Genomic DNA, 57671 nt, shown 5'->3' on the forward strand with positions numbered 1-57671 from the left:
ACTTTTGTCCCAGCCTCTTTTTACAGTAAATTATAATTTTGATCTCTAATAAGTGCTTAAGTGATTGTTGTTTTGATTGCTTCTTCCACAACGGCTTCCTCATCAGAAATTCTTTCAATATCTGCACCAAGTTTTTGCATCTTAATATGGAACTGACTATATCCACGATCTAAATGGCTCAGATTAGTCACGCGCGTGTATCCTTTGGCTGTAAGTCCTGCCAGAATCAAAGCTGCTGCTGCACGCAAATCGCTCGCCGCAACTTCCGCACCCTGAAGAACATTGCCTCCATGGATGATCACGCTCTGACTGTCGACCTGGAAAGAGGCGTTCATTTTACGTAGTTCTTCCATATGCATATAACGATTTTCAAAAACGGTCTCCCTCATAATACTGGTGCCTTCAGCTACCAACTGAGCGATAGTCATCGGTGACTGCATGTCAGTCGGGAAGCCTGGATGCGGCATAGTTTTTACATCTGTCGGTTTTAGCTTGTCTGGACCAATCACCCTTAGACCTTCACTCGACTCAATAAAGGTGACACCCATTTCACGCAATTTGGAAATGAGCGGTTTGTTATGTTCAGGAACACATTCCTTGATAAGGATATCTCCTTGGGTAACAGCCGCGGCGATCATAAATGTGCCACTTTCAATCCGGTCAGGCAGAATTGCGTGTTCCGTCCCTTGTAAGGATTCTACTCCTTCGATTTTCAGTGTCTCCGTCCCAGCCCCAACTACTTTGGCTCCCATCTTGTTAAGGAAGTTTGCCAGATCGACAATTTCCGGCTCACGGGCCACGTTTTCCATAATTGTGGTTCCCTCTGCCAGAGTGGCTGCCATCATAATATTTTGTGTTGCCCCTACACTTGGGAAGTCAAGGTAGATGTGTGCGCCTTTCAGTCTGTCTACTGAAGCCTCTATATGCCCGTTGCCAATATGTACATCGACACCCATGGCTTCGAACCCTTTCAAATGCAAGTCAATGGGGCGTGAACCTATAGCACATCCTCCAGGCAGAGCCACTTTTGCATAACCGGTTCGTGCCAGCAGAGGGCCCATTACCACAATCGAAGCACGCATTTTACTCATAAAATCAAATGGTGTATCACTATTGAGTTCTCGAGCAGCATCCATGCGCATCTGCTTTTTCTCTTCATCAAAGGATACATCGAGATTCAAGTGAGTCAGTACTTCTTTCATGATGTAAATATCTGATAATAGCGGTACGCTGTTCAGAGTGTTCTGCCCTGTCTCCGCCAGAACAGTTGCTGCCAGTATCGGTAGTGCTGCGTTTTTAGCTCCATCTATATCAACCGAGCCCGATAACTTTCGTCCTCCGTTTACTAAAATCTTGTCCATTCTATGCCCTCCATTTTTACAACTAAGCCTGTTCAATATTCCCTAATGTCTTCAAACTGTTTTGTCCAACTGTCTATAATTAAATCGCTTTAGTAAGCTCGTTCCCTGGGAACGACTGATATAGTATAACAGATACTATTTCCATAAGGAACCAATTGGAATCCCTTTACAGATGACAAGTTTGTGACAGACTGATGATTTTTGTGCATCCACCGTCATCTTATAACATAAATAATACATTTTGTATGGAAAGGATAAAATCGACAAAAAAATTACTTGCTGTATATCCGATGGCAATCGCCAAGAGAACATACAATGTTCTAGCCTGAGGCACGTGATATTTCTTTAAAAACGTATCGGTCCTGAGCGCCTGTAAAGACCAGAATGCAACAAGCACGAAAAAAATATGCGAAATCAAACGAATGAGTTCCTGTAAAGTGCTTAATGTCATAACTTTCATCCTTTCATGGCCATATTAGCACAGATATTTTTATATTTCATTTATTATGCTTGTAACACAATTGTTACAAACGTGCAAGATAAAAAAGGAGGCAGCCGGTATTGGATACCTACCGCTTCCTCCTTTGTCTATATGACCTTTTTATAAAGTTCCAAACAGGCGATCACCGGCGTCTCCCAGCCCCGGAAGAATGTAGCCGTTCTCGTCCAGACGTTCATCCATTGAGGCAGTGTAGATGTCCACATCCGGGTGTGCTTCCTGAAGCACTTTAACCCCTTCAGGTGCTGCAACCAGACAAACAAACTTGATATTGGTTCCACCACGTTTTTTCAGTGCATCGATGGCGGCAACTGCTGATCCGCCTGTAGCCAGCATTGGATCCACTACAAGCAGCTCTCTTTCAGGTAGATCTGAAGGCATTTTAATGAAATACTCAACCGGCTCCATTGTTTCGTGATCACGGTACATCCCCACGTGTCCCACTTTAGCAGCTGGTATAAGATCAAGCATTCCGTCAACCATACCAAGTCCGGCTCTTAAGATAGGAACAATCACTACTTTTTTCCCGGCTAGTCTTTTTTGAGTGGACGTGACTAGAGGCGTTTGTATTTCAACATCTTCAAGAGGCATCTCTCGTGATACTTCATAAGCAAGCAGGCGGGCAATCTCATTGACGACCTCTCTAAAATACTTGGTCCCCGTGTCTTTGTCTCTAATAATTGTCAGTTTATGCTGAATCAGTGGATGATCGATTACTTGAATTTTACCCATAATAAACTCCTTTATTTTAGCTTTGTAATTATCGCCTTTTATCTTACCCATTGTACCTAAATGCCTAGCTGATTTCCAGAAAAATCCTTAGCCTCAACTCATTCAGTCCATTCTGCTGCTTTGTGCAGACGGTTCATATAGGCCCTGCCAATGCCTGTTTCCGAGTAAGCTTCCGCGAAAATAACAGAAGCCCTTGTCTGATCCAGCATACGCAAGCCATCATAAAACCGGCTGGCCGCTTCTTCGGGCTTCGCTTTTTCCCCCAGTGAATAGACCTCATATTCACCAGGAATCAAGAGGTCTTTTGCTGTCTCTTCACTGACGAGAAGTCCTGGTCGTTCTCCTTTGAGTACGAACGCTTTTACTAATTCAGACTGCTTCTCTGCATTTTCAGGCAAGATGTAGACAGGTTTATCCGGTGAATAATGCCGGTATTTCATCCCTGGGGATTTAGGTGCCTGACTGCCGTCTTTTAAATGAAGATCCAGATAGATGTGTTCAAGAGTATCCTGCAGATCTTCTAGTGATACCCCTCCGGGTCTTAGAACAGTAGGCCGTTTGGGATTAGTTAAATCTATAACCGTAGACTCTAACCCAACACCTGTCGAGCCACCGTCGATGATTCCACTAATTTTCCCCTCCAAATCGCGCCTTACATGATCAGCGGTAGTTGGACTCGGTCTGCCTGATAGATTAGCGCTGGGAGCAGCTAAAGGGACCCCGGCTTGCCGAATGAGTTCCAGCGCCACAGGGTGGTCAGGCATACGAACCGCTACAGTATTCAAATCCCCTGTTACTGCCGGAGCTAGGGGTCCTTTCCGTTCAAACACAATTGTACACGGTCCGGGCCAGAACCGTTCTATGATGGCTTCTGCCTCTTTAGGAATCTGAGTAACATAAGCTTGAAGCTGCTGTTTACTCGATACATGAATAATCAGCGGATTGTCACTGGGCCTCCCCTTTGCTTTAAATATTTTACGGACTGCCTCCTCATTGGTCGCATCTGCTCCTAATCCGTAAACAGTCTCGGTGGGGAAAGCAACAACTTCGCCTTTTTTTAGATATGCAGCTGCTTCAGCAATATCATGTATATCCCAATCATGTGTATTCAAGCTATCCCTCCTTCTTTGGATTAATATCTATATGAACAACCCGGTCATTCCCACTAATATCTCTCCAGATGGCGATTTTGCTAGTAGGGAACACTTCTCTGAAAAGACTGGATACCTTTTCCCCCTGAAGATAGCCGATTTCCAAAAAAATCTGCCCATTTTCACTCATTATTGACGGCAGTTCAGCTGACAGCCGACGGTAAACCTGCAGACCATTTTCTTCAGCAAAAAGTGCCAGACCAGGTTCATATTCAATCACATGCCAATCCATCACTTCCTGTTCTTCTTCACTGATGTAAGGAGGATTGGACAAAACCAAATCGACTTTGCAGTCTATAGACCCAGTAAGATCACTGAGGATAAAATCAATGTCAGCGCCGAGTGCCATGGCATTACTTTGAGCGACCTCAAGCGCACCTTGACTGATATCCACTCCCAGAACTTTGTCCTGTGGACGACTCAATTTGTGACTGACCGCTAACACCCCCGTACCTGTCCCGATATCCAGTACTGTCAAGGAACGACTACTTAATGTTTTCAGACAGCGTGCAAACCACTCTTCGGTTTCGGGTCTGGGAATGAGCGTGTCCGGTGTGACCTTAAATTTATTGCCGTAAAACCATTCATGGCCAACAACATACTGGGCCGGTTTGCCGGCTGACAGCTCCTGAACTGCTTTTTCAAAGGATACTTGTTCTTCTACCGGCATATTTTGTTTTCTAATCCGCATCCAGTCAGTCAGGCTCCAATTGTTGCATTCTTTTAATACCCACTGAGCCAAATGAGAAGATATTCCTCTATCCTCTAAAAAAGAAGAAGCCCGGTTGAGGACTTCTTCATACGTGCTGGCCGGTACGCGTTCATTACTCTGCATGTTTAAGCTGCTCCATTTTTTGAGATTGCTCCCACATCAAAAGTGCATCGATGATTTCACCCAATTTACCTGAAAGAATCTGGTCCAGCTTCTGGATTGTCAGGTTGATTCGGTGATCCGTCACTCGACTTTGCGGGAAATTGTAGGTCCGAATACGCTCGGAACGGTCTCCCGTTCCGACCGCTGACTTTCTTTCAGCATCGACTTCAGCCTGTGCTTCAGATGTGATTTTGTCATAAATACGCGAACGCAGAACTTTCATCGCTTTTTCTCTGTTTTTCAACTGAGAACGCTCATCCTGCATGGCTACAACCAGCCCAGTCGGTTCGTGCGTCAGACGTACAGCCGATGCTGTTTTATTGACATGCTGTCCGCCTGCTCCACTGGCATGGTAAATATCGACACGAATATCGTTCTCGTCGATATCCACTTCCACTTCCTCCGCTTCGGGCATAACGACTACGGTCGCTGTTGACGTGTGAATCCTCCCCTGAGATTCAGTCTGTGGCACACGCTGAACCCTGTGAGCCCCGTTTTCAAACTTGAGCTTGGAATAGACATTGTTTCCGGTAATCATCAGAGTGATTTCTTTATAGCCGCCGATTCCATTCGCATTGGCGTCCAGTACTTCCGTCTTCCAACCTTCATTGTCCGCGTACTTCTGATACATTTCAAACAAGTCACTGGCGAAAAGCTGAGCTTCGTCTCCACCGGCTGCCCCTCTGATTTCCATGATGACATTGCGTTCATCGTTCTCATCTTTAGGCAGCAGCAGGATCTTGAGTTTTTCTTCCAGCTCTTCTTTTTGCTTAGACAAGGCGTTGCGTTCCTGCTTGGCCATTTCTTCCATTTCCTTGTCCAGCTTTTCTCTGAGCATCTCTTCTGTATCTTCAAGTTCTGATACGACCTCTTTGTACGAGCGTAAGGTCTCTACCGTATCTCTCAGATCAGCTTCTTCCTTGCTTAATTTCATAAAGCGGTCAGTATCACTGATCACCTGAGGATCACTCAGTAGTTCATTTAATTCATCGTAGCGTATGGCTACTTCTTCCAGTCTATCAAACATACTCATTGCTTTTGACTCCTTTCTTCACTTTTGACAGGCGGTTCGTGGTAGTGCTTGCGGCAAACCGGATAGTAGGATTCGTTGCCTCCAATCACGATCTGCTCTCCTGTATAAATGGGCCGGCCTTCATGCATGCGCATATTCATAATCGCTTTTTTGTGGCAGAACCAGCAGATTGTTTTCATTTCCTCGATTTTGTCTGCCAGAATCAGCAGGCGCTCGGATCCTTCAAAAAGCCGATTTCTGAAGTCATTTTTCAGTCCAAAGGCCATGACCGGAATATCCAGTTCATCTACAATACGAGCAAGCTGATCAACATGTTTGGTACTCAAAAACTGGGCTTCATCAATCAATACGCAAGCCAAATCTTTCGGCATCTGCTGTACCTGTTTGAAAATATCAGTTTTTTCCGTCACTGGTACCGCCTGTCGTTTGATGCCAATTCTACTTGAGATACTCCCGACTTCGTCTCGGTCGTCCAGAGCACTCGTAAACAAAGCTACCGGCTTGTGCTGCTCTTCATAGTTATGTGCTACTTTCAGTATTTCAATCGACTTTCCACTGTTCATTGCTCCGTAGCGGAAAAATAACTGTGCCATTCTGCTCCCACTTTCCATCTTTCTAATAAATCTAATCACTTATCTATTTAATGTTTCCTCAAAAGATACCTATCCTTGTAAATTATAAGTGAATCAGGCCAAAAGCACAAGGTCAGACTTGATTCATAAAAAGGTCGGACAATATCTCTTTCCCCTCTTCTTCAATTTTTATGGTAGACTCAAGAAAACGTATTGAAAGGGGATCCGATATGGTCGAGCCATTATTTTTAGAAGGGGTATTCAAAGAAAAAATTTGGGGTGGAAGCAAACTGGAGGAAGTTTTTGATTATACTATCCCAAGCAGTAAAACCGGAGAGTTATGGGCCATCAGCGCTCACCCTAACGGACCAAGTCGGATTAAAAACGGAACGTACAAAGGGTGGACACTCGACGAGCTGTTTAAAAAGCACAAAGTCCTTTTTGGTGATCCTAAAGAAGATGTTTTCCCGCTCCTGACCAAAATCATTGATGCTGAAGAGGATTTGTCTGTTCAAGTCCACCCGGATGACCGTTATGGTCTGGAAAAAGAAGGCGAACTGGGCAAGACCGAATGCTGGTATATCCTGTCTGCCGAAGAAGGAAGCGAGATTGTTTACGGTCATCACGCTCAAACAAAAGAAGAACTCAAAGAAATGATTCTTCAGGGGCATTGGGACAGTCTATTGAGACGCATTCCCGTAAAGGCCGGTGACTTTTTTTACGTTCCGAGTGGAACCATCCATGCAATCGGCAGTGGGATTGTCATCTTGGAAACTCAGCAATCCAGTGATACTACTTACCGGGTCTATGATTACGACCGGGTCCAGGATAACGGTCAGAAACGAGAGCTTCATATTAACGATTCACTAGCGGTGACGACTGTCCCTCACATCGATCCAAAGCTTCGGTTCAAAACCACTCAGTCAACTGCATCCAGCAGAGTCCTACTCGTTGAAAATCCTTTTTTTAAAGTCGAGGCCTGGGAAATAAGCGGCCAGCAGAGATACACAGCAGAAGGACCTTACAGTCTTTTCAGTGTTCTTGAAGGTCAGGGTACACTGACTGTTGCTGGTAAATTGTATTCCCTACAGAAGGGTGAGCATTTTATTCTGCCCGAGCCAGTAAAGAACTGGATAATTGAGGGCAAGCTTCAATTGCTTGCTTCACGGCCCGGAAAGAGCCGGTAAGCTGTCATAAATAAAAGAACGACAGACCCATTCAGTGGAAGGGCCTGTCGTTCTCTTTTTTTTAGTGCTTAATCTCTGCTGGTGTCGGCGAGTCTACTGGTGTGATTGTAGGCAACGTGAAGTCGGCATACGTACTGACTAGTCCGTGTTCGCTCACGTCCATACCCGCCTCTTCCTCTTCAGGTGTGACACGCAAACCAATGGTCATGTCAATCATTTTGAATACGGCTGTCATGCTCAAGCCGACCCAAAGGGCAACGGCTACAACCCCCAGTGTCTGGATGCCCAGCATACCGAAGCCTCCACCGTAAAGTAATCCCCCGTCTACAGCAAATAGTCCTACGAGGATTGTGCCGACGCCTCCGGCTATACCATGGACTCCAAAGGCTCCCACAGGATCATCTATTTTTGCTTTATGCTCGACCCATTCAACTGCATACATCATGGCTACTGAAGAAAGAAGACCGATCGCTACCGCTCCAAATGGATTCACTACGGCACAGCCAGCTGTGATGCCTACTAAGCCAGCCAAAGCACCATTCATTGTCAGACCCAGATCCGGCTTCCCTAATCGGAACCACGATAGCAGCATGGCAATCAGTGTACCGGAAGCTGCTGCGAGATTAGTGTTAAGCAGGATTATCCCAATCAGGGTCAGCGAGCCTTCATCAGAAGCTTCAAGCGTTGAGGCACCATTGAAACCAAACCAGGCGAACCAGAGGATAAACATGCCCAGTGCGGCTATTACCAGATTGTGTCCTGGAATTGTCTTGGCCTTTCCGTCTGCATCATATTTGCCTGCCCTTGCACCAACGATTCGGGCACCTGCGAGAGCACTTACTCCTCCCACCATATGGACAGCTACTGAGCCCGCAAAGTCTTCAAAGCCAAGGCTGGCCAGCCAACCTCCTCCCCAAATCCAATGACCAGAGATAGGATAGATCAGGCCTGATATGATGACCGTGTACAGCAGATAAGAACTGAATTTTGTTCGTTCAGCCATGGCTCCGGAAACGATTGTTGCTGCAGTTGCACAGAAGACAGTCTGAAACATTAAAAATACATAACCTGGAATATTGCTGTCATAATTCTGCGTAACAAACAGATCCGGACGGCCGATAAAACCAGCCAGTGTGGGTCCAAACATAATTCCAAAACCGATAAACCAGTAGAGCAGCGAGCCAGTAACAAAATCCATCAGATTCTTCATAATAATATTCCCTGAGTTTTTTGCTCTTGTCAGTCCTGTCTCAAGCAGTGCAAATCCCGCCTGCATAAAAAATACGAGTACTGTTCCCAGCAGGACCCAAAGTGTGTCTGTTGCGGACATAATAATAGCCTCCCTTTGTAAGATGCTATTTATTCTATGCCTATCAATCAGATTAAACAATAGTGGCGTTTAGATTAGAAAATAATTAATGCATTAGGACTGTAAACGATAGATAACAAAAAATGTAAACGCTATTTGCTTTCTTTATTTTGTGATGATTGTTTATAGATACAGACAACTGTAAAAAACTGACCCTCAAGAGGACTAGCCAGAATCGGCATCTTTTGAGGGTCAGTTCTTTATAAATAGTGGCTCTAAAATGATCAGACCGCCTGTAGCTGCTGGTCAGGCGTCTGGAACTGTGAGTTGTAAAGATCGGCGTAAAAGCCGTCCAGTTCAATCAGTTCATCGTGATTACCCGTTTCAATCACATCACCATGATTCATGACAATAATCTTGTCCGCACCCCGGATAGTGGACAGGCGGTGGGCGACAACAAAACTGGTACGGTTTTTCAGCAGATTTTCCATCGCTGCCTGTATCAGTACTTCAGTCCGCGTATCTACCGATGAAGTAGCCTCATCCAGAATCAAAATCTCAGGATCAGCCAAAAAGGCCCGGGCAATGGTAATGAGCTGCCTCTGACCCTGAGAAATATTGCTTCCTTCCTCATTCAGAACAGTATTGTAACCATCCGGCAGACGTCGGACAAATTCATCCACATGAGCAGCTTTGGCAGCACTTAGAATCTTATCATCGGTCTGCTGGTCGGGACTGTGCGCTCCATAGGCAATGTTGTCCCAGATTGTCCCGTTGAACAGCCAGGTATCCTGAAGGACCATTGAAAAGCGACTTCTCAGCTCACTCCGGTCAATATCCCTGACATCTGTCCCCTCATAGCGGATGCTTCCACCTTTGACATCATAGAAACGCTCAAGGAGATTGATCAGTGTAGATTTTCCGGCTCCTGTTGGCCCGACAACAGCAATCATTTCCCCATCTCTGACAGTTAAATTAAAATCGGTCATCAGCAGCTCATCTTCCGGCTTGTTTCCGTAGCCAAACTGGACATGCTCAAATTCGATTTTATAGGGTGACTGTAGATTCGGTCTCATACTCGAAGCTGTATCGACCATTTTTTCTTCATCCAGTATTTCAAATATGCGTTCACAGGATGCAATCGTCACCTGAACAGTATTCGCCAGGTTGGCAATTTCTCTGACCGGCTGGGAAAACTGATTCACGTACTGGATAAAAGCCTGCACATTACCCAATGATACTGTTCCGTTCGCCACACCGATTCCTCCGACAATGGCAACACCAAAGTAGCCAAGGTCCCTGGAAAAACTGACCAGTGGCATCATAATGCCTGATAGAAACTGAGCCTTCCAGGAAGCCCTGTTGAGCGTGGCACTCTGTTCCTCAAATTTTCGGATTTCATCTTCCTCCCGATTATACGTCTTGACGATAGTATGGCCGGAGAAGGTCTCTTCCACTTGATCGTTCAATACGCCCAGTTCTTTCTGCTGACGCGAGAACTGTTTCTGTGACTTGGGCGCAACCCAGGCAATCAGAAGAAAACTGATGGGAACCGTGACAATCGTGACTAAAGTTAATCGGACATCGATGATGAACATTACAGTCAGCACTGTTACAAACTGAACGATACTCATGATGAACTGAGACAAGGACTGCTGAAGTGTATTGGCAATTTGATCCATATCATTGATTGCTCGCGACATGATATCTCCGTTGGAATGAGTATCGTAATATTCGATTGGCAACTGCGACATCTTGTCTTTCAAATCTTTCCGCATGTCATAAACAGTTTTTTGCGCAATCCGGGCAGTAATAAACTGCTGGAAGTACTGGAAGACAGCCTGAGTGACATAGACCACACCAACAATAATCAAAATATTACGGATATAGTCAAAATCGATTGGAAAGACGTCTACCGACTCCCCCGCTTCTCGCAACGCATTCCCTTCCTGAATCCCCCGGTAAATTTCAGTTGTTGCTCTCCCTAGAATATGCGGCGCCTGGGTTGCCATGATCGTAGCTGCAATTACCAGCAGCAAAGTCAGGGCCAGTCCCCAGAAACGAGTGGACATGTAACGGACCAGCCGGAAGGTGGTTCCCCAAAAGTCTTTAGCTTTTTTAGCTTTCATATGGGCAGCACTTTTAGTCTGATTTTTCATTAAATATCCTCTCCTTTCATCTGAGAATCGATAATTTCTTTATAGATACGATTTGAACGTTTCAGCTCATCATGCGTTCCTTTACCGACCATTTTGCCGTTGTCCAGTACAATAATCTGATCTGCATCAACGACTGTACTGATCCGCTGGGCAATAATTACAACGGCAGAATCCTGAGTTTTTGGCTTAAGTGCCTCGCGGAGTCTGGCATCCGTCTTGAAGTCCAGAGCCGAAAAGGAATCGTCAAAAATGAGAATATCTGCTTTTGTGACTAATGCACGGGCAATGCTGAGCCGCTGTCTTTGACCACCTGAAAAATTCCCTCCACCTTGCTCTACTCTGGCATCAAGTCCATCAGTTAAACTGGAAACAAAGTCTTCTCCCTGAGCGATTTCCAGGGCTTCCCATATCTCCTCGTCAGTCGCTTCCGGACGCCCGTATTTTAGGTTTTCACGTATAGTTCCTGAAAAGAGCAAGGCTTTTTGAGGAGCAAAACCAATCAGCTGGCGCAGGGCACCTTGCTTGACATCCCGAATGTCGATGCCATTCACCTTAATCGATCCGCTTTCGATGTCGTACAGCCTGGGAATCAGGTTGGCCAGCGTTGTCTTCCCGGAGCCTGTCCCCCCGATTATCGCCAGACGCTCTCCTTTGTTAAGCGTAAAGTCAATTGATTCCAGTGCCAGCTTTTCGGCATTGGGATAACGGTAGTTGACCTGATCAAAAGTCAATGAGACCCGGTCTGTTCCTTTAAGATCTTGAGGTGCTCTAGGATCCTTAATAATATTTGGTGTATTTAAGACTTCCAGCACTCTTTCCGCTGCAATCTGGCCTCTTGGCAGGAAGAACAGCACGAAGGACACCATCATGATTCCAAGCATGATCTGCATGGCGTAGGTCATGAAGGCAACCAGGTTCCCCACCTGCATATTGCCTGTACTAATGAACTGAGCTCCAAACCAGGTGATCAAAATGTTGGTGACACTCACAGCCAGGACCATTGAAGGCATGACAAACGCCAGAATCGTATGGGCTCTGATTGATGTCTCCGCAAAATCCCAGTTAGCACCGTCAAACCGTTCTTTCTCGTATTCATCTTTGTTGAAGGCCCGGATTACACGAATACCCGTCAGACCCTCTCTGAAAACCCGATTAAGCTTGTCGGTCTTTTTCTGAAGTGACTTGAAAACCGGGCTGGTCTTGCGCATGATCAGCACGAGCAGCCCGACCAGAACAGGCATGGAGATGAGAAATACAAAGGCCAGATCAGGCTCTCTAGTAAAAGCCATAATACCTGCACCAATCATCAGAAAAGGAGCCAGCGTCATAATACGGATCACCATCATCATCACAAACTGAATCTGCATGATATCATTGGTCGTACGGGTGATTAATGTGGAAGTCCCAAATTTATCCAGCTCTTCATTGGTAAAATAGGACACCATTCTGAACATTTTACGCCTAATGGTATCACCCAGACCTTGAGACTCCATAGCACCGTAGTAAACATTAAGTATGGCTGAAATAATCGTCAAGAAGGTAAACCCGAGCATAATCACTCCCGTTCGAATAATATAATCAATGTCTCCTTCGGCTACTCCAAAGTCTATGATATTGGCCGTGATGGTTGGGAGGGCAAGCATCCCGACCACTTGCAGAGCCATAAAGACAAGGCTTAAAGCCACCCTCCACGGATTCATCCATTTTGCTAATTTAAACATATCTACGCCTCTTTTTCTTCTGTATTTTTGATGCCGTATGTGAACCAGCTCAGGCGCTTCACAAACAGCTGCTGTGTTTCTTTGACTGTCAACTCTTTCCAGAATCCTTCCATAATCGTATCATTGAGCATACTTAAGATATACCGGAGGATATCAATAAGTTCTTCTTCCGTTTGTACTTTAAGCTGAGAACGGTCCACTACATCAATAATACGCTTGCCATCAGGGAGACTGGAACCTTGCTGGCGGGAATGATCAAAGTCCACCCGCGCCTCCTGGTTTATCTGATAGTTCATATGAAGGTACATATTTTCGAAAAAGCCAAATTTTTCCGATTCCATGATGTATTTGATGTACTTTTCACCAAAAACCTTGTATCCCTCGAAGAAGTCTCCCTCCTTCTCCTTGAAACTCTTGAACATCAGTTGACGATAATTGTAGCGGAATTTCCCAATGAGGTAAAAATAGAGGTCTTTCTTGTCTTCAAAATACTGGTAAAAGCTTCCACGTGAAATTTTCGAATTTTTTACTATATTTGAAATAGAGGCATCATTCAGCGACTTGGCTGAAAATTCTTTCATCGCCCCGGCAATTAGGCGTTCTTTCTTTTCTTCAGACAGATTGAAAAATGTCTGTGAAGGCATTGAATCCATTCCTTTCTCTGGTGCCACTGATTATGACAAGTTGTCATAACTATTATATGTGACAATGTGTCATAACGCAACACTAAAATAAGTCTGCCGATCTCAATCAGCTGACTTATTTTTAGCGTTACTCCCTGTCCTTGACTTTGACAAGAGCTTCTTTAGTATTGATTGGGCTTTCGTCAGGATTATACCAGCCTGAATATTCCCGGTACCAGTCAAACAGCATCGACACGACAATCTTGACAATAGCATAGCCAGGGATACCGAAAACAACACCTAACAGTCCGAAAAGCCGACCTCCAATTAAAATAATAAAAATAATATTAACAGGATGTATTTTCAAAGTGTTCCCAATAATCTGAGGTGAGATGATTCTATTTTCTAAAATCTGCTCAACACCAAAAACAATCAGCACTTTGACTAGCATCAACGGAGAGTGGACAACTGCGATGATCAGTGCCGGAATGCTGGCTACAAAAGATCCAAGATAAGGAATCAGGTTCAGTACACCCGCAAATATACCAAGAGTAAGGGCAAAATCCAGGCCAACTATTGAAAAGCCAATCCAGAAAATCAATCCGACTGATGCCGCTACAATCAGCTGTCCTCTCACATAAAAACTGACTTGCTTGTTTATTTCTGAAAACATTTCACTTGCTCGAGGGCGCGCCTGAATGGGTACATATTTGATAAGTAAAGGCGGCACTTTTTTTCCATCTTTTAAAAGATAATACAGTACAAACGGCATAGTGAAGAGTGTGATAAAGACCTGCGTCACAGTGCCGATGAAACTGCCAATCCCTCCTACAGTCATATTGAATAATGATGACGACTGATTGGTCAGCGTATCAAGAACTGTCGTATCTCCCAACTGATCCATAAAATCCGTAAACGCACCCGTATTCAGCAGACTGTCGAGCTGCAGCATCAAATTATTCCAGTAAGTCGGCCAGGCTTCGACCAAAGTTTCCAACTGGTCCTGTATGATTGGAACGATAAAATTCATCCCAGCTATCACCGTAAGAATCAGTAGACTGAACATAAAAGCTATAGCCGTCACTCTGGAAAACCGTTTGCGCTCAAGCCAGTCGATAACGGGATTGAAAAGATAGTAAAAAATAACGGCGAAAATAAGTGGTGGTCCGACGATGCCAAGAATAATACCCATCGGCCTAAAAATAAAGCTGACCCGTGTGAGCACGTATATATTGAGAAACAGCAGCAGTGTAATGACTAGAATTGAGACGACCCGGTTATTAATGACTCGCTTCCAAAGCCAGGTCCGGCTCCACTGGCTGGTTCTTTTATCATAAGATTCAGGATCCATTTTCTTTCCCCTTTCTAAAGCTTTCAGCTATATTTTAGCATAATATGCCGGGGTTACATGGGGAAAAAGCTCCTGATCAGCGATTTGCTTTCAAAGCTCTCTTCTGTTTTGTTATACTTGTTGAGCAAGAACAAAAATAGAAGGAGGCTCCTAGATGAATCAGACATTACTTCTGGGAACATACACTAAAAGAGAAAGCCAAGGAATCTACAGTATCGATCTGAATGAGCAGGCAGGAAAACTGACCGGACTGCAGCATGCGGTAACAGTCAGCGGCCCTACTTATATTGACGGCAATGCCGACTACTCTCTACTTTTTTCAATCATAAAAGGTGAAGACTGTAACGGAGGGATTGCATCCTACACAAAAAATGATAAGGGAGCGTTCGTTAAGGTGGACGAATGGCTTCAGGAAGGTGCACCGCCCTGCTATGTCGCTTATGATGCGGACCGGCAACTGGTTTACTTGGCGAACTACCACAAAGGAGAAGTAGCGGTACTTAAAACCTCTGCCAAAGGAGAATTGAGTCTGGTCGACCGTTCGGTTCACTCCGGTCAATCTGTCCATCCAAACCAGACTTCACCCCATGCACATTACTTTGATTTGACTCCCGACAAACAGTATCTTATTGCCTGTGATCTGGGAACAGATGAAGTCTACACTTACCGCTTGAATGCTGAACAGAAACTGGAACAGGTATCAGTAGAAAAAATTAAACCAGGAACAGGTCCACGTCATATTACCTTTCACCCAGACGGAAAGCGGGCTTATGTCTTTGGAGAATTGAGCAGTGAAGTACTGGTATTTGAATACAATAGCGAAAGCGGCGCACTCAACTTGCGTCAGACACTGCCTAGCATTCCCAAGGAGCATACGGGCTTCAATGGGGGCGCTGCCATTCGCGTGACATCCGACGGGAATCACCTCTACGCTTCCAACCGCGGTCATGACTCTATTGCTTCTTATAGTATTGATGCAAACGGCGAACTGTCGCTGATTGCCTATGTGCCGACAGAAGGCGAAACGCCTCGTGATTTTAACCTTGATCCGAGCGAAAGGTTTGTTGTTGTCGGTCACCAAGATTCAGACAACCTGACTCTGTTTGAGCGTAACCCTCAGGATGGTTCACTTACACTACTTCAAAAGGACGTCTACGCCCCGGAAGTCATTTGTGTCAAGTTCACATAGTTGTCAGACAGTGAAAAAGAGAGGGAGTCCTCTCTTTTTCACTGTTTGCTCTTTGTAAAATAACTCTTAAAAAGGAGCTACTCACAATGCATCATTTCAAAACATCTGAATTATCCAACAAACAACAGTATAAACTGCTCACAGGTAGTGTGATTCCAAGACCTATTGCCTGGATAACGACCCTCAATGAAGAAGCCGGTATCGTCAACGCTGCTCCTTTCAGTTTTTTCAGCGTCGCTTCTAACCAGATTCCTCTGCTGACTGTTTCCATTTTAAGAAGTGAAGGAAATCCCAAAGATACAGCAGTCAATCTGCTAAAGCAAAAACAAGCCGTGGTTCATATTGTCAACCGCGCTCTGGCGGAAGACATGAATGAAACATCTGCCCCATTGAAACCGGAAGAAAGTGAAATCAACCGAACAAAACTCTCGCTCGTGGATAGTTCAAGCGTTTCTGTTCCTGCGATCAAGGAGTCTCTGATTCGTTTTGAAACGACATTATATCAGCATATTCCCATCAAAAATGCTGAAGGAGAAATCGTTACAGACCACTTCTTGCTGAATGTCACCGATGTTCACTTAGATGACAGTGTATTTGATCCAGAAAAGGAATATATCCTGCCTGAAATATTGAATCCTGTATCCCGTTTATCTGGTTCCGCTTATTCTGAACTGGGTCCCCTCTTCTCAATTAAGCGCCCGACAAACTAAACAGACAAAAAATCCCGGCAGTTAATATCCTGCCGGGATTTTTTGTTCAGTGTATTATTTGGCAGTAACCGATCCGATTTCTGCCCCTTTTTCTGTTTCACCCGTCACAGACAGGTCATAGTTTTCTACCTGGTCCATATTTGTAAAGACGATAATAACGGTATTTTCCTTACCCGCGGCTTTTAGGCCTTCCAGATCGACCGTTGAAATTTTAGTCTCGGGGGTGATTGTGTCACCTTCCTTAACCAGTGTATCAAAGGGTCCACCTTCAAGTTCCACTGTATCGATGCCGATGTGGACTAGCACTTCTACGCCGTTGTCGAGCTCTAGACCGACTGCGTGCTGTGTCGGAAAGACACTCACTACTTTACCGTGTCCTGGTGAATAAATATTTCCGTCACTTGGAACGACACCAAAGCCGTCTCCCATCATTTTCTGTGAAAATACGGGATCATCTACTTCATCAATTGGTACAATTTTTCCGTTTACCGGATTGCTGAGCACCGCCTTACTGTCTTTTGGTTCTTTTCCTTTACCTTTAAGAAAATCAAATACGCCCATTTTACTCCCTACTTTCCTGTAATATATAGTTTAATTGTGCAGATATTCTTAAACTACTTTCATAGTTAATAATAACACAGAGGCGTACAAACCAAAACCCAAAAGAATTGTAGAAAACAATTCAATTAATTCTGGAACTCTTTACACTGCTTTTGGTATGATGATTAAGGTGCTTTGTGCACCAGGAGATAAATTTACTGAAAAGGAGTTAACACATTGTTTATAGAAATTATCAAGTCGATCATCCTCGGTGTCGTTCAGGGCATTACCGAATGGCTGCCTGTCAGCAGTACCGGTCATATGATCCTGGTAGACGAGTTTCTAATGCTTAATGCCTCTGAGGCCTTCATGGAAATGTTTTTAGTTGTTATCCAGCTGGCTTCCATTATGGCAGTGGTCCTGCTCTACTTTAAACGACTGAATCCTTTTGACTCTGATAAAGATGAACACCAGAAAAAGGAAACCTGGCATATATGGAGCAAGGTTGTAGTTGGTATTTTGCCTGCCGGTGTTTTCGGTCTTTTGTTTGAAGATGTCATCAATGACCTGTTTTTCAACTGGATTACTGTAGCGGTTGCCTTGATTGTATATGGAGTCGCTTTTATACTTATCGAAAAACGAAACGAAGGAAAAATCCCTCAGATCGCGACCTGGGAGCAACTGACTTATAAAGTGGCCCTGCTCATTGGGTTTTTCCAGGTCCTGGCACTGATTCCCGGCACCTCCCGCTCAGGCGCAACCATTGTAGGAGCTATCCTGATTGGAACAGCCCGGCCGATTGCCGCGGAGTATTCCTTTTTCCTTTCGATCCCTGTTATGATGGGGGCAAGCCTGCTGAAAATCATTGGTTTTGGCTTAACATTTACGTTCGAGGAAATGATGATCCTACTAGTTGGCTGTATCGTATCGTTTGTAGTATCCATCTTTGCCATCAAGTTTTTAATGAACTATATCCGCAAGAACGATTTCAGTTCCTTCGGCTGGTACCGCATAGCAGTCGGCTTGCTGGTCATAGGCTACTTTGGCCTAATTGGCTGACACTAGTCATTTCAAAGGTAACGCGTCCCAACAAGCAAAGAAAGCCTGATCCTTTTCTGGATCAGGCTTTCTTTGCTTCATTTTTCAAAAACGTTCTTTAATACATCGGTTCGTTACGCGGTTGGACCTTTAGTTTTCCTGGACAGCACGGTTTAACCTTCCATATATCTTCTGCATAGCGACTGATAGTATAATCTGCAGAAAAAGGAGCAGACGAGGCAATATTCAGAAGAGACTTGCGTGTCCATTCTTTCTGATCCTTATACAAGGCATCAATAGCTTCGTGTGCCTGAATATAAGATTCAAAATCTTTCAGTACAAGATACTCGTCATTATAATTAACTAAAGAATCAAATAAAGCGTCACCCTCACCTTCAAGGTTCAAAATAGTTCCGTTAATTAGAGCATCCAGTACCCTTTTCACCGTAGAATTTGACTGATAAAGTTCTCGGGCATTGTAGGACCCGTTTCCTCTGACTTCATAGACTTCATCGCTAGTCAGTCCAAAAATAAACATATTTTCTTCTCCGACATAATCTCTAATTTCAATATTCGCTCCATCAAGAGTCGCGAGTGTGAGCGCGCCATTGGCCATGAACTTCATATTACTGGTCCCGGAGGCTTCCATACTTGCCAAAGAAATCTGCTCACTGACATCAGTGGCCGGAATAATCTTTTCAGCCAGAGAGACTCCATAATTTTCGAAGAATACAACTTTTAGTTTATTTCCGATATCCGGGTCATTGTTCACTAAATCTCCAACGGCATTGATCACCTTAATTATTTGCTTGGCATATACATAGCTTGGTGCTGCCTTCGCTCCAAAAATAAATACTCTCGGGACATAGTCAACAGACGGATTCTGCTTAATCTCCAGATAACGGTGTAGAATATGCAAAAGGTTCATATGCTGACGTTTGTAGGCATGCAGACGTTTAATCTGAACATCAAAAATCGCATTCGGATCAACTGTGATTCCCTTGACTTTCTCGATATGAGCGGCTAGTTTTTTCTTGTTATTAAGCTTAACCTCAGCCAGTTCTTTGATTGTCTGCTTATCTTTTTCGTATCCTTTAAAGACTTTCAGTTCAGCAGGATTGCTTTTCCAGGCTTTTCCGATTTTATCGTCGAGTAGTTGCGTCAGATCCGGATTAGCCAAATGCATCCAGCGTCTTTGGGTAATGCCGTTTGTTTTGTTGTTAAAGCGCTCCGGATAGATTTCAAAAAAGTCTTTCAGGACATCGTTCATTAGAATATCTGTATGCAGCTGGGCCACACCATTTACGCTGTGACTACCAATTACTGCCAAGTGAGCCATATTAACGACGCCATTTTGTAGGATAGCCGTCTGCCAAGTAATCCGCTCACCATAGAGCGGAAGCATGTGCTCAACATAGCGGTTGTTTATTTCTTCAATGATCATATAAATTCTTGGAAGCAGCTCTTTCATCATATCAATCGGCCATTTTTCCAGCGCTTCTCGCAAGATAGTATGGTTGGTGTAGCTGCAGGTTTTGAAGGTGATTTCCCATGCCTGATCCCATGACAGGTGCTCTTCGTCAATCAGGATACGCATCATCTCAGGGATAACCAGTGCCGGATGTGTATCATTGATATGGATGGCTACTTTGTCTGGTATATTTTTTCTGGGCATATTGTACTTTCTGTAATGCCTCAAAATAGACTGTACGCCGGCTGACACCATGAAGTATTCCTGCTTCAAACGCAGTAGTCGCCCTTCATAATTAGAGTCATCCGGATAAAGAGCTTCCGTAATTTCCTTGATTGGATCAGTTGCATCGATGGTCAGATAGTTGGACTCTTCTTCAACAGGTATCTCAGCCGACCATAACCGCAGATTATTTACCCGTTCATTTTTATAGCCAACCATTGGGGTGTCGTAAGGTACAGCTAAAACATTCAATGTATTTTCATATTTTGGCTCCAGATGCCCCTGCTCATTTTCCTCCAGCCAGACGTTTCCTCCGAAACGGACCATGCAAGTCGACTTGTCATTACGGGTCTCCCATACATTTCGATACCTCAGCCAGTTTTCAGGCAGTTCGACTTGATAACCATCGACAAACTTTTGACGGAACAGGCCATACTGATAGCGAATACCATTTCCATTACCCGGTATCGCCATGGAAGCTAGAGAATCCATAAAGCAGGAGGCTAGCCGTCCTAGTCCGCCATTTCCCAGAGCAGGATCAGCCTCAGCTTCTGCCAGCTCATCAAGTGACAGGCCTAATTGGTCCAGCCCTTTAGAGACCGTTTCCAGCAATCCTAAATTATAGGTGTTACTTTTCAGCTGACGTCCAGGTAGAAATTCCATTGAAAAATAATAGACTTGCTTGGCACTTTGTTTAATGTAGCTTTCACGTGTATCTTTCCAATTGCTCGAGACATAGTTCTTAATCAGCAAACCGAGAGCATTGTACAGTTGCTCGGTTGACCCCTCTTCATAAGGATACGCATACATACTCTGGAATTGATTTTTGAAATCTTTTACAAACTCTTTCACTGACAGTTTCATAGACATTCCTCCATATTCGGTTATAGAAAGTATACATTAAAATCTTTTAATAAAAAAGACAATTCGACTGGCTGACGTTTGTCTACGGATGCAACCCTCTCGCAGCATTTTCCTGTATGGTCCTCTATATAAACAGAAAGTCTCGAGAATCCGATCAGGATCACTCGAGACTTTTGTTTACAGAGCCAAATAACGGTATTGATCGATATAGGTCTGAGCTGATTTCTCCCAGCTGTTATTTACTTCCATAGCTCTTACTTGCATGCGTCTGAAGCTTTCCGGCTTATCATAATAAACAGTCAGAGCTTTATCGATGGTATCGAGCAAAGTCCACATGTCAAAGTCATAAAAACTGAAGCCCGTCCCTTCTTCAGTCCATTTGTTGTAAGGTTCGACGGTATCCGCTAGACCGCCCACTTCATGAACGATTGGCAGCGTTCCGTACCTCAATGAATTGAGCTGCGACAGTCCGCAGGGTTCAAACAGTGACGGCATCAGAAACAGATCAACCCCGGCATAAATCCACTGAGCCAGTTCACTATCAAAAGCCAGAACTGCCTGACATTTGTCCGGATACTTAGCCGTGAAATGCCTGAACGCATCTTCAAAATAAGGTTTGCCTGTACCGAGCAGAACCAGCTGGACATTTCGGTGTTGCATGAGTTCTTCCATTGCATCACAGATCAGCCCTACACCTTTTTGCTCATCCAGTCGGGTCACTACTCCAATCAATGCAATACTGTCATCAACAGGCAAACCGACCCGCTTCTGCAAGGCCTTCTTATTGGCCGTTTTGCCACTCAAATCATCTTTGGAAAAGGTCTTTAAAATCATCTGGTCCGTCTCCGGATCATATGTGTCGTAGTCAATACCATTCAGTATGCCCACCAGTTTGTGCTGGTTTACCCGCAGATCATGGTCTAGCCCGTAACCGAACTCGCCTGTCTGGATTTCATTGGCATAAGTTGGACTCACCGTGGTAACCAGATCCGCAAAGTAAATCCCCCCTTTGAGCCAGCAGACATTATCTCCATACTTCAAACCCTGATCATGGAAGGCTGCATAGCCGATGTTAAACAGATCTGAGAGGACATACTGGTCATAAACTCCCTGAAAGAGTATATTGTGGATGGTCAGAACAGTTTTGATGTCTTTCAGAGCATTGATCCAGGAATATTTATCTTTCAACAGAACAGGAATCATAGCTGTCTGCCAGTCATTAACATGCAGCACATCCGGAATGAAACCGATTTGCTCGAGCATCTCAATCACTGCCTGCTGGAAAAAGGCAAACCTTTCGGCATCATCTCCATAGTCATACAGACGTTCGCGTCCAAAGTAAAAGAGATTGTCAATAAAGTAATAGACGACCCCGTCCCGCTTCAGCTGTTTGATGCCACAGAACTGCTGTCTCCAGCCAACTTCTACGATGGTCGTCAGCACGTCTTCCATTTCTTCCTGGACGCTGTCAGACAGCTTTTCCGTGAAAAGAGGAAGAACGACACGGACATCGTGACCACTCTTGGCGAGTTCTTTAGGCAAGGCCCCCAAAACGTCGCCCAAACCTCCAGTTTTAAAGAATGGGGCACATTCCGAGGCAGCAAATAGTAGCTTCATCTCTTTACTCATCCTTCCTTAGTGATCCCTTCAGGATAAACCACGCTGTTTTTGGCAATAACAATAGGATTATCCGGCGTACCCTCCAGCTTGGCTCCTTTCATCACATAAACATGCTTGTCCAAAATGACATGTTTGAGCGTCACGTCTTCTTCAATGCAGCTGTCCTGCATGATGATTGAGTCCTCAATAACTGAGCCTTTCTCAATCGATACTTTTCTGAAGATAACAGAGTTCCGGACAGTCCCGTATACTTCACAGTCATTAGCAAACTGGGCGTTCTCGATGACTGCCTCTTCTCCGTAATAAGTAGGAGCGGAGTTCTTTGCGCGCGTTCTTACCGGATCTGCACGGTAGAACAAGGCATTGAAATTATCCTGATCCAGCATATCCATGTTGGCGTCAAAGTAGCTCTTGACGTCTTCGATTACTCTAAGATAGCCGGTATATTCATAGGCATTGACAGATTCATTGGAATCCAGAGTGAACTGAATGAAGGTATTGACGCTGATGTCCATGTCATGCTGCTTGGCTCGGAAAAGATAGTCAAGAAAAACCTTCTTACTGAGTAGCATCATTTCCATATTCACATTGAGCTTGGTACCGGAGGCCATACCTGAGACCGGCTCAATCCCTTTAACGGTATCTGTTTCTCCATTATTCAAATTCAAGGCTGTATAAACAGTATCTTCAACCAGCTCTTCACGGTTCACCTGCTTGTAAACAACTGTGACCTGGCTATTTTTATCTTCATGGAAGTGCAAAACAGATTCCAGCTGAATATTGGACAGGAAACTTGAGCCCATCATAACTACATACTCGGCTTTGGAACGGGTCACATAATTGTAGTGGTCTTCGTAATAGAACTTGTCATATTTTGATTCGACATTCTGATCAGATTTCAGCTTTACCTGGGAATGGGTGAACACCCCCCCACCAGCAAAAGAATCCAGGCCCCAAGTCGATCCTGAACGGATGTGATCATAAAGCGAATGTCCGGATCCCGCAATAAACAAAGCAGCTGAAACTGCTTCAGCATTATACAGGCTGGAAAACGGGAAATCGATCAATCGGTAACGGCAAGCGAAAGGCAGTGACGCCACCGGTCTTCTATCGGTCAGAGGTTTGAGTTTGCCTGTGTGTTCAACTAAATTTAAAATCGGTGCCAGTCTATTTCTCATCTGAATACCCTCCTACTTCTTCTTTATATCCGGCGACAGCTATGTCAGACTCCGTCCCGATTAGCTCGGCATCATCATAAATATGAGCCCCTTCACCTATAATCGCTTTTTCAATCCGGACATTTTCCCCAATTACCACATTAGGCATAATCACAGAATCAGTGACCACTGAACCTTTGCCTACTTTTACATTGTGCGAAAGCACAGAATGGTTAATTTCACCTGCAATATAACAGCCGTCTGTAATCATGGAGTCACTTACTTTGGCCGTTTCCGTCAGGAACTGAGGCGTTGTATTCGGATTTTTTGAATAGACACGCCACTTGCGGTCACGGATGTTCAGTTCATGTTCGGGATCAAGAAACTCCATGTTGGCGCTCCATAAGCTTTCAATCGTCCCGACATCTTTCCAGTAGCCTTCAAATGAATAGGCATAAATAGACTCGCTGTTTCTCAGATAAGCTGGAATCACATGGTGTCCAAAGTCTTCCATCTGCCTGTTCTTGGACTGATTATCAACGAGATACTGCTTCAGTCTTGGCCAGTCAAAGATATAAATACCCATTGAAGCCAGATTTGACTTGGCGTTTTCAGGTTTTTCCTGGAACTCGATGATCCGGTCTGTACGGTCCGTATTCATAACGCCGAAACGTGACGTTTCCTCCCAAGGAACTGGCATGACTCCAACGGTCAATGAAGCGGCCTTGCGCTTGTGATAGTCCAGCATTTTCTCATAATCCATTTTGTAAATATGATCTCCGGAAAGAATTACAACATAATCCGGATTTTTCTGATCGATATAGTCTATGTTCTGATAGATTGCATGTGCAGTTCCTTTAAAGAATTTCTCTCCGTCCACACTGGAATAAGGCTGCAATATTGTTGCTCCGCCATTGTGACGATTTAACCCCCAGCTTGAGCCGTTACCCACGTGTGTATTCAATACTAGCGGCTGGTACTGTGTAACAACGCCCACATGATTGAATCCTGAATTGGCACAGTTCGACAGTGCAAAGTCGATGATACGGTAATTGCCTCCAAATGGTACAGCTGGTTTGGCAATCGTCTTTGTTAACTTCCCGAGCCTGGAACCTTGTCCACCAGCTAAAATCATAGCAACTGTTTCTGTTTTCATTCTTTTCGGAAGTGTCCGAAGACCTTCCTTCCCTCCTTGAAAAACAAATTTTTAATGCAAATACTCACTTAGTTGTCTTTATTTGCTTTTTGGTACACCGTAAACTCTTTTTGGTTTGAACACGGTCACACTCAATGCCGGCAGGATCACGTCGATACTGTACGGCTGGTTGTGACAAGGGGTCTCAATGGTCTTGACCGTTCCCTGCGATTCTGTCCAGGTCCCACCCAGTGCGTCCCATTCCGTATTCCAGACTTCTTCGTACTGCCCTTTGAAAGGAACCCCGATTGTCACTTGCTGCCTTTCAACAGGAACGAAGTTACAAAGAATAATCAGAAAGTCTCTTGGATTTTTTCCTTTACGAATAAAATACAGCACAGTCTCATCCGCATTCTCGGCACTCAAAAGCTCAAGTCCCTCAGGTGAATGGTCGTGTTCCCAAAGGGCACGATGTTCCTTATAAAAGGCATTCAGCTGCTTTGTAAAGTCAAGGTGACGAGCATTCATATCGTCACTCAGACTTCCCCACTCCAAACCATGATCAAATTTCCACTCTAGATATTGTCCAAATTCCGCTCCCATGAACTGCAGCTTTTTGCCCGGATGGACCATGCGGTAAGTTTCAACTGTTCGCAGACCAGCAAACTGATTATAGCGGTCACCGTGCATTTTATTCATCATCGACTTTTTACCGTGTACGACTTCGTCATGTGAAAAAGGCAGAACAAAATTCTCGTTGAATGTATACATGAAAGAGAAAGTAATTAAATTGAAATGATCTTTTCTAAACAGCGGATCCATCTCAAAGAATTTCAATGTATCGTTCATCCAGCCCATGTTCCACTTGTAATTAAATCCCAGACCGCCTTCGTGTACCGGTTGGGTTACCTTTTCCCAGGCCGTACTTTCCTCGGCCATCATTAAGACATCCGGATGTCTTTCAAATACTTTAGTATTGAGAAGCTGAAGAAATTCAACGCCTTCCTTATTGACATTTGTTCCTTCATCGTTTGGTGTCCATTCCCCGATATCATAATCCAGATAAAGCATATTACTGACAGCGTCCACTCTTAGACCATCGATATGGAACTGCTCAATCCAGAAAAGAGCATTGGAAATAAGGAAACTTCTCACCTGACTTTTTCCGAGATCAAAATTTAAAGTCCCCCAGCGATTATTGTCCGCACGCTGCTGATCGGCATATTCAAACTGTGGTGTCCCGTCATAGTAAGCCATTCCATATATGTTGCGGTTAAAATGTCCTGGAACCCAGTCCATCAGCACACCAATATTGGCCTGGTGAGCTGCTTCCACAAAGTCCTGAAACTCTTCCATCGTACCGAATTTAGAAGATAAACCAAAGAAGCCGGTCGCCTGATAGCCCCAGCTAGCATCCAGCGGGTGCTCAACTAGAGGCATAAATTCAATATGCGTATAGCCCATTTTCTTTACAAAAGGAATCAGCTCTTCCTGAAGTTCTCTGATTGTATACCACGAACCGTCTTCATGATGTTTCCAGGAACTCATGTGCACCTCATAAATGTTCAACGGACGGCTGTATATTTCCAGTCGTCTTCTGTTGGCCATCCATAAACCGTCTTTCCACTGCTTATTCGGAAGATCTCTAACAACCGAGGCATCGCCTGGCCGTACTTCAAAAGCATAGGCATAAGGATCGATTTTGTAGGCTTCTGTTCCGTCTGCCTGTACAATTTTGTATTTGTAGTGCTGCCCTTCTTCAGGTCGCTTATCTTCAATCGTAAATATCCCCGTATCTCCGAGTGGATGCATTAGATCCAATTCCGACCAGTGATTAAAATCACCCACTAAGTACACTGCTTGCGCATTGGGAGCCCATACCGTAAAGCGGTATCCCTCCATCGACTTGCTGCATCCCATTGTTAAGTAACTGTCATACTGCGTGCCTTCATTGAACAGATATGAGGCTTCCATCAAAGCTGCTTCAGCTTCAGACACATGCTGCCTATCTCCCATAATTTATCCCCCTTTATGTAAATCACCCTTCACTTGCATTGTTATATAATAGCGGCATCCCGCTAATCTTATTGTAACTCAGTCCTCATTGATTACCAAGTTATTTCTCTTATAATCTCTGAGTAGTCTGGTAAAAATAAAGCGCTCTACATCCTGCGACCGATGACTTTATTTTTTTAAAATGGTATGATAAGAATGTCAAGAGGTAACCATGAACTGTTTTGGGGAGGAGGAATTTTACAATGGAAGGAATCCTATTAGGACTAGGTTTTATTGGTATCGCACTGGCTGTCCTGACGCCTTTGGCAAAAAGCGGGACAGGCCTAACACTTGTCAGCTTAGCTGTGTACTTCTGGTTTATCGGCATTGAAACGTGGTTACCGGTTATATTGTTCACTGCTGGTCTACTATTGATAGTATTCGAAATATTTGTACCTGAGTTTGGTTTGTCTGGTATTGTCGGAATGGTTTTACTTGTATCAGGACTGTATCTGACAATTGGAGATATTACTCAGACTGTCAGAGATTTAAGTTTGTCTGTTGTCATTACTTCAGGTGTTGTCTTTTACCTTGTCAAAAACGGTTATTCACTCACAAATGTGAACAAACTGATTCTGCAGACAAATTTACAGGGACTGACTAGCAAGAGTGAGTCAAAAGAGAGCCGAACAGCCGTTTCGGCGGGACTTGAAGGCCTGGCACTCACTCCACTGCGTCCGTCCGGAAAGGCCAGTTTCGACAATGAAGGACATGTCTATGACGTTCTGAGCATCGACGGTCATATTGCTCAAGATACACCGGTGATCATTGATAAAGTAACAGGAACTAAAATCACTGTCAGAAAAAAATAGAATAGATAGGAGTAATAGATATGGATATAATAGATAATGGTTTTATAGGAATTATCGTAACAGCCGTGCTTATCCTTGTTTTTATCAGCATTTTCCTGAGGTTTGTGCCCGTCGGTCTTTGGGTAACGGCATTTTTCTCCGGTGTTAAAGTCAGCATCGGAACTTTAGTTGGAATGAGATTGCGCCAAGTGAGTCCTCATGCTATCATCCGCCCGCTGATTAAAGCCACTAAAGCCGGCTTAAACTTGAGCACCAACGAACTGGAAGCACATTTTCTGGCTGGAGGGAACGTCAATGCTGTTATCGACGCTCTGATTGCTTCTCACCGAGCTGATATTGAACTTGAATTTGAAAAGGCAGCTGCCATTGATCTTGCTGGACGGAACGTATTTGAAGCTGTTCAGGTATCGGTTAATCCAAAAGTGATTGTTACACCAGATATCGCGGCAGTCGCAAAAGACGGGATCGAAATCATCGCTAAAGCTAAAGTCACTGTCCGTGCCAATATAGAACGTTTAGTCGGAGGGGCCGGTGAAGACACCATCATTGCCCGTGTCGGTGAAGGAGTCGTGACAACTGTCGGTTCTGCTGACAAACACTCCGATGTGCTGGAAAATCCGGATATGATCTCTAAAACAGTTTTAGGAAAAGGTCTGGACTCGGGTACTGCGTTTGAGATTCTGTCGATTGATATAGCTGACGTTGATGTCGGACGTAATATCGGAGCAAAATTACAAACTGAACAGGCAGAAGCAGATAAAAATATTGCCCAGGCCAAGGCAGAGGAACGCCGTTCGATGGCGATTGCCCAAGAGCAAGAAATGCGTGCTGAAACCCAAAAAATGCGTGCTAAAGTGGTTGAAGCGGAAGCTAAGGTTCCTCTTGCCATGTCTGAAGCCCTTAGAAATGGTAACATTGGCGTGATGGATTATTATAAAATGAAAAACATCAATGCGGACACAGATATGAGGACAGCGATCTCTGATCAGTCAACTGAAGAAGAAGAGTGATTTAAATGGGGTATATGATTAGTTTCATCATACAGCTGTTTGTATTTTTCCTGATTGTCTCAAGCATTGGTACCCTCTTCGTTAAAGCAACCAAATCCACTGCAGTTGAACAAAATTTAGACTCGGATCCTGCCGCTAACGATAATGAACGGGTATCGAACAACCGTGATCACCTGTCTGATCAAAGAAGAAACAAACGTCCAGACAGGCAGAAGCAACCCGATAGACGAACGGCTAGAGAACGGTATAGCAGAGGTCACACTCAAAAGGCCATGAAAGAAGTTGTGACCCTCTCGCCTACCAAAAAGAAAAGAAAAGTGAGAGGTCAAAAAGGGCTGAATCGAAAAAACCTGAAACAGGCGGTTATCTACAAGGAAATTTTAGATAAGCCCCTGTCCATGCGTGACGAATAAAAAAAGTGACGAGCCCCTCCTAAACGGAGGACAGCTCGTCACTTTTTTTATCTTTTTCTTCTTCAGTAAAGAAAGCCCGTTTCAACTCTATCAGATCTTCTATATCATGAAGCAGCTGAAACAGGAAAGCCCTACTTTCAAATTCCTCTCTAGTTTCAGGTAATTTAGAGGTCCGGAACTGATTGTATAAATTTCTGATTGATTCGAGCAAGACCAGGCCCGTGTTTTTTTCACTCAGCTGATCGGCCGTTTCCTGAAACATCTCAGCCAATATGCTCGCCTGAGATGTTTTAAGTTCTATATTATTGAGGGAACGAATCATTTTTTTTACAAGTATGAACTGCTGTTCACGCATATGCAGATACCGTATATGATAGTCGTTCTTGCTGAAAAGCTGGTTATCATATTCATTGAGGGCTTTCTGCTTGGTCAGGCGAAGCTGATCTTCAGCCTCTCTGATTTCTTCCATTACACCCTTTTCCAGTTCTTCGCCCGACAGACGTCTGGAAATGCTTCTGAGTGTAGACCTCAAATAATAATCAATAAGAGCTTTTTCACGCACAAGTTCGCTCTTGTATGATGGCATCCACAAATTCAGCAGTAAAGCTGCCAAAGCTCCAAGAAACATCAGCATAAAGCCATTGTACTGCCAGGCTAAACCAATACTCTGAGCACCAATAAAATGGGTGACTAAAACCGAACAGGGGGCAATCCCTGACTGCAGACCAAAGCGGTAAGCGATGGGCACGTAAAAAAATAAGTATACTCCAAAAGCAGTAACCGTAAACCCCATATAGTAAAACACGATTGAAGCAATGGCAAAGGCCGTTACTGTCGAGGCTAGCCGCTTAAAGGCTGTAATAAACGAGGCCCTTTTTGTGTCCAGCAGACTCAGGATGGCTATAATCCCAGCCGCCAGAGCATGTTCAAGCTGCAGCATATTGGCTGCATAAATAGACAGCAAGGTCGCCATGACCATTTTAAACGTCCGTTCTTTTAGTGTCATCAGCTGACTGTCCTTTCATTCTATTATTTTACATTATGACCGGTATAGCTACAGGGTACCGGAGCGAATAATCGACACAAGCAGCCACAACCCCATGATACCGGCTCCTATAAATATAATAATGGCAAAAATGGAGACTCCTGCGCCTTCAGAGAGGACAAAGATGACCGAAGAAGCCAGGATCAGCGCTGCAATAATGAGTGCGAAGACTAGCCGGTTCACCATTTTATTAACTTCCCGCCACTTTTCCTCAAAATGCACCAGATCAATGTGAACCATCATACGTCCATTATTCAGTGTATCCAGTGCTCTTTTCAATGTTGAAGGAAGCCTGAAGGAATCCATAGCTAACTGATACATGCCGACTTTCAACTTTTCTTTGGAAAAAGAATCAATCAGACTAATATCGTTGCTGGATTTGATATAAGTCGAAGCAATTTCCATGATATTAATGTCCGGATGCAGATCACTTACCACACCTTCGATGATTGTCAGTGACTTGGCCAGCAAGATAAAATCATTAGGCATGACCATTTTGTATTTATGCGTAATGTGCAGTACATCCGAGAAAAAAGTACTGAGGTCAATCTGGCCGAAACTTTTTGAAATATAGGACTGATAAAAGTCATGTAAGTCTTCACTAAAAGCAAAGCGGTCCACTTTTTCTTTAGTGATAGCCATCTGTAGCAGTAAATTGATCAGCTGGTCGATATCCTCAAAAACAATAGCCCGCATCAGCTTAATCAGGCTGTCTTTAACTGAGTCGGACAGTTCCCCTACGATACCAAAATCGATAAACACGATTTGTCTGTCTTTGATGACTATGTTCCCTGGATGAGGATCGCCGTGAAAAAAGCCGTCCTTGAAAATTTGAGATAAAAAGGAGTAGACTATTTTCTCTCCAATATCTTTTTTGTCATAACCTTCTTCACTGATAGCTTGAGCGTCGAGCCCTCTTATGCCTTCAACATATTCTTCCACCAGTACTCGTTTTGACGTATACTGCAGCATCGGTCTAGGTGCAGCAACTGCTCCCACTTCTTTGTTGTAACGTCTGAATTGAACCAAGGCCTGTCCTTCGTTTCTGAAATCCAATTCTCTTTTGGTTGTTTCTTCAATTTCCTTGAATGCCGATTTGACATCTACGAGCATCTCTTTGACGCTCTCAGGTGCAACGGAGACAACTCTGGAAAAAAGCTGAATATCTCTTAAAAGATTTTCCTCAATTTCAGGCCTTTGGACTTTGATCACAACTTCTTCACCTGAATAAAACCTTGCTCTATGTACTTGAGCCACAGACGCACTAGCAAGTGGAGAAGGATCGACCCATTCAAATACCTCCTCCAGCTTTTCTCTAAAGTCTTCTTCAAATATTCTCCTCATATCGTCAAAGGGAAAAGGAGGCGCATCATCCCTCAGCTTAGACATTTCTCTAATATAAGACGGCGGAAGCAAATCCTGACGTGTAGATATAATCTGGCCGATCTTAATAAAACTGGGACCCAGTTCTTCAAAAGCCAGCCTCAGATTTTCTGCATCAAATTCCTTGTGTTTTGTTCTAACCCGCGTACGGTATATATGTCCGAATCCGTAAGACGTCAGCACACTTCCAATTTCCGTCAATCGTTCTCTGTTACTTTTCATGTATGTGCCTCCTTTCTTAAACATGGTGAAAGAGGTGCTGACCAGAATTTCGATCAACACCTCTCCTTTTTATGATTCTGTTGATTTATCTGTGAGTTTGCGCTCTAGCTCTTCGACTTTTGATTCGAGGTCTTCAATATCTTTTCTCTGAGCAACATTCATTTCCAGCAGAATGGCTTCAAGTGTTTCCTTTTCTTCTAGAGAAACCTCTCTGTTTTTTCTCTGGATCAATTCTTCCGTCAGTTTCTTACCTTCAGCGACAGTTAATTTTCCACGACTGACCAGCTTGTCGACCTGTTCAACAGCTTTGTCCAAGGCAATGGCAGTAGACCCTACCCCTACCAGCAGTGCTTTTTTGATTTCATCTATCATGTGAAGAACCCCTTCCGTATTGATCTTACAAAAACAGTATACCATCCATCAAAAGAATTGTCAGATAAAAACAATAGACTGTCGATAGACCTTAGAATTATGGCAAGGGGTTACCGGCCTGGCGGTAGATGCTATACCAGTCTTCACGGCTGATTGTGATGTCCGATGCAGAGGCATAGTTTTCGAGGCGTTCGGGATTCATCGTGCCTAGGACAACCTGCATCTGGGCTGGATGCCTCAATAACCAGGCAATCGCCAGTGCCTCTGGATTTGTGTCATATTTTGCAGCTAAACGCTTCAGTTCTGTGTTTAATTCAGGATAGGCGGGATTATCTAGAAAAATACCCTTAGGCCCCTGAACCGGTGACCAAGGCTGGATTGTGATGTCATGGAGTCGGCAGTAATCCAGAATCCCGCGGTCATGGTCAACCGACTGCGCTTCTTTTGTGTTGACTTGAACCCCGGCATCAATCATACCTGTATGAGTCACACTCAGTTGCAGCTGGTTAACCGATATAGACTGCCTGACATGCTTCTTTAGCAGCTCAATCTGATAGGGACTATGATTGCTCACACCAAAGTGCTTGACCTTTCCCGCTTTGTGTAAGTCATCAAAGGCCTGTGCAACTTCTTCCGGCTCAACAAGAGCATCGGGCCTGTGAAGAAGAAAGGTATCCAGATAATCCGTATCGAGGCGTTTAAGTATGCCGTCTACCGAATCAGTCAGGTGCTGTCTGCTGAAGTCGTAATAGCCTGACCGGATTCCCGCTTTAGACTGCAGAACAATATCTTCTCTACTGAACGAAGCTGTCTTGAGCGCACGGGCAAAGATTTCCTCTGAAGCTCCTTTACCATATATATCTGCATGATCATAGAAATTGATGCCGGCCTGATAAGCTGTTTCGAGCACACCTACAGCCTGCTGCGTGTTTAGATCGTTCATTCTCATGCATCCAAGGGCCACTTCTGACACATTGACACCTGTTTTCCCAAGTTGGATCGTCTTCACTTCTTTTCCTCCTATAGTATGAATAGGTCTATTTTACTATCTAAAGATAGCGTTTACCAGACCTGCGAGGGAGTTAATTCATCGTTTAAAATATCTTTGTGTCAGAATTGTGTCAGATTGATGTCGTTCATTAATTTTTAATAGTTGTGTCAAAAAAGTGTCAAAAAGTGTTGCATTTTTTTAATCTTAGTCTTAAAATAGGTATTGTAACAAATCGTTCACATTTTATCCTTGAATTTGTACATAAAATGCGCGAGCGAAATTTTTCTAAAGGAGTCGTGACGAAATGATTACATTGTATGTGTCACCCAGTTGTACCTCTTGTCGAAAAGCTAAAGCATGGTTGGAGGAGCAAAATCTGGAGTTTAATGAAAAAAACATTTTCCATGAACCTTTGACTAAACAGGAAATCAAGCAGATTTTGAGCTTGACTGAAGAGGGGACCAGTGAACTCATCTCCTACCGCTCGCAAGCTTACCAGGCCTTGACTAAAGACATCGATGACCTTTCCCTCAACGAACTGCTGGAACTGTTTGAGCATCAGCCGAGTCTTATTCGCCGACCTATCATCATGGATGACCGTCGTCTTCAGATTGGTTATAATGAAGAGGAAATTCGCTGCTTCCTTCCGCGTAAAGTTCGGGCACTTGAGCTAGCGGAAATTCACCGTAAGTTATCTGTAGAAGAATCAGCATAATAAAAAGAGTAGAGACTTTTGAGCTGGCCCACAGACGTTAGATTTTTCAGATCTAACATCTATGGGCCCCTATAGTTCTCTACTCTTTTCTAGTTTCCATAGTAGCCTTCGTTATACTCTTTTTCTGATTCATTTTCCTGCTCTGCTGCCCGCTCATTTTCGTATTTTCTGATTTCCTCACAGCTCTCTTTATCTTCCGATTTTATGTCTATATTTTCGTTGCCTTTGGCTGCTTTCTGATCCGATTCTTGGTTATTTGCTATTTTCCCCAATATCTCTTCCTGATACTGATCTTCCGTATAGAGAAATACGCTGTGAATGATTTTTAAAATCGGTCTCATCAGAAGAAAAAGACTGGCAAAAATATAAAGATACATGGGCGCAGTTTCCATTTCTGTGAACGTCGCCAGCAGACTGCCAACAAGATAAAGCATTCCTGTCAGTAAATCGTTCCCTAAAGAAATGATAGTATAATAATTTTGGAAATAAACACGGAAGCCTCCAGCTTTTATAATGATATCTTCATCTTTACCGGGAGTCAGGTCGTGTTGTTTTTTTTCTATTTCTGGCATGTATGGATCCTTTCCGGTTAAACCTGTCTTTACTTTGTCAACCACTTACATATTATCATTATATTAGTTAAAGATGAAACTTTTTAACTAATTTCAGTTTAACTTTTTAATTACATTCATTACTGCTCTACGTCAATATCATCAAAAAAAAGTGTACCCCCAAAGGGAGTACACTTTTTTAGCTGGCTTAGCCAGCCAAGTGCAACTTGTCCAAAGAACAAGTGAGAAAAATTGGTTCACAGCCATTTTTCTCCGATACCAACTTCCTGTTGTGATGCAGCGCATCTGTATCCTGCAGAAGTCTCCACATCATGTGGAGTACCTCGACTCATCGCATAACCAATATTCTACTGCATAGATAACCAGATGTCAAGCTTTTCCTTTGATAACAGTATCCAGCCAAGCCTGAGCTATCACTGCATGACCAGCGAGGGTAGGGTGGATACCGTCCTCTCCAGTGTAATAACTGAAGCCATTTCTGATCCCGCAAGCATTAAGCAAGCCGTCCAAGGGAACCAGTTCTGTCTGATACTCCCTGGCCATCTTACGGATTACTTGAATTCGGGGATCAAGATCCTGCCGCCAATGGACCCGATCCTTAGGGTAAGGAAGTACAAAGGGTTCCATTAGTATGACTCGAGCATCCGTTTGCTGGTGCAGTGACTTGAGCAAAAAACGATAATTGGATTCAAATGCATCCAGTTCTTTTTGGAGCATCGGCTTCTGTTTGTTCTGATTCTGAAGCGTGTCATTGATACCAATCAATACAGTAACAATATCTGGATTGATCGCTAGGCAGTCTTCTTCCCAGCGGTCTTTCAAATCGATTAAACGGTCTCCACTCACCCCTCTATTCAGACAAGTCAGGCGTTTCTCGGGATACAGGCGTTTAAGATGAGCAGTAATCAGGAGCGGATAGGCTTTACCCATGTCTTTTCCATCCTCTTTATTTCGATCACCATCTGTTACGCTGTCTCCGATAAATAAAAGCCTATCATTTTTATTTATGTTCACTGCGCTTCCTCCCTATAAAGTTAAGCATCCTTTTGCTCGATTCTTTGCAGATAGTTATAGACCGCACCAATCAGGTTGGCATCATTTTTAAAATCACAGGTGTCAATGACAGGTGTGAAAATGGAAAATTCATGCCCGCCAAATTGTTTTTCATATTCAACTTCCAGTCGTTCAACGAGACCTTCCATACTGGACACCCCACCTCCAAGGATGATCTTCTCAGGATCAAAGGCATAAGCTAAATTGTGTAGTCCAATCGTCAAATATTTGAAAAAGGTATTCACTTCTTCTAAAGCGACTGTGTCCCCCGCTGTTGCCCGTTCAAACACTTCTTTTCCGTCTACTTCTTCCGGATCAAGTCCATTTCTTTCAGCATAACGACGAGCCACACCGACAGCCGTACCCACACTACTGAAAATTTTATCTTCACCCAGCAACATGTAACCAAATTCTCCCGCAGACAAATGCTGTCCCTGCTGTACTTTTTTATCGATAATCACTGCTCCACCTATGCCGGTACCTATGACCACAAAGAGTACATTACTGTTGTACCGCGCTGCCCCTTTCCAAACTTCTGCCAATGCAGCACAATTTGCATCATTCTCAAAACTAACCGGCAGACCGAAAGCTGCTTCCAGTTCATCGTATATAGGGAAAAAATGCAGATACCTGACTGCACTCATGCCCTCAATCTGTCTCCCCTGCTGATTAACCGCACCTGGAGCTGAAAACGCAACTCCCTCAAGCTCATACACTCTCTCCACAAACTGCTTGATCCCAACGAGCTTGTCTTTCATTTCTATCCAGGTTTTAGGGGTCCGGAATTTATCCTGGCCTACCAGAGATTCGTTGACCCAGACTCCATACTTGACTGCTGTACCCCCTATATCAAATGCCAGAATTGCCATGTTTTTCCCTCCACTGTTTTATAGGGCTGCAAACGACCTTACCAGACAGCTATACTTCCGTCTGTTCTCGGCTCAGTTCCCCCTACATACACACCATTTTCGCGCTTCACTATTACCTGTCCTCTTCCAAACTGGCCTTTATCCAGTTCGACACTGACTTCATGTCCACGTCTTCTCAATTCTTCTATAATAGACACCGGCATGGAGGGTTCGACCAGCACTTTACGGCCACTTACCCACTGCCACCTTGGTGCATCCAGTGCATCTTGAGGATTTTGCTGATAATCGATCATCCCCTGTATCACTTGCAGGTGACCCTGAGGCTGCATATGCCCGCCCATCACTCCAAATGGCCCAACCGGCTGGTCATTTTGGGTCAGAAAACCTGGAATGATTGTATTGAACGGGCGCTTGCCAGGTGCCAGAACATTCGCATGTCCCTCCTCTAAAGAAAAACCCACAGCTCTGTTATTCAAGCTGACACCGTACTCTGGAATAACTATCCCAGATCCAAAGCCCATGTAATTGCTTTGGATATAGGAGATCATATTCCCATCTGAATCTGCTGCTGCCAGGTAGACTGTTCCTGAAGCATCCCTGATTCCTGGTTCAGCCAAGGCAGCTTCTTGGCCCATCTCGTCAGCCCTTGCTTTCGCATATTCTTCTGAAAGAAGGTCTTTTTTAGACACACGCATATCTCGGGAATCAGCAATCACCAGGTTCCCGTCTGCAAAGGCCTGTTTGATTGCCTCAATTTGCTTATGAACCGTTTCCGGCATCCCTCTGGGAGTATTGGGCAGCTGTTTAAGTGTATTTAAAGCCATAAGTGCGACAATCCCCTGACCGTTAGGCGGCATTTCCCATACCTTAAAGCCTTTATAGTCTATAGAAATTGGCTCTACCCATTCAGGCTTGTACTGCTTTAAGTCCTTTAATCTTAGTGTGCCTCCGTAGGTCCGTGAAAAGGCATCGATTGCCTCGCCAATCGGTCCGTTATAGAAGGCTTGTCCAGCCGTCCTTCCGATGGCTCTCAAGCCCTTAGCATGTCCTGGCAGTTTGATGATATCCAGCGCCTTGGGCAGCTGTTCGCCTGGAGAAAACACGTCAAACCAGGTCGCTAGTTCTGGATACTTTTCTTTTTCCTTACCAAGCCGGTCGTAGGTCCGTTTAAAAGAACGAGCCACCGTAGCGGTTAGCGCAAAACCCTCCTCGGCCAGTCGGGCGGCAGGTTCCAGCACCTCGTTCAATGGAAGTTTTCCATGTTTTTTACTCAGTTCTACCCAGCCTGCAGGCACCCCCGGAACTGTAACAGCATTAATGCCAAACTGCGGGAACATAGTCTCATCTTTTACATATTTCTCGGCATCCAGTGCAGCAGGTGAAGGGCCACTGGCATTAAGCCCATGTAATTGTTTGTCTTTCCACAACAAACTAAAACTATCTCCCCCAATTCCATTTGATCCTGGCTCAACAACGGTCAAGGCAGCCGCTGTACCGATAGCTGCATCCACTACATTCCCCCCTTGTTTCAGCAAGTCCAGTCCGACTTGAGCTGCTAGTGGATGAGAGGTTGCGACCATCCCCTTTTTGCCTACGACCACCTCTCTTCTGGACGCATAGTGAAATGCATCTGCCTGGTAAGTCAATTTCCCCATAATCATTCCCCCCTGCCTATGTAATGCCGCTCACAAAGATCGGCATCTGTTCTCTAATAACCTTACAATTGGATGATTTCGATTTTGTATCCGTCCGGATCCTTGATGAAAAAATACGACGCTGCTCCGTCAGACAGGCCTTTCAGTTCCGTGACATCTTGACCGGACTGGCTAAATTCTTCGTGTGTATCTTCAAGATTGTCAACACCGATTGCAATATGTCCATAGCCATTACCCAGTTCGTAGGGTTCTGACTGATCATAGTTGTAAGTGAGCTCCAGCTCTACCTCGTCGCCGGGCAATGCCAGGTAGACCAGTGTAAATTTGAAATCAGGATAGTCCAGCCTTCTAACTTCTTTCATCCCCAATACATCCGAGTAGAATTCAAGTGACTGATCCAGATCTTTTACACGTACACATGTGTGCAGCATTCGTTTGCTCATCATTCATTCCTCCTTAAAGTATGTTTTTATTTTGCCTTACTTTACAAGTCAGGTCAAGCAAACCTGTCTTGAGCAAATATTTACATAGAGGGATTGTAAGCGTTAAAATATTTTTAACTCATTTTAAAAAAGATGTTGACTAATCAAGATGTATGCGTTATCATTCAATTAGAAACATGTTAGTCGCAGTACTAATAGTTTTCTTTTTCATAAATCATCTCCTTTCTATGCGAAAGACCCCCTGCGGAAACAGGGGGTCTTTTTTATCGTTTATACTTAGCGGTTGCAGGAGAACTGCAGCACACGCTCAATCATTTGGCATAAATTTCCAGCGGTAGGCCGTCCGGATCCTTAAAAAAAGTAAAACGCTTTTCAGTGTATGGGTCGACACGCACCTCTTCAACTTCGATTCCTCTGCTTTTCAGGTACTTGACTACTCCCTCTACACTATCGACCGCAAAGCAGAGATGCCTCAAACCAGTTGCTTCCGGCCCACTGGGTCTATCTGGAGGACTAGGAAAAGAAAACAGTTCAATGCCGACCTGACCGCTTCTTAGATCCAACTTGAAAGATTGACGCTCTTCTCTGTAAACTTCTCTGATTATTTCCATCCCGAGTATTTCACTGTAGAAGTGCCTGGACTTTTCATAGTTGCTGGCGATAATAGCTACGTGGTGAATATCAGTAAATAGCATGTTCTCAAATCCTTTTTCGCTTGTTAATTTCAGGTTATACATTCGACTTTGCTTTTGTACTCCATTGAGCGTATAGTATTAGGATAAGAAAAGCAATATTCTTCCAACAATACAATAGAATGAAGGCGACTCAATGGACATATCACTCGTTATTTTCGAACAGCTTCTTCAAATGTTTCTCATCATGATGTTCGGCTTTGCACTTGTAAAAATTAAATTTCTCAACATGGACGGCAGCCAGCAACTGGCTAATATCGTGACCAAAATACTGATTCCTATCGTTTTGGTGCTGTCCTTCCAGCAGGATTTCGAGGCTGATCATCTTCAGCTTCTATTCACTGCTCTGATTGGTTCATTGGCCATCACTTTGTCCCGAATTCTGATTGCTCATACACTTTTAAAAAACCGATCCAAAATCGATCGCTACGCCATCGTATTCTCCAATACGGCTTTTATGGGTATCCCGATTGTTCTACCTATACTCGGTTATGAAGGGATTTTCTTTCTGTCCATGTACATTGTGACCTCAGCTGTTTTTCAGTTCACCTATGGCATCTGGATTCTGTCTGAAGGACGACAGCCGATTACACTCAAGTCGATTTTCACCAATCCGGCAAGTATCGGTGCTTTTATTGGATTTGGCCTTTACCTGACTCGCCTTCCGCTTCCGCCGGTTCTTTATGACAGCCTGGATTCCATAGGTGGTCTTAGCTCTCCACTCGGCATGATTCTGCTAGGTGGATATTTGGCCCGGACACAGCTGAAAGAAATTTTTCTGGTGCGCTCCAACTACTGGACAGTCGCTGTTCGCCTGATTATTGCACCGGCCGTCGCTTTGCTCCTAATCTGGCTGCTGCCTATCAGTCACCCCTCCGTTCTACTCGTGCTGGCCATTGCCAACTGCACACCGACAGCCGTCAACACCGCCCTGTTTTCCCAAATTTATGGCGGGGATTATGAGTACGGAGCGCGCATTATTATTCTTGCCAGTTTCTTTTCAATCGTCACTATGCCTTTGATGATCAGCTTTGCCACACTTTTTTTATTTTGAACCTTACCCTTGTTTTCTAAGCAGAAAGCCGCCGGGATCCTTTGCACATCTGTGTACGGATCCCCGGCGGCTTTTATTGTCTGCTCACTGGATACGAAATTTTGTGCTGACACATAAGCCACTTCGCTCAACCAGATCCAAGCCCCCCATTCAGTCAGGCATAGTTTTCAAACTGTGCGTAATAAAGGTCAGCGTACATACCTTTTTCAAGAATCAGCTCGTCATGACTCCCTTGCTCGACAATCTGCCCGTCATTTACGACCAGGATAGAGTCAGCATTTCGGATGGTGGACAGCCGGTGAGCAATGACAAAAGCGGTCTTGTCTGCCATCAGTTTTTTCATGGCCTGCTGAGTCTTCATTTCGGTCTGCGTATCCACATTGGACGTTGCCTCATCCAGAATCAGTAAATTGGCATCTAAAATCATAGCTCGGGCAATTGTCAGCAGCTGCTTCTGCCCCTGAGAAATATTTAGCCCTTCCTCGTCAATAAACGTATCATAGCCCTCCGGTAAAGTCATGATGAAGCGGTGAACCTGAGCAGCCCGGGCAGCTGCTTCCACTTCCTTTTGAGTGACGCCTGCTTTTCCATAAGCCAGATTTTCAAAGACCGTCCCTGAAAACAGCCAGGCATCTTGCAGGACCATGGCGTAGGAAGAGCGCAAGCTGGCACGCGTAGCTTCAGCAGTATTCAGTCCATCCAGTTCTATTTCTCCTTCGTTTGGATCATAAAAACGCATTAAGAGATTCACCAGAGTCGTTTTCCCGGCACCTGTTGGACCAACGATAGCAATCACGTTCCCTTCAGGCGCTTCAAAATCCAGATCTCGGATTGTCATTTTATCCGGACTGTAGCCGAATGACACATTAGTCATCGACACCTCTCCTCTAACGTCAGCGTAGACATGGGCACTGGACACGTCCGCTGCTTCTTTGGGCTCGTCCATCAGTAGGAAAACCCGTTCAGCTGCCGCAAAAGCAGACTGCAGCTCACTGATAATATTAGCCAGCTCATTGATCGGACCAGAAAATCGTCTGGAATACAGGACGAATGAAGAGATAGCCCCCAGAGTCAGCATATTCGTTAAAAAGAGAAGCGCTCCAACTACACTCACAAGTGACAGAGAGAGATTATTGATAAAGTTAATTGACGGCCCCACCATACTTCCGTAGTAGTCTGCATTGTAGTAAGCAGAGACTGCTTCACTGTTCTTCTTGTCAAAGCGATTGATCATATTTACTTCCTGATTGTACGCTTTAATGGTCTGCTGACCTGAAATCATCTCTTCGACAAAGCCGTTCATTTCACCTAGCTTCTCAGAACGCAGGCTGAACAGCGGACGGAAGCGTGACACCATGTACTTGGTTAGCATGATTGATGCCGGAATAGTAATACAGAATACCAGTGTCAAAAGAGGTGAAATCAGCAGCATCATTGTCAAAGATACACTAATCGTAATAGCGCTCGTCAGCACCTGGATGAAATCATTGGAAAGTGACTGATTGATTGTGTCGATATCATAGGTGACCCGACTAATGATGTCTCCTATCTGATGCTGATCAAAATAGCCAACCGGCAATTCTGACATACGGTTAAACACATCCTTGCGCATGCGGTGAACCGTCTTTTGCGTAAGCCGGGTCATCAGCGACTGCATAGTGTATTCAAGTAAGGCAGAGAGAATAAAAAAAACAATCATCAGACTCACATAAAAGGTCACTTGCTCAAATACCACGCTGCCGGCTCCCGGCTGGATGGCATCGATGGCCAGACCAGACAGTAAAGGCCCGACTAGAGAAAAAAGATTGCTTGCAACCATCAATATAGTAGCCAGAAGTAGGGGCCACTTATACCGATACAAATAAATAACCCCATAGTCTTTTCAGAACCTGCCAGCAACTTGTCTTCAGTTTTTTTGACTGTGATGACCTAGGTTGACTTGCAGGACTTCTATGCAATTTGATCTCCTCCTGACTGATTCTTATACATATCATGATACTTTGGACAACTCTTCATCAGCTCCTCATGTGTACCATAGCCGATGATTTTACCTTCTTCCAGCATCATAATGGCATCTGCATGCTGAATCGAACTGACCCGCTGAGCAATCATGACAGTAGTTGTTTCTGCATAGGATTCAAACAGGGCCTTCCTCAACTCCGCATCCGTTTTGTAATCCAGAGCACTAGAGGAATCGTCTAAAATAAGAATTTCAGGCTTCCCTGCCAGAGCCCTGGAGAGCAGGACCCTCTGCTTCTGTCCGCCACTCAGATTGGTTCCTTTAGGAGTCAGACGATGATTCATCCCGTCCGTCAGTGAAGCAATGAAGGACTCAGCCTGAGCATGTTCGCTAGCTTCGTAAACGGATGCCCGGCTGAGCTTCCGGCCAAAAGCAATATTTTCCTCCAGTGTGTCTGCGTATAGAAAATCTTTTTGGAAGACGACACCGAAGCGTCTATGTAGATCTTCCATCGCCATGCTATCGACATTCACACCGTCAAGACGGACACTTCCCCGGTCAGTATCGTAAAGTCTGAGGAGCAGTCTAATCAAAGTGGTCTTACCGGCACCCGTGGCACCAATAATACCTAGTGTCTCCCCTTTTTTCAGACTGAAGTCAATATTTTCCACAACAGGCTTGTCTGGTAGGTAGCCAAAAGAAACCTGTTCAAAAGAAATGTGAGCTTCAGTATCCGTCTAATCCAAAGCTTTCACTGCCAGTTCCGGTTCAGTAGCCAGAATATCATGTATTCGGTCAGCTGAGGCGATTCCTCTGGAAAACATTACAAATATGCGTGTGATGGAAAGCATAGAATTCAGGATGATTGTAAAGTAAGTCATGAAAGCAATCACCACACCGGGCTGAGTTAAGCCGGCGTTGACCCGGTAGGCACTCGCCAAGATAACCAGGGCCAGGCCGCTGTTTAGAAAAAGATTCATTAAAGGTGTTGTTGCCGCTATCGTCTTATTGGCTTTGGTTTCTGCCTGGACGACACGCCGGTTGACGCCATCAAACCGCTCTTTTTCATATGCTGTCTTGGACAGCGCTTTGATGACCCGTGCACCACTGATATTTTCTCTAACCGTCCTTACCAGCCGGTCGACCTCCTGCTGCAAGCTATCAAACAGTGGAATTCCTTTTTTGGAAATAAAGTAAACTGTAGCAGTCGCAAATGGTAAAACCCCTAACATCACTAGGGTCAGTACCGGATCCAGTGTCAAAGTCATCAAAATTCCACCTAGAAGCAAGATGGGTGCCCGTACCCCGATTCGTTGCATCAGGCCGATTGTTCGATGAATATTATAAGTATCCGACGTCAGGCGCGAAATTAGAGACGGCGCTGTAAAGCGGTCGGCCTGACTCGCTGAAAGATAAGTCGTTTTTTCATACACATCGTGCCTGATGGCTTTGACTGCATCCCTAGCTACACTAGATGCCATACGGTTAGCCTTAATACTGGCTAGAACAGCAATTACTGAACAAACGACCATAGCTCCGCCCCAAAGCAGAATCCCATTGATACTTCCAGTTGGAACAACGACATCAATCATATAAGCCAGTATCCAAGGCAAGAACAAGTCCATAACCGTCCCTGTAAATTTTATCGAGAAGCCCGCGAGCATACGATATTTTAAAGGTGTTAAGTAGGTAAGCAGTAAGTTCATAATTGAACGCCTTTCTTTTAAATTGTAAGGTATCTATCTGGTCTCTTTAGCTCCCCAGCGCTGCTTTTCGCGCCTTTTCCATAGCATGTCTCAGCATCCTACCCATTTCCTTCTGTTCAGCTTCAGACAGTCCGTCCAGTATAATACTGTTCCAGTCCTTGAGAATATCAACAATTGCAGGATAAACACTTTTCGCTTTTTCAGTAGGATAAACAAGCAGCTTTCTCGCATCTCCTTGACACTGCCTGCGGTCAACATAACCTTTTTTCTCAAGAACGGCCAGCTGACGGGCTACCGTACTTTTGTTAACAAAAATCAGCCGGGCCAGATTCTCCTGCGAGATTCCCGGATTGCTGCAAATGTTGATAATATAAGTATGGTGGATCCCACTCAAATCAAAAGCCTGCATCCGCTCTCCACGGTACAGCTCCGACAATCGCGATGTGCGGTTGATATAACGCATTAAATATTCCATCAAATCTCCTCCCAGTTTAATTCGTTGCGTTCGCAACGATATGGGCTAATATAGCAGTAATAGCTGGGTCTGTCCAGTTTATAGTCTTGCTATCCCTCAAGTATGGTGTTACCCCGGCTCTAATGGTCTTATGTAAAAAACCCGCCAGATCAATTGGACCCGGCAGGTATACATGCGTATGATTTGTTCATTTTCCATCTTTCAGTTAAGCCACGATCAGATTGTACCAGATTTGAACAGAAGTCCCTAAAATCAGTAGAGCCAAAACCCACTGTAGCACTTTCGTATTGGTTTTCTGCCCGACTTTTGCTCCTATGGGTGAAGCAATTAGGCTCGCAATGATCATCACAGCAGCTGGAGCATAAAGAACCTGATCTGTAGCCACCTTGCCTACTGTTGAGCCGATGGATGACAGAAAAGTTACCGCCAAAGATGTTGCGATAGTCACTCGGGTAGGGAGCTTCAGCACTGTCAGCATGATCGGAATCAGCAGAAAGGATCCCGCTGCTCCAACAATTCCAGAAGCAACGCCTACGGCAAAGGACAAACCGGACGCCAAGGGCTTTTTAAACTCAATCAAGTGAGCTGGCCTGTCCGGAGTCTCTTTCCTGGGCATGAGAATCATTACAACCGCAATGGTTGCCAAAATAGCATACACCAGGTTAATGGATTCTTCCGGGAAAAATCCTGATGCAAAGGCTCCGATAAAACTCCCCAATAGAATGCTTCCACCCATATACAAAATCAGCTTTCGGTGCAGATAACCTGTTCCTTTGTATGCCCAGACTCCGGCAATCGTTGCGAAAAATACTTGTACAGCACTAATACCTGAGACCTCATGGGGAGTCAAAGCTGTAAATCCCAATACCGGTGGAATAAATAACAACATGGGATACTTGATGATGGAACCGCCCACGCCCACTAGTCCTGAAACAAAAGAACCGACAAAGCCAATCATGAAAATTGTAAAAATATAAGCAATATCCATAAAATCCTCCTAAAATTAACTAAGGAAAAGAGGAGCCTGTTTCGCTCCCCTTTACCCAGTCTTATTCGCCTTTTTTGATGAAAAATGTCAGGACATCGTCCGTTTCATCTGTTTGAAGCAGTTCGTGACCGGTAGAATTCGCCCAGGCTTTAAAATCATTGAGTGCACCCTTGTCAGTTGCCTGCACTTTTAAAATTTCACCAGCATTCATAGTCTTCATTTCTTTTCTTGTCTTGACAATCGGCATAGGACATGCCAGGCCTTTAGCGTCCAGTACTTTGTCTGCATTCATATTTTTTTCTCCTCTAATTTATATTTTTAGTGTTCTTGCTGACCCTTTTATCTGACTGCACAGCGGTTCGGTCCGATTTCCATTTCACGCTGCTCTTCTTCATTTGGCTTGCTTTTTCCCATATTAGTCTGACGGATTTCCTGATAGGCATTGGGCTGCGGCGGCAAGTTATCAGTCACGGTAGAACGAAATTCTTTTTCGTCTTCAATATTCAGTCCGTGATTTTTGTCAAATAGCACACCAAGCTTTTCTGCCACACTTCCGTCTGTGTTCAACTCATCTATAATCATGAAGTGTGCCGGTAGAACAATCAGGTCTTCAGCTAAATTTTTGTAAGTGTTATACAGCGAGTGTCTTAAGTCACTGACCCAGTCATCAGCCTTACCTGCCAGATCGGGCCGTCCAATCGAATCGATAAACAGGATATCTCCTGACAGCAAGTAAGCATCGTCGATGACAAAAGAAGTTGACCCAATCGTGTGCCCAGGTGTGTACAATGCTGCGACATCAATCTCGCTTTCACCGACTGCAATTCGGACGCCTTCTTCTAGCGGCTGAAAGTCAAAAGTGGCCTCTTCAGCATCTTTAGGTGGCAGCCAGTAGCTTGCCCCTGTCTTCTCGGCGATTGTCCGTCCACCTGAGATATGATCAGCATGCAGATGTGTATCCAAAACATGTGTAATAGAGACCTTTTTATCTTCCGCAAGTGTCAGATATGGTTCAACGGTACGAGCTGAATCAATGATAACCGCTTCTTTACCAGAAATAGCCATGTAAGACAGGCAGCCCTTGCCTAAACGGACAAACTGGTACAGCTCTCCTCCATCTTTTAGATCCGCTACTTTCACTGGCTCAAGGTATTCACTCCAGGCTTTCATTCCCCCTTCGAGATAAGAAGCGCTCACCCCTTCCTCAACCAGCATTTCCCCGACCATGACGGATGATCCTTCCTTAGCACAGACGACCAGTAATGGTTTATCCGAAGGAATTTGAGGCAGGATATCTTCCAGTCCATCCAGAAGATCGAAGTAAGGAACGTTCAGGTAATCAAGCCCTTTTCCTTCTACTTTCCAATCCTCAAAAGCTGACTCATTACGAACATCCAGAATAAACAGTTCTTCCTGTCGAATCACTTTTTCTGCGAGTTCAGCAGGAGTCATCGCTGATAGATTCACTTCCTTATCCTCTTCTTTCCATTCGCTCATCCCCGGCTTGACATTAACAACATCTGAGAAGCCTTTTTCGACCAGCATATGTGCAGCCATATCGCTGCGGTTGCCTGTTCGGCACACAACGTAGACCGGTTTATCTGTGCTGATTTCTCCAGTCCTCTTTTCCAGTTCACCTAGTGGAATGGATACTGCTCCATCAATGTGAAAAGCATCATACTCTTCTGGTTCACGTACATCCAGCACCGTCAGCTCTTGCTTATCCTTCAGCAGTTTCTGAAGCTCCCCGTTCTGAACGATGGTCTCATAGGGTGCCGTTTCCTGGTCTTTTCCTGCTGCCCTAAGATAATGCTTCAATATACCTTCAGCTTCAACCGTTCCCAGATAATCGTGCCCTGATTTAGAGGCCCACGCTTTTAAATCCACTGTAGATCCCTTGTCTGTAGCCTGTACCTCAACAATTGCCCCCGGCTGAACATCTTTCATTGCCTTTTTTGTTCGAACAATCGGCATCGGACAAGCCAGTCCTTTTGCATCAACTAAAATATCATGTGTCATTTCCTGCATCATTACAGCTCCTTTATAGTCCTGATCAGATTATTTGTTCTTTATCCTTAAATAAACAGATTAACTCCGCCATCTTCCGCATCCGCCAGATAAGCGGCTACCCCGGCGTATTGGCTGCTGTCTCTTAGCTCAGTTTTATTTAGACCTAGAAGATCCATGGTCATCGTACAGGCTACCAGGTTGATATCCTGCTCTTCGGCCATATCGATTAGATCGCCTAAAGGCATGGCATTGTGCTTTTTCATGACTTTCTTGATGAGCTTGGGTCCAATGCCCGCAAAGTTCATGTTCGACAGACCCATTTTTTCCGGTCCGCGTGGCATCATTTTTCCAAACATCTTTTCTAGCCAGTTTTTCTTGACATGGATAGGCTCATCTTTTCGCAAGGCATTTAGCCCCCAGAAAGTATGAAAAATCGTTACTTTATGGTCATATGCAGCTGCCCCGTTGGCTATGATATAGGCTGCCATCGCTTTGTCGTAGTCTCCACTGAATAAAATGATATTAGTCTTTTTCTGTTCGCTCATATACAATCCCTTTCCTATTTATACTATTACCCGTATGGGTATTATGCTTTTTAAATTTTTTTGTCATATGGGATTTCTCCCTCATGACGTATGCTTATCAGCAACTTGATTACATCATATACCCCGTTAGGTATATTTGTCAAGGAGTTATTTTTATTTTTTCCAGCAACAATCATTTTTTTCAGAATAAAGCTTGCTATTAAAGCATTATTTCAAAGTTAATCAAGAAAACCGTCTGTATATTTGTGAAAACAAAAAGGATGATTAGTTACTGGTAAAAATAATTTTGTCTTATTTGCTATAAATCACCCTTATAATACGCATATATTGCCTTATATGATCTAACTTTCTTTCCCTATACCCCTACACCCATATCAAAATTAAGTTATAGACTGCGTGTTGTCTGTAACACAGAAGAAAGATTTCTGATATACTATAAAATAAATGACTGATCGACAGTAGGAGGGCTCAAGGTGCACCCTTTTGAAGAATGGCTGAACACAGTTGAGGACTTGAATCACCGACAAAAGATACAGGAAATTTTAACGTGGATCGAAACCGAGTTCCCCATACTCGAAAAGAAAATTGCCTGGAAACAACCGATGTTTACTGCTCATGGAACCTTTATCATCGCTTTCAGTGTCTCTAAAAAACATATTGCTGGAGCACCGGAACATGCAGCCATCGACTATTTTCAGGAATCCTTCAAGCAGGCCGGCTATGAAACGACCAAGGAACTGTTCCGGATAAAGTGGGCGCAGCCGGTCGACTACGATCTGCTGAAAAAAATTATTCAGTTCAATATTGAGGATAAAGCTGAGATCACAACATTCTGGAGACCTCAATCATAGAGCGGAGCATCTTCAAAGAAACTGATGAGTACCACAGCGCCTTTCAATAATTATTTGTTTTAAACGCAAAAAAAAAACTGTCCCTTAAACTGGACAGTCTTTTTTATATTCATTATAGTGCGCACGAGAAGACTCGAACTTCCACGGGGCTAAGCCCCACCAGCCCCTCAAGCTGGCGCGTCTACCATTCCGCCACGTGCGCATGACACTCACAAAAGCTATCATATCAGTCTTTACTTTAAATGTCAATATGGAGCAGCTATTACATTAAATTACTCTGCAACTTCCCCGTACTGCGATATGGCTAGGATAACACCTAGGGTCTGTCTAAAAGGAGACTAGTGAACTGATCCGTACTATTGTATTGGACACGGGCAATGTACTGATTCCTTATGTACTCTCCCAATTTATTCAAACCTTGACTCCTGATCCGCACCAACAGCCACTACTCTTAAAGATTATTTTTCAAGCTGACGAATGGCTGGTCAATGACCATGGGACATTCACCAGAGAGGAACTGTCCCCTCATGCCTACCTCAAACTGCCCAAAAAAAAGGCACCCCCTCAGTCCACGATATCTTAAGCAGCTAGCACAAGAAAATGACGCCTATTCAGGAAATGTCTCCGCTTCTTGCTGCACTCAAAGCCTGCCGCTAAAGCCTGCAACAAAAGAACGGCCGGATTTTTATCCGACCGCTCTTTTAGTTCATCTCGTTTCTTTCCCCACCAGTTGCAATTGTCCTCTGCACCGGGCACAGACATACTTGTCAGTATTGAAGCGTCTTTTCCGCTTTAATACTGACTGGCAGTCTGAACAGTGGTAAACCCAGTGGGAGTTGGGTTGGTTACTTCCCATGGTAGGCACAAAGCGCAATCCACCGACTTCCCGCAACAGGCTTTTGAATTCTGGATCTTTATGCCTATAGCCTCTTCCTTCCAGATGAAGATGGTAATGACAGAGTTCGTGGCGAATGACTGCTTTAAGTGTGTTTAGTCCTAATTCATCAAGGACTTTCGGATTAAAATCCAGATCATGGCTATTCAGATGATAGCGGCCTCCGGTCGTTTTTAGGCGGCTGTTAAATACTGCCTGGTGGCGAAAAGGACGCTTGAAGTCTGTCAGCGATATGCCTTCGACCAGTTCTTGTAATGCTTCCTGATCCATCCCCGACTCCTTTCCTTCTTCAAGTCAAGCGTGTAGTTTAGTGTTTAGCCTGTTCTTACTGGTTAGCTGTTTTTGTGCACCATGCTTAAGGCAATCCGGCCTTTTTTCAAATCTACAGCATCGATCCATATTTTGACGATATCCCCTACAGACACGACATCTTTTGGATGCTTCACATACTTACTGCTCAGCTTGGAAATGTGTACCAGTCCATCCTGCTTGACACCGATATCGACAAAAGCGCCAAAATCAACCACATTACGCACAGTCCCTTCTAATTCCATTCCCTCTTTCAGATCCTCCATAGTCAGAACGTCCGTACGCAGCAGTGGCGCCGGCATATCGTCACGCATATCCCTTCCAGGAGCAGCCAGTGCTTTCAAAATATCTTGGTATGTTTCCTGACCCAGCTGGGTCTCGTTGAGAACCTTGTTTTCGTCCAGTAGCCTAATACGCGAACTCAACTCCGATGACCCTAAATCCTTTTTGGAGAGGCCGGCCATTTTAAGGATGGCATCGGCCTGTTTATAGGTTTCCGGATGGATACCTGTGTGATCAAAGGGTTCCTTTCCGTCTGGTATACGCAGGAAGCCGACCGCCTGCTCATAAGCTTTGGGTCCCAGACGCTTTACTTTTTTAAGCTGGCTTCGACTGGTGAACTTGCCGTTGTCTTCCCGGTAAGTCACAATGTTTTCAGCTGTTGTTTTCGTTAGTCCCGAAATATGCTTCAAAAGAGCGGCACTCGCTGTATTGACATTGACCCCGACTTTGTTCACGACCGTTTCGATCACAAAGTCCAGGCGCTCTGTCAGCTTTTTCTGGGAGACATCATGCTGATACTGACCGACACCAATAGATTTCGGATCGATCTTGACCAGTTCGGCCAAGGGATCCTGCAGACGTCTGGCAATACTGACTGCACTGCGTTCCTCGACTTGAAGGTCTGGAAATTCACGCCTGGCTTCTTCGCTGGCCGAATAGACCGAGGCTCCCGCCTCATTGACAATCACATAAGCGACGCGGTGACCAATAGCCTTAAGGTGCTCAGCTACAAAAGTCTCTGATTCACGACTCGCTGTTCCATTACCGATGGCTACCGTATCCACCTCGTATTCACTCACCAGCTGAACAAAACGTTCAGCCGCTTCCTGACGCTTTTTTGCGGAAGCCGGCTTGTGCGGATAAATGACGTCGATCGCCAAAACTTTCCCAGTCGCATCGATCACAACCAGCTTGCAGCCGGTCCGGTATGCGGGGTCCAGACCCAGTATAGTCTGATCCTTCAGCGGAGCCTGCAGCAGGAGGTTGCTGAGATTCTCTCCGAATACTTCGATAGCCTGATCCTCAGCCTTTTCCGTGAGTTCATTGCGGATATCTCTTTCAATAGCCGGTTTGATAAAACGCTTATAGGCGTCCGCGACTGCTTCAGTAACAGCCTCCGTAGCAGCCGTTTTCCGGGCGTTTTCGGGCAGCTCATTTTTGAGGATATAGCTGAGGATCCTCTCTTCATCGGCGTTTACTGCCACTGATAAAATCTCTTCCTTTTCTCCCCGGTTCAGTGCCAGAATCCGGTGAGAAACCAGTGTTTTGACATTTTCAGAATATTCATAGTACATTTCGTAGACACTTTTCTGGTCCAGGGACGAATCTTTTACTTTTGCTTCCACCGTCCCGCAGTTGTAAGTATAGTCTCTGATCCATGTCCGGTAAGTTGGATTATCTGCAATATATTCTGCCAGAATTTCATGCATCCCTTGGAGAGCCTCTTCAGTAGAGCGAACTTCCTTTTTTTCACTGATATACTCTGCTGCTTTCGCTTCTAGGTTGCCTACAGGGAAAGTCAACACCCACTGTGCTAGCGGCTCCAGACCTTTTTCTTTTGCAATAGTCGCTTTGGTCCGGCGCTTTTGCTTATAAGGGCGGTACAGATCTTCTACCCGCTGCATCTGCCGGGCAGCACGTATTTCCTTTTCGAGTTCAGGTGTCAGCTTATTTTGTTCTTCTATCGCGGCTAGAACGTCATCCTTGCGCTTTTTTAGATTGGTCAGATAGGCATGGCGCTCTTCAATTTCTCTGATTTGTACTTCATCTAGTGAACCGGTCACTTCTTTACGGTAACGGGCGATAAAGGGTACCGTATTTCCGTCCTGAAGCAAGTCCAGAACCGCGGTCAATTGTTTTGTTGAATAGGCACTTAACTCCTTATTTAACAGCTGAGTGATTTGCATTTCTTTAATCTCGCTCATTCTTGTCATCTCCTCTAAAATCGTCACCCGTCCATTTTAACATATGGACACTCTAATGCACGGGTCATTCCAAAAATAAGATAACTATATCCATACTTTAAATTCATGTCCTCACACAAAAAGCCTGGCTGACTGTAAAGCCAGACACCAGACTATCTTTCAACCAATATCAAAAGTCAGCAGGCTGTTTTCAATCTGTGTACCAATATCCTTTATACGCCAGTGTTTATGGTTGCCCACGCAGGCACTGATGTACGTACGCTGCTCATCCCTCAACACTTTTCTGAAATGCACATGACCCATGATGCTGTAATCGATAGCAGAATATTGCTCGTAAAGGGCTTCATAAGCTTTGGCTCCCAGGAAAGCATTGGCATAGTTGTATACTCTATGGGGAAGTGGCATGACAAAGGCTTTATGGGTAGCTACATGGGTCATTAAAATGATTCGCCTATGCTGAACAGACTGTAGATCTTTATGCAACTGCTCAAGCATTTCCTGGCTGACGGTCTGGTCTGACCGCCCCCAGTTGACGTAGTGACGGTCATTCCAGGAAGCAAAGCCATACTGCTTTTTCTCAAAATCCTGCTGGCTGTAGATACTGTGATCAGCGTACCCATAGTCATACCAACCGGGAGTTCCAACCACGGCAAAACAATCAGTCAATACCCTAGGCTGTCCGGCTAGTGAGTAGGACTGTCTGTTAAAAAAATCAGCAATCCGATTGGTATCTTTTACTGAATGGTCTCTGGACCAGTAATCATGGTTCCCCGGGACAAACAGTACAGGGATCTGACTGACCTGTTCCAGCTTTCGAATAAAATCATGCGTCTTTAAATAGTGATTGGATATGTCTCCAGCTATCAGGAGCAGATCGACCGCTTTTCTCTTTAGAATGTCCCCAAGCATACGTTCCAGTTCCGGACCAACAAAGACTTCGTTCCGGTCGATATGCAAGTCAGACAGAACTCCTACCTTCATTTTACTTCTTATTCCTCCCAAACAGCCGGCTGATCAGATTGCCGCCACTGTCTACTTTATACTGTCTCTCAATACCTTTATGGCCAAAAACCACTCCATGCAGGGTTCCACCGTATACAGCCCCTCCATCCAGTCCAATCAGACCGTCTTCAGACTCCCAGATATCCGTGTTTACCTGCTTACCATGCAGCATAGGCGTGATGGTATGGCCAAACACAATGATTTTCCCTGTGTGGTTGGGCTGATCATAAAAACCTTCTCGGATCCACACAAAGTTGTGGTCTGTCGTATCTTTCCAGTTCTCTAAAGTCAGGTCCACTCCCGCATGGACAAAAAGATAATCTTCCCATTCAAAGGTCAGCGGTCTAGAGGTCAAAAAAGGCATCAGCCAGGGAAATTGACTTTTGATTTGCTCCGCTAATTCTGCTGCATCATCACTTCCCTCAGGTCTACTCAGAAATGACTGCACCGTCACCATTCCTCCATTCATCTCATAAGAGGCGGCCGCCTGATTAGGCTGCTCCAAAAAATTGGCTAGCATGACTTCATGATTGCCCATCAGGCAGACCGCTCCCTTCTCTTCGACAAGATGGCGAGCGAGTTCAAAACAGGCTTTGGGATTTTCACCTCGGTCTCCAAGATCTCCGAGTAAAACCAGCTGCTCTTCCTCCTCGTTCCAGTATTCAAGCAGCTCTTTAAACATGGTGTACTGGCCGTGTACATCTCCCACTGCAAAAACTTTATTTTTCATGATCCCTGCCTCCTCAAAGCTTATACTTGTCTGATTCTTAGATTCATCTTACCACAAGCCCCTCCGGGAATTCCGGGCAGGTGTTTTTCCAGTACTTTTTGCATCTGACAGAGAGTCAAAAAGTGAAGATTCTATGATAATGATTCACTTTCGTAGTATCATAGCCTGCTGCTCTGTATAATTGTGAACAGAGACAGATTTTTACCAATAGAAGGGATGATAGATATATGAGTATGAAAAAATGGATTGGAGTGGCGGTGTTTCTGCTATTTGTCGGCTTTGTCGGCTTCAGCATCTACCAAACCACACAAGAAGACCAGACTGTGACCGTTCGCAGCGCAAGTGTCGAAGAGGACTCGGTTACAGAAATCGTAGCAACGACTGGTGTCATTCAGCCTGCACAGATGCAGGAAGTCATGGGTCAGGGCCTAGTGCTGGAACTCGGTGTAGCTGTTGGAGATTCGGTTGAGGAAGGCGACACCTTAGTGACCTATCAAGATGGAACCAGCTTTACAGCTAACTTTGACGGAACAATCACTGAAATCAACGTAGCTGAAGGAGAAGCAGACAATAATGCTCAACAAGGACAAGCCTCCCTTGTACTAGCAGACCTCAACGAACTGGAAGTCGCTCTCGAGCTTTCCCGTTCGGATGCCAGTCAGATAGAAGTCGATCAGGCTGTTCAGATGGATTATGCTGGACAGAATTTTGAAGGGACAGTTTCCTTTATTGAACCGATTGCTCGAACAGAACAGACTCAGATGGGTTCTTCTAGCAGGCTGGGGGCTACTGTTGCTTTTGACTCTGATATAGATGGACTGATTGCAGGCTTTGATATTGATGTCGATATTATCGTTGCTTCAGTGGACAACGCTCTCGTCATTCCAATCGAAGCACTTAACTTTGATCAGAATAATAATCCTTATGTCTTCACAGTAGAAGAGGGTGTAGCAACTGAAGTCCCCATCGAAACCGGCATCCAGTCTGATGCACGGATTGAGGTGACCGAAGGTTTATCCGAAGGGGACCAGGTCGTGCTGTCTCCAGATGAAGATCTGGAAGACGGTATGGAAGTAGAAATAGAAGAAGAATAAGGAGGTTTCTTTGTGATAGAAATCAAAGACATTGAAAAAATATATCATCTAGGCGGAGAAACCGTCAAAGCACTGGATCAGGTTTCTCTCACAATCGGTAAAGGGGAATTCACGTCAATCATGGGACCCAGTGGATCTGGGAAATCGACACTGATGAATATCCTCGGCCTGCTGGACCGCTTTGATTCCGGACAGTATTTACTGAATGAAACCGACGTATCAGGTCTGTCTGATGCCCAGACGGCGCGCATCAGAAATAAAGAAATAGGCTTTGTCTTCCAGTCATTCAACCTTATGGCCCGGATGAATGTCCTGGAAAACGTCATGCTTCCATTGGTGTACGCTAAAGTTCCCCATAAGGAAAGAGTCCAGCGGGCTACAGAAGCACTGGAAAAAGTCGGCCTTGGTAATCGCCTTAAACATATGACTAATGAAATATCAGGAGGACAGAAGCAACGGGTAGCCATTGCCCGTGCAATCGTCAATGATCCGTCCGTGCTGATGGCTGATGAGCCGACAGGAAACCTGGATTCAAAAACTACAGAAGATATCATGCGCATCTTTCAGGAATTGAATGAAGAAGGCACAACCATTGTGATGGTCACGCACGAGCCTGAAATGGCTGAGTATACCAAGCGGATTGTTTACTTCAGAGATGGCATCATTCAGAAGGATGTCGAACAGACTCCCAAAAAGATTGCCAAGCGGGAGGGAGAATAAATGTTTATAAAAGAAAATTTCAAGATGGCTTTAGACAGTATTTTTGCCAATAAAATGCGCTCGTTTCTTACCATGCTGGGAATCATCATCGGTATTGCATCCGTTATCGCCATTTTAGCTGTCGGTAACGGTGCAGTGGATGAGATCACGCGGACCTTCAGCGATCTGGGAGCCACAACAATCAGCCTGGATGCCAATGATCCAGACCGGTCAGGTGATTTGATCACCCTAGATGACCTCAACGTTCTGAGAGATTCCATTGATGAGATACGCTATATTTCTCCCAATGAGAATATGACGGGGAATTTGTCTTCACAAGACGTTTCCCGCCAGGCTGTCATATCCTATGGGACTCCCGACCTGCAGTTCCTAAACCAGAGCATGAGTTCTAATCTGGTGGCTGGACGTTACTTTAATCAGGTCGATTTTGAGGAAGGCCAGGATGTGATTGTTATCGATGAAGATGGTGCCCGGGCATTATTTGACCGGGTCGATGTTGTCGGAGAAACGGTTCGCCTATCTGTCGCTCAGAATCAGCTGAACCTAAGGGTTGTCGGTGTCGTCGAAGGATCATTTGCTGGCATGCAAGGAGCATTTGATCCCAGTCAGATTCCTCTTTTCGTCTCCCTTCCTCAGTCGACACTGAGCAATCAGGTCCCTGAACTTTCAGGAATGGATTCGGTGGTCATCGAAGTCGAGTCTACAGATCAGATTGATTCTGTATCCAGCCAAGTTGTACGGCTGCTTGAGCTTAGGCATGATGCTGTAGGAGAAAATACCTACAATGCTACAAACTTTCTTCAAGCTCTTGACCAAGTGAACAATGTGCTCAGCCTCTTCATCAACTTTATTGCCGCTGTAGCAGGTATTGCCTTACTGGTTGGCGGTATCGGTGTCATGAATATCATGCTGGTCTCAGTCACTGAGCGGACGAGGGAAATTGGTACACGGAAAGCCCTAGGTGCAACTACTCGAACTATTCTAATCCAATTCCTGATGGAGTCTGTCATTCTTAGCCTGATTGGCGGGATGATTGGGTTGACCTTCGGTATAATCATATCCAACCTGATTGGAGGCGCACTAGATATCACTCCAATTGTTACACTTGGAAGCGTCGCGCTGGTTGTTCTATTTTCTACCGCTGTTGGGGTATTCTTCGGTATATATCCAGCCAGAAAAGCAGCCAAGTTGAATCCGATTGATGCTTTGCGTTATGAATAAAATCACATAACCCCTTGCAATGTATATGAAAATACGGCGGACGCATAAGGACAGTATCCTTACAGCGTCCGCCGTTTTCTTGTTGAGCTTAAATGCGTTTTGCTGACGATTCAGTTACTCTCTCTAAGCCACCGCCTCCTCTGCCACGAGCACTAAGCAGCAAGGCGCCCAGACCCATGACCACTACAAGCAGTCTGATCAGCCAGCCTACTACCGGTAGGATCATCAGTATTTCGAGGAGCAGCAAACCTAGCAGAAGAGCTAGGAACTCTCGAACACCTTCAGTCTGCCCAGTCAGCCTGAAAAAAAGGGTTCCGGCTGCAAGAGCCAGCACAATTTTGGCCGCATACAGACACACGCCAAAAAGCAGGAATAAAATAAAACTCATCGGCAAGCCGATAATCGTCAGCATGAGTAGTAACGAAATGAACGGTATGGCAACTAGACCCAGCAATCCGGCACCAAAAGTCGAAAGTGGCCGGCTATTGACCGGGACGACACTCTTGATCCAGAAATCGGGCCGGATCAGTTTTACTAGTAGCCATACGACCAGTGCCGCAAGTATGCTCCAAATGAGCCTCAAGCTGATAAAGATCCAGTTTCTCTCCTGTCTCACCGAGGTCCGCATCGCCCACGCATCGGATGCTGTATGCCTTACCGTCCCCCTTACCTCAGCTCCTAAAGCTATGTCAGGCTGTCGAGGGCCTTCATGAATTACGTCTCCTTCAATGACCGACTGCTCGTCGACTGTCAGTTGCTCACTGTTGATATGTGCATCGCCGCCGACCAATCCATCGAGAACCACCCTTTCTCCCGCGCCATATACATCCCTGGCGACCTCACCATGCAAACTTAGGCTTGAGGCAGCTGCAAATATATCCCGGTCGACTTGCCCTCCCGGCTCGAGTGTCACAGTCTGCCCCACCAGAAAAACATCACCTTCCTGTTCTCCGCTGAGCTGTATCACTTCACCTACACTGAAAATCGTTCCGGTCACTCTTCCTTCGATCACAATCCTCTGTCCAGCTGAAAATAGCGAGCCATCAATATTGCCTCTTATGATAATTTCATCACCTACAGCGAA

At 44.7% G+C, this 57671-nt stretch carries 53 protein-coding genes, 1 tRNA gene and 1 pseudogene (1 of these 55 running past the window's edge); 13 read left to right on the top strand and 42 right to left on the bottom strand.

Going from position 1 to position 57671, the window contains the following annotated elements; all coding sequences use genetic code 11:
* Positions 1–56: 56 nt before the first annotated feature.
* From murA to ADIAL_RS04580, 7 genes are all read right to left on the bottom strand, one after another.
* Positions 57–1361: a UDP-N-acetylglucosamine 1-carboxyvinyltransferase gene (gene murA / locus ADIAL_RS04550; RefSeq protein ID WP_034300656.1), complete on the bottom strand. Its 1305-nt coding sequence runs from the start codon at positions 1359–1361 to the stop codon at positions 57–59.
* A gap of 220 nt (positions 1362–1581) precedes the next feature.
* Positions 1582–1821, bottom strand: coding sequence for a DUF1146 family protein (locus tag ADIAL_RS11680; protein ID WP_081757664.1), 240 nt, complete (start codon positions 1819–1821; stop codon positions 1582–1584).
* Positions 1822–1962: 141 nt separating this feature from the next.
* On the bottom strand, positions 1963–2592 hold the full coding sequence (gene upp, locus ADIAL_RS04560) for a uracil phosphoribosyltransferase (protein ID WP_034300661.1): 630 nt from the start codon (positions 2590–2592) through the stop codon (positions 1963–1965).
* A 98-nt stretch (positions 2593–2690) separates the two neighbouring features.
* The gene (locus tag ADIAL_RS04565) at positions 2691–3704 is read right to left on the bottom strand and encodes an L-threonylcarbamoyladenylate synthase (protein ID WP_034300663.1); all 1014 of its coding nucleotides are present in this window, start codon (positions 3702–3704) and stop codon (positions 2691–2693) included.
* Position 3705: 1 nt separating this feature from the next.
* Complete coding sequence (gene prmC / locus ADIAL_RS04570) at positions 3706–4578, bottom strand: peptide chain release factor N(5)-glutamine methyltransferase (protein WP_034300665.1); 873 nt, start codon at positions 4576–4578, stop codon at positions 3706–3708.
* Entirely contained in the window at positions 4568–5644 is a 1077-nt protein-coding gene (gene prfA, locus ADIAL_RS04575) for a peptide chain release factor 1 (RefSeq protein ID WP_034300811.1), read from the bottom strand. The genes prmC and prfA overlap by 11 nt, the downstream gene beginning before the upstream one ends.
* Positions 5645–5646: 2 nt before the next feature.
* Complete coding sequence (locus tag ADIAL_RS04580; RefSeq protein ID WP_034300667.1) at positions 5647–6243, bottom strand: thymidine kinase; 597 nt, start codon at positions 6241–6243, stop codon at positions 5647–5649.
* 209 nt (positions 6244–6452) lie between these two features.
* Between ADIAL_RS04580 and manA the strand changes: the two genes are divergently transcribed.
* Positions 6453–7409: a mannose-6-phosphate isomerase, class I gene (manA, locus tag ADIAL_RS04585; RefSeq protein ID WP_034300669.1), complete on the top strand. Its 957-nt coding sequence runs from the start codon at positions 6453–6455 to the stop codon at positions 7407–7409.
* A gap of 61 nt (positions 7410–7470) precedes the next feature.
* Here the strand turns inward: manA and ADIAL_RS04590 are convergent, their stop codons facing one another.
* From ADIAL_RS04590 to ADIAL_RS04610, 5 genes are all read right to left on the bottom strand, one after another.
* Entirely contained in the window at positions 7471–8739 is a 1269-nt protein-coding gene (locus ADIAL_RS04590; protein ID WP_051503721.1) for an ammonium transporter, read from the bottom strand.
* A gap of 263 nt (positions 8740–9002) precedes the next feature.
* Positions 9003–10877 (bottom strand): ABC transporter ATP-binding protein, encoded by a 1875-nt coding sequence (locus tag ADIAL_RS04595; RefSeq protein WP_034300671.1) that lies wholly within the window; start codon positions 10875–10877, stop codon positions 9003–9005.
* Positions 10877–12598: an ABC transporter ATP-binding protein gene (locus ADIAL_RS04600; protein WP_034300673.1), complete on the bottom strand. Its 1722-nt coding sequence runs from the start codon at positions 12596–12598 to the stop codon at positions 10877–10879. Before ADIAL_RS04600 ends, ADIAL_RS04595 begins: the two co-directional genes overlap by 1 nt.
* A gap of 2 nt (positions 12599–12600) precedes the next feature.
* Entirely contained in the window at positions 12601–13242 is a 642-nt protein-coding gene (locus ADIAL_RS04605) for a TetR/AcrR family transcriptional regulator (RefSeq protein ID WP_034300675.1), read from the bottom strand.
* A 127-nt stretch (positions 13243–13369) separates the two neighbouring features.
* Positions 13370–14572, bottom strand: a complete 1203-nt coding sequence (locus tag ADIAL_RS04610) for an AI-2E family transporter (RefSeq protein ID WP_034300677.1) — start codon at positions 14570–14572, stop codon at positions 13370–13372.
* Positions 14573–14726: 154 nt separating this feature from the next.
* Here ADIAL_RS04610 and ADIAL_RS04615 point away from each other — a divergent pair, with 154 nt between their 5' ends.
* Both ADIAL_RS04615 and ADIAL_RS04620 read left to right on the top strand, forming a co-directional pair.
* The gene (locus ADIAL_RS04615; RefSeq protein ID WP_034300678.1) at positions 14727–15761 is read left to right on the top strand and encodes a lactonase family protein; all 1035 of its coding nucleotides are present in this window, start codon (positions 14727–14729) and stop codon (positions 15759–15761) included.
* Positions 15762–15847: 86 nt separating this feature from the next.
* Positions 15848–16471 (top strand): flavin reductase family protein, encoded by a 624-nt coding sequence (locus ADIAL_RS04620; RefSeq protein ID WP_034300679.1) that lies wholly within the window; start codon positions 15848–15850, stop codon positions 16469–16471.
* Between the two features lie 54 nt (positions 16472–16525).
* Here the strand turns inward: ADIAL_RS04620 and ADIAL_RS04625 are convergent, their stop codons facing one another.
* Entirely contained in the window at positions 16526–17032 is a 507-nt protein-coding gene (locus tag ADIAL_RS04625; RefSeq protein ID WP_051503722.1) for a PTS sugar transporter subunit IIA, read from the bottom strand.
* Between the two features lie 216 nt (positions 17033–17248).
* Here ADIAL_RS04625 and ADIAL_RS04630 point away from each other — a divergent pair, with 216 nt between their 5' ends.
* Positions 17249–18070, top strand: coding sequence for an undecaprenyl-diphosphate phosphatase (locus ADIAL_RS04630; RefSeq protein WP_034300681.1), 822 nt, complete (start codon positions 17249–17251; stop codon positions 18068–18070).
* Between the two features lie 97 nt (positions 18071–18167).
* Here ADIAL_RS04630 and ADIAL_RS04635 read toward each other — a convergent pair whose 3' ends face one another.
* The 5 genes from ADIAL_RS04635 to glgB all read right to left on the bottom strand — a co-directional run bounded on the left by ADIAL_RS04635 (position 18168) and on the right by glgB (position 26534).
* A complete protein-coding gene (locus tag ADIAL_RS04635) occupies positions 18168–20606 on the bottom strand; it encodes a glycogen/starch/alpha-glucan phosphorylase (RefSeq protein ID WP_034300684.1) in 2439 nt (812 codons plus the stop codon).
* Positions 20607–20783: 177 nt separating this feature from the next.
* Complete coding sequence (gene glgA, locus ADIAL_RS04640; RefSeq protein ID WP_034300688.1) at positions 20784–22223, bottom strand: glycogen synthase GlgA; 1440 nt, start codon at positions 22221–22223, stop codon at positions 20784–20786.
* An 8-nt stretch (positions 22224–22231) separates the two neighbouring features.
* The gene (glgD, locus tag ADIAL_RS04645; RefSeq protein ID WP_051503723.1) at positions 22232–23404 is read right to left on the bottom strand and encodes a glucose-1-phosphate adenylyltransferase subunit GlgD; all 1173 of its coding nucleotides are present in this window, start codon (positions 23402–23404) and stop codon (positions 22232–22234) included.
* Positions 23394–24539, bottom strand: coding sequence for a glucose-1-phosphate adenylyltransferase (locus ADIAL_RS04650; RefSeq protein WP_034300694.1), 1146 nt, complete (start codon positions 24537–24539; stop codon positions 23394–23396). Before ADIAL_RS04650 ends, glgD begins: the two co-directional genes overlap by 11 nt.
* Before the next feature lie 78 nt (positions 24540–24617).
* Positions 24618–26534, bottom strand: a complete 1917-nt coding sequence (glgB, locus tag ADIAL_RS04655) for a 1,4-alpha-glucan branching protein GlgB (RefSeq protein ID WP_034300697.1) — start codon at positions 26532–26534, stop codon at positions 24618–24620.
* A gap of 242 nt (positions 26535–26776) precedes the next feature.
* On the opposite strand from glgB, the gene ADIAL_RS04660 reads away from it, so the two are divergent.
* Genes ADIAL_RS04660 through ADIAL_RS04670 form a run of 3 tightly spaced genes read left to right on the top strand, consistent with a single transcriptional unit; the run spans position 26777 to position 28808 of the window.
* Positions 26777–27385, top strand: coding sequence for an NfeD family protein (locus tag ADIAL_RS04660; protein ID WP_034300700.1), 609 nt, complete (start codon positions 26777–26779; stop codon positions 27383–27385).
* Between the two features lie 20 nt (positions 27386–27405).
* The gene (floA, locus tag ADIAL_RS04665; protein ID WP_034300702.1) at positions 27406–28395 is read left to right on the top strand and encodes a flotillin-like protein FloA; all 990 of its coding nucleotides are present in this window, start codon (positions 27406–27408) and stop codon (positions 28393–28395) included.
* A 5-nt stretch (positions 28396–28400) separates the two neighbouring features.
* Positions 28401–28808 carry a hypothetical protein gene (locus ADIAL_RS04670; protein WP_034300704.1) on the top strand — a complete coding sequence of 136 codons (408 nt, stop codon included), beginning with the start codon at positions 28401–28403 and terminating at the stop codon, positions 28806–28808.
* Between the two features lie 19 nt (positions 28809–28827).
* On the opposite strand, the gene ADIAL_RS04675 is transcribed toward ADIAL_RS04670, so the two are convergent.
* The 4 genes from ADIAL_RS04675 to ADIAL_RS04690 form a co-directional block, all read right to left on the bottom strand.
* Positions 28828–29814: an aromatic acid exporter family protein gene (locus tag ADIAL_RS04675; protein WP_034300706.1), complete on the bottom strand. Its 987-nt coding sequence runs from the start codon at positions 29812–29814 to the stop codon at positions 28828–28830.
* A gap of 48 nt (positions 29815–29862) precedes the next feature.
* On the bottom strand, positions 29863–31458 hold the full coding sequence (locus tag ADIAL_RS04680; RefSeq protein ID WP_034300708.1) for an ABC1 kinase family protein: 1596 nt from the start codon (positions 31456–31458) through the stop codon (positions 29863–29865).
* A 69-nt stretch (positions 31459–31527) separates the two neighbouring features.
* The gene (locus ADIAL_RS04685) at positions 31528–31830 is read right to left on the bottom strand and encodes a phasin family protein (RefSeq protein WP_034300711.1); all 303 of its coding nucleotides are present in this window, start codon (positions 31828–31830) and stop codon (positions 31528–31530) included.
* A 97-nt stretch (positions 31831–31927) separates the two neighbouring features.
* A complete protein-coding gene (locus tag ADIAL_RS04690) occupies positions 31928–32839 on the bottom strand; it encodes an aldo/keto reductase (RefSeq protein ID WP_034300713.1) in 912 nt (303 codons plus the stop codon).
* 286 nt (positions 32840–33125) lie between these two features.
* On the opposite strand from ADIAL_RS04690, the gene spx reads away from it, so the two are divergent.
* A complete protein-coding gene (spx, locus tag ADIAL_RS04695) occupies positions 33126–33536 on the top strand; it encodes a transcriptional regulator Spx (RefSeq protein ID WP_034300715.1) in 411 nt (136 codons plus the stop codon).
* Positions 33537–33625: 89 nt separating this feature from the next.
* On the opposite strand, the gene ADIAL_RS11030 is transcribed toward spx, so the two are convergent.
* From ADIAL_RS11030 to gloA2, 6 genes are all read right to left on the bottom strand, one after another.
* On the bottom strand, positions 33626–34108 hold the full coding sequence (locus ADIAL_RS11030; protein ID WP_051503724.1) for a YrhK family protein: 483 nt from the start codon (positions 34106–34108) through the stop codon (positions 33626–33628).
* Positions 34109–34477: 369 nt separating this feature from the next.
* The gene (locus ADIAL_RS04705; protein ID WP_034300718.1) at positions 34478–35122 is read right to left on the bottom strand and encodes an SGNH/GDSL hydrolase family protein; all 645 of its coding nucleotides are present in this window, start codon (positions 35120–35122) and stop codon (positions 34478–34480) included.
* A 20-nt stretch (positions 35123–35142) separates the two neighbouring features.
* Positions 35143–36030, bottom strand: coding sequence for an ROK family protein (locus ADIAL_RS04710; protein ID WP_034300721.1), 888 nt, complete (start codon positions 36028–36030; stop codon positions 35143–35145).
* Positions 36031–36068: 38 nt separating this feature from the next.
* A complete protein-coding gene (locus ADIAL_RS04715; protein ID WP_051503725.1) occupies positions 36069–37685 on the bottom strand; it encodes a gamma-glutamyltransferase family protein in 1617 nt (538 codons plus the stop codon).
* Positions 37686–37747: 62 nt separating this feature from the next.
* The gene (gloA, locus tag ADIAL_RS04720; RefSeq protein ID WP_034300724.1) at positions 37748–38128 is read right to left on the bottom strand and encodes a lactoylglutathione lyase; all 381 of its coding nucleotides are present in this window, start codon (positions 38126–38128) and stop codon (positions 37748–37750) included.
* Positions 38129–38439: 311 nt separating this feature from the next.
* Entirely contained in the window at positions 38440–38823 is a 384-nt protein-coding gene (gene gloA2, locus ADIAL_RS04725) for an SMU1112c/YaeR family gloxylase I-like metalloprotein (RefSeq protein ID WP_034300726.1), read from the bottom strand.
* A gap of 133 nt (positions 38824–38956) precedes the next feature.
* Here gloA2 and ADIAL_RS04730 point away from each other — a divergent pair, with 133 nt between their 5' ends.
* Positions 38957–39874, top strand: coding sequence for an AEC family transporter (locus tag ADIAL_RS04730; RefSeq protein WP_034300729.1), 918 nt, complete (start codon positions 38957–38959; stop codon positions 39872–39874).
* Between the two features lie 154 nt (positions 39875–40028).
* On the opposite strand, the pseudogene ADIAL_RS04735 reads toward ADIAL_RS04730, so the two are convergent.
* The 8 genes and pseudogenes from ADIAL_RS04735 to ADIAL_RS04765 form a co-directional block, all read right to left on the bottom strand.
* Positions 40029–41868: pseudogene (locus tag ADIAL_RS04735) on the bottom strand (ABC transporter ATP-binding protein).
* Positions 41825–42505 (bottom strand): ATP-binding cassette domain-containing protein, encoded by a 681-nt coding sequence (locus ADIAL_RS11530; protein ID WP_231492091.1) that lies wholly within the window; start codon positions 42503–42505, stop codon positions 41825–41827. The pseudogene ADIAL_RS04735 and the gene ADIAL_RS11530 overlap by 44 nt, the downstream one beginning before the upstream one ends.
* A gap of 66 nt (positions 42506–42571) precedes the next feature.
* The gene (locus ADIAL_RS11535) at positions 42572–43540 is read right to left on the bottom strand and encodes an ABC transporter permease (protein ID WP_231492092.1); all 969 of its coding nucleotides are present in this window, start codon (positions 43538–43540) and stop codon (positions 42572–42574) included.
* 46 nt (positions 43541–43586) lie between these two features.
* A complete protein-coding gene (locus ADIAL_RS04745) occupies positions 43587–44015 on the bottom strand; it encodes a MarR family winged helix-turn-helix transcriptional regulator (RefSeq protein ID WP_034300730.1) in 429 nt (142 codons plus the stop codon).
* Between the two features lie 205 nt (positions 44016–44220).
* Complete coding sequence (locus tag ADIAL_RS04750; RefSeq protein WP_034300732.1) at positions 44221–45003, bottom strand: sulfite exporter TauE/SafE family protein; 783 nt, start codon at positions 45001–45003, stop codon at positions 44221–44223.
* A gap of 61 nt (positions 45004–45064) precedes the next feature.
* Positions 45065–45295 carry a sulfurtransferase TusA family protein gene (locus ADIAL_RS04755; RefSeq protein WP_034300734.1) on the bottom strand — a complete coding sequence of 77 codons (231 nt, stop codon included), beginning with the start codon at positions 45293–45295 and terminating at the stop codon, positions 45065–45067.
* Positions 45296–45342: 47 nt separating this feature from the next.
* Positions 45343–47031, bottom strand: a complete 1689-nt coding sequence (locus ADIAL_RS04760; protein WP_197017766.1) for a rhodanese-like domain-containing protein — start codon at positions 47029–47031, stop codon at positions 45343–45345.
* Between the two features lie 47 nt (positions 47032–47078).
* Positions 47079–47558, bottom strand: a complete 480-nt coding sequence (locus ADIAL_RS04765; protein ID WP_034300738.1) for a DsrE/DsrF/DrsH-like family protein — start codon at positions 47556–47558, stop codon at positions 47079–47081.
* Between the two features lie 473 nt (positions 47559–48031).
* On the opposite strand from ADIAL_RS04765, the gene ADIAL_RS04770 reads away from it, so the two are divergent.
* Positions 48032–48409 (top strand): iron chaperone, encoded by a 378-nt coding sequence (locus ADIAL_RS04770; RefSeq protein ID WP_034300740.1) that lies wholly within the window; start codon positions 48032–48034, stop codon positions 48407–48409.
* A 118-nt stretch (positions 48410–48527) separates the two neighbouring features.
* On the opposite strand, the gene ADIAL_RS04775 is transcribed toward ADIAL_RS04770, so the two are convergent.
* The 5 genes from ADIAL_RS04775 to ADIAL_RS04800 form a co-directional block, all read right to left on the bottom strand.
* Positions 48528–48611, bottom strand: a tRNA-Leu gene (locus tag ADIAL_RS04775).
* Positions 48612–49115: 504 nt separating this feature from the next.
* Positions 49116–49574 carry a SprT family protein gene (locus ADIAL_RS04785; protein WP_034300747.1) on the bottom strand — a complete coding sequence of 153 codons (459 nt, stop codon included), beginning with the start codon at positions 49572–49574 and terminating at the stop codon, positions 49116–49118.
* A 62-nt stretch (positions 49575–49636) separates the two neighbouring features.
* Positions 49637–51820: a Tex family protein gene (locus tag ADIAL_RS04790; protein ID WP_034300749.1), complete on the bottom strand. Its 2184-nt coding sequence runs from the start codon at positions 51818–51820 to the stop codon at positions 49637–49639.
* Positions 51821–51979: 159 nt separating this feature from the next.
* The gene (locus ADIAL_RS04795) at positions 51980–52801 is read right to left on the bottom strand and encodes a metallophosphoesterase (RefSeq protein WP_034300751.1); all 822 of its coding nucleotides are present in this window, start codon (positions 52799–52801) and stop codon (positions 51980–51982) included.
* Position 52802: 1 nt separating this feature from the next.
* Complete coding sequence (locus tag ADIAL_RS04800) at positions 52803–53552, bottom strand: metallophosphoesterase (RefSeq protein WP_034300753.1); 750 nt, start codon at positions 53550–53552, stop codon at positions 52803–52805.
* Positions 53553–53779: 227 nt separating this feature from the next.
* Between ADIAL_RS04800 and ADIAL_RS04805 the strand changes: the two genes are divergently transcribed.
* The 3 genes from ADIAL_RS04805 to ADIAL_RS04815 are packed head-to-tail and all read left to right on the top strand — an operon-like array spanning position 53780 to position 56587.
* The gene (locus ADIAL_RS04805) at positions 53780–54646 is read left to right on the top strand and encodes an efflux RND transporter periplasmic adaptor subunit (protein ID WP_034300754.1); all 867 of its coding nucleotides are present in this window, start codon (positions 53780–53782) and stop codon (positions 54644–54646) included.
* Positions 54647–54658: 12 nt separating this feature from the next.
* Positions 54659–55366, top strand: coding sequence for an ABC transporter ATP-binding protein (locus ADIAL_RS04810; protein ID WP_034300756.1), 708 nt, complete (start codon positions 54659–54661; stop codon positions 55364–55366).
* The gene (locus tag ADIAL_RS04815) at positions 55367–56587 is read left to right on the top strand and encodes an ABC transporter permease (protein WP_034300759.1); all 1221 of its coding nucleotides are present in this window, start codon (positions 55367–55369) and stop codon (positions 56585–56587) included. It abuts the gene before it with no gap.
* 88 nt (positions 56588–56675) lie between these two features.
* Here ADIAL_RS04815 and ADIAL_RS04820 read toward each other — a convergent pair whose 3' ends face one another.
* Positions 56676–57671, bottom strand: the 3' portion of a protein-coding gene (locus ADIAL_RS04820) for a hypothetical protein (protein WP_034300760.1). It continues 219 nt past the right edge of the window; the window shows 996 of its 1215 coding nt (coding positions 220–1215); its start codon lies off the right edge, out of view — the gene reads right to left on this strand; it ends in the stop codon at positions 56676–56678.

Origin of the sequence: Alkalibacterium sp. AK22, assembly GCF_000585255.1 — a bacterium.
GTDB lineage: Bacteria > Bacillota > Bacilli > Lactobacillales > Carnobacteriaceae_A > Alkalibacterium.

Excerpts from the sequence above, each read along its gene's own strand:
- murA (WP_034300656.1), bottom strand. The coding sequence starts at position 1,361 with ATGGACAAGATTTTAGTAAACGGAGGACGAAAGTTATCGGGCTCGGTT.
- ADIAL_RS11680 (WP_081757664.1), bottom strand. The coding sequence starts at position 1,821 with ATGAAAGTTATGACATTAAGCACTTTACAGGAACTCATTCGTTTGATT.
- upp (WP_034300661.1), bottom strand. The coding sequence starts at position 2,592 with ATGGGTAAAATTCAAGTAATCGATCATCCACTGATTCAGCATAAACTG.
- prmC (WP_034300665.1), bottom strand. The coding sequence starts at position 4,578 with ATGCAGAGTAATGAACGCGTACCGGCCAGCACGTATGAAGAAGTCCTC.
- prfA (WP_034300811.1), bottom strand. The coding sequence starts at position 5,644 with ATGTTTGATAGACTGGAAGAAGTAGCCATACGCTACGATGAATTAAAT.
- ADIAL_RS04580 (WP_034300667.1), bottom strand. The coding sequence starts at position 6,243 with ATGGCACAGTTATTTTTCCGCTACGGAGCAATGAACAGTGGAAAGTCG.
- manA (WP_034300669.1), top strand. The coding sequence starts at position 6,453 with ATGGTCGAGCCATTATTTTTAGAAGGGGTATTCAAAGAAAAAATTTGG.
- ADIAL_RS04590 (WP_051503721.1), bottom strand. The coding sequence starts at position 8,739 with ATGTCCGCAACAGACACACTTTGGGTCCTGCTGGGAACAGTACTCGTA.
- ADIAL_RS04595 (WP_034300671.1), bottom strand. The coding sequence starts at position 10,877 with ATGAAAAATCAGACTAAAAGTGCTGCCCATATGAAAGCTAAAAAAGCT.
- ADIAL_RS04600 (WP_034300673.1), bottom strand. The coding sequence starts at position 12,598 with ATGTTTAAATTAGCAAAATGGATGAATCCGTGGAGGGTGGCTTTAAGC.
- ADIAL_RS04605 (WP_034300675.1), bottom strand. The coding sequence starts at position 13,242 with ATGCCTTCACAGACATTTTTCAATCTGTCTGAAGAAAAGAAAGAACGC.
- ADIAL_RS04610 (WP_034300677.1), bottom strand. The coding sequence starts at position 14,572 with ATGGATCCTGAATCTTATGATAAAAGAACCAGCCAGTGGAGCCGGACC.
- ADIAL_RS04615 (WP_034300678.1), top strand. The coding sequence starts at position 14,727 with ATGAATCAGACATTACTTCTGGGAACATACACTAAAAGAGAAAGCCAA.
- ADIAL_RS04620 (WP_034300679.1), top strand. The coding sequence starts at position 15,848 with ATGCATCATTTCAAAACATCTGAATTATCCAACAAACAACAGTATAAA.
- ADIAL_RS04625 (WP_051503722.1), bottom strand. The coding sequence starts at position 17,032 with ATGGGCGTATTTGATTTTCTTAAAGGTAAAGGAAAAGAACCAAAAGAC.
- ADIAL_RS04635 (WP_034300684.1), bottom strand. The coding sequence starts at position 20,606 with ATGAAACTGTCAGTGAAAGAGTTTGTAAAAGATTTCAAAAATCAATTC.
- glgA (WP_034300688.1), bottom strand. The coding sequence starts at position 22,223 with ATGAAGCTACTATTTGCTGCCTCGGAATGTGCCCCATTCTTTAAAACT.
- glgD (WP_051503723.1), bottom strand. The coding sequence starts at position 23,404 with ATGAGAAATAGACTGGCACCGATTTTAAATTTAGTTGAACACACAGGC.
- ADIAL_RS04650 (WP_034300694.1), bottom strand. The coding sequence starts at position 24,539 with ATGAAAACAGAAACAGTTGCTATGATTTTAGCTGGTGGACAAGGTTCC.
- glgB (WP_034300697.1), bottom strand. The coding sequence starts at position 26,534 with ATGGGAGATAGGCAGCATGTGTCTGAAGCTGAAGCAGCTTTGATGGAA.
- ADIAL_RS04660 (WP_034300700.1), top strand. The coding sequence starts at position 26,777 with ATGGAAGGAATCCTATTAGGACTAGGTTTTATTGGTATCGCACTGGCT.
- floA (WP_034300702.1), top strand. The coding sequence starts at position 27,406 with ATGGATATAATAGATAATGGTTTTATAGGAATTATCGTAACAGCCGTG.
- ADIAL_RS04670 (WP_034300704.1), top strand. The coding sequence starts at position 28,401 with ATGGGGTATATGATTAGTTTCATCATACAGCTGTTTGTATTTTTCCTG.
- ADIAL_RS04675 (WP_034300706.1), bottom strand. The coding sequence starts at position 29,814 with ATGACACTAAAAGAACGGACGTTTAAAATGGTCATGGCGACCTTGCTG.
- ADIAL_RS04680 (WP_034300708.1), bottom strand. The coding sequence starts at position 31,458 with ATGAAAAGTAACAGAGAACGATTGACGGAAATTGGAAGTGTGCTGACG.
- ADIAL_RS04685 (WP_034300711.1), bottom strand. The coding sequence starts at position 31,830 with ATGATAGATGAAATCAAAAAAGCACTGCTGGTAGGGGTAGGGTCTACT.
- spx (WP_034300715.1), top strand. The coding sequence starts at position 33,126 with ATGATTACATTGTATGTGTCACCCAGTTGTACCTCTTGTCGAAAAGCT.
- ADIAL_RS11030 (WP_051503724.1), bottom strand. The coding sequence starts at position 34,108 with ATGCCAGAAATAGAAAAAAAACAACACGACCTGACTCCCGGTAAAGAT.
- ADIAL_RS04710 (WP_034300721.1), bottom strand. The coding sequence starts at position 36,030 with ATGGCAATTCTGGCATTTGATATAGGGGGTACAGCAGTCAAGTATGGA.
- ADIAL_RS04715 (WP_051503725.1), bottom strand. The coding sequence starts at position 37,685 with ATGGGGAAATTGACTTACCAGGCAGATGCATTTCACTATGCGTCCAGA.
- gloA (WP_034300724.1), bottom strand. The coding sequence starts at position 38,128 with ATGAGCAAACGAATGCTGCACACATGTGTACGTGTAAAAGATCTGGAT.
- gloA2 (WP_034300726.1), bottom strand. The coding sequence starts at position 38,823 with ATGCTATTTACTGATATTCACCACGTAGCTATTATCGCCAGCAACTAT.
- ADIAL_RS04730 (WP_034300729.1), top strand. The coding sequence starts at position 38,957 with ATGGACATATCACTCGTTATTTTCGAACAGCTTCTTCAAATGTTTCTC.
- ADIAL_RS11535 (WP_231492092.1), bottom strand. The coding sequence starts at position 43,540 with ATGAACTTACTGCTTACCTACTTAACACCTTTAAAATATCGTATGCTC.
- ADIAL_RS04745 (WP_034300730.1), bottom strand. The coding sequence starts at position 44,015 with ATGGAATATTTAATGCGTTATATCAACCGCACATCGCGATTGTCGGAG.
- ADIAL_RS04750 (WP_034300732.1), bottom strand. The coding sequence starts at position 45,003 with ATGGATATTGCTTATATTTTTACAATTTTCATGATTGGCTTTGTCGGT.
- ADIAL_RS04755 (WP_034300734.1), bottom strand. The coding sequence starts at position 45,295 with ATGAATGCAGACAAAGTACTGGACGCTAAAGGCCTGGCATGTCCTATG.
- ADIAL_RS04760 (WP_197017766.1), bottom strand. The coding sequence starts at position 47,031 with ATGCAGGAAATGACACATGATATTTTAGTTGATGCAAAAGGACTGGCT.
- ADIAL_RS04765 (WP_034300738.1), bottom strand. The coding sequence starts at position 47,558 with ATGAGCGAACAGAAAAAGACTAATATCATTTTATTCAGTGGAGACTAC.
- ADIAL_RS04785 (WP_034300747.1), bottom strand. The coding sequence starts at position 49,574 with ATGGATCAGGAAGCATTACAAGAACTGGTCGAAGGCATATCGCTGACA.
- ADIAL_RS04790 (WP_034300749.1), bottom strand. The coding sequence starts at position 51,820 with ATGAGCGAGATTAAAGAAATGCAAATCACTCAGCTGTTAAATAAGGAG.
- ADIAL_RS04795 (WP_034300751.1), bottom strand. The coding sequence starts at position 52,801 with ATGAAGGTAGGAGTTCTGTCTGACTTGCATATCGACCGGAACGAAGTC.
- ADIAL_RS04800 (WP_034300753.1), bottom strand. The coding sequence starts at position 53,552 with ATGAAAAATAAAGTTTTTGCAGTGGGAGATGTACACGGCCAGTACACC.
- ADIAL_RS04805 (WP_034300754.1), top strand. The coding sequence starts at position 53,780 with ATGAGTATGAAAAAATGGATTGGAGTGGCGGTGTTTCTGCTATTTGTC.
- ADIAL_RS04815 (WP_034300759.1), top strand. The coding sequence starts at position 55,367 with ATGTTTATAAAAGAAAATTTCAAGATGGCTTTAGACAGTATTTTTGCC.